Origin of the sequence: Fervidobacterium sp. (assembly GCA_026419195.1) — a bacterium.
Classification (GTDB): domain Bacteria; phylum Thermotogota; class Thermotogae; order Thermotogales; family Fervidobacteriaceae; genus Fervidobacterium.
The window spans coordinates 57,672-115,342 of record JANZZV010000001.1 but is presented as its reverse complement, the minus strand read 5'-3'; the positions used below and the strand labels follow the sequence as shown (position 1 = coordinate 115,342).

General features: G+C 35.9%; 52 protein-coding genes (2 of these 52 cut by a window edge). 27 read left to right on the top strand and 25 right to left on the bottom strand.

Annotated elements, in window-relative coordinates; all coding sequences use genetic code 11:
* Positions 1-868, top strand: partial view of an SLC45 family MFS transporter gene (locus tag N2Z58_00505; GenBank protein ID MCX7653150.1) — the 3' portion only. It extends 407 nt beyond the left edge of the window; the window shows 868 of its 1,275 coding nt (coding positions 408-1,275); the start codon falls outside the window, past its left edge; the stop codon is at positions 866-868.
* Between the two features lies 1 nt (position 869).
* Here the strand turns inward: N2Z58_00505 and N2Z58_00500 are convergent, their stop codons facing one another.
* Complete coding sequence (locus N2Z58_00500) at positions 870-1,547, bottom strand: class II glutamine amidotransferase (protein MCX7653149.1); 678 nt, start codon at positions 1,545-1,547, stop codon at positions 870-872.
* Between the two features lie 105 nt (positions 1,548-1,652).
* Here N2Z58_00500 and N2Z58_00495 point away from each other — a divergent pair, with 105 nt between their 5' ends.
* From N2Z58_00495 to N2Z58_00485, 3 genes are all read left to right on the top strand, one after another.
* The gene (locus tag N2Z58_00495; GenBank protein MCX7653148.1) at positions 1,653-3,467 is read left to right on the top strand and encodes a heme NO-binding domain-containing protein; all 1,815 of its coding nucleotides are present in this window, start codon (positions 1,653-1,655) and stop codon (positions 3,465-3,467) included.
* Positions 3,468-3,548: 81 nt separating this feature from the next.
* Positions 3,549-3,761 (top strand): 50S ribosomal protein L31, encoded by a 213-nt coding sequence (rpmE, locus tag N2Z58_00490; protein ID MCX7653147.1) that lies wholly within the window; start codon positions 3,549-3,551, stop codon positions 3,759-3,761.
* A 45-nt stretch (positions 3,762-3,806) separates the two neighbouring features.
* On the top strand, positions 3,807-4,169 hold the full coding sequence (locus N2Z58_00485) for a S1 RNA-binding domain-containing protein (protein ID MCX7653146.1): 363 nt from the start codon (positions 3,807-3,809) through the stop codon (positions 4,167-4,169).
* 62 nt (positions 4,170-4,231) lie between these two features.
* Here the strand turns inward: N2Z58_00485 and N2Z58_00480 are convergent, their stop codons facing one another.
* Genes N2Z58_00480 through N2Z58_00470 form a run of 3 tightly spaced genes read right to left on the bottom strand, consistent with a single transcriptional unit; the run spans position 4,232 to position 7,501 of the window.
* Positions 4,232-5,413 (bottom strand): MFS transporter, encoded by a 1,182-nt coding sequence (locus tag N2Z58_00480; protein MCX7653145.1) that lies wholly within the window; start codon positions 5,411-5,413, stop codon positions 4,232-4,234.
* Between the two features lie 24 nt (positions 5,414-5,437).
* Complete coding sequence (locus N2Z58_00475) at positions 5,438-6,010, bottom strand: TetR/AcrR family transcriptional regulator (protein ID MCX7653144.1); 573 nt, start codon at positions 6,008-6,010, stop codon at positions 5,438-5,440.
* A 42-nt stretch (positions 6,011-6,052) separates the two neighbouring features.
* On the bottom strand, positions 6,053-7,501 hold the full coding sequence (locus N2Z58_00470) for a radical SAM protein (GenBank protein MCX7653143.1): 1,449 nt from the start codon (positions 7,499-7,501) through the stop codon (positions 6,053-6,055).
* A gap of 193 nt (positions 7,502-7,694) precedes the next feature.
* Between N2Z58_00470 and N2Z58_00465 the strand changes: the two genes are divergently transcribed.
* The 3 genes from N2Z58_00465 to N2Z58_00455 all read left to right on the top strand — a co-directional run bounded on the left by N2Z58_00465 (position 7,695) and on the right by N2Z58_00455 (position 9,843).
* Complete coding sequence (locus tag N2Z58_00465) at positions 7,695-7,973, top strand: type II toxin-antitoxin system Phd/YefM family antitoxin (protein ID MCX7653142.1); 279 nt, start codon at positions 7,695-7,697, stop codon at positions 7,971-7,973.
* Positions 7,974-7,977: 4 nt separating this feature from the next.
* Entirely contained in the window at positions 7,978-9,087 is a 1,110-nt protein-coding gene (gene ugpC / locus N2Z58_00460; GenBank protein ID MCX7653141.1) for a sn-glycerol-3-phosphate ABC transporter ATP-binding protein UgpC, read from the top strand.
* A gap of 78 nt (positions 9,088-9,165) precedes the next feature.
* Complete coding sequence (locus tag N2Z58_00455) at positions 9,166-9,843, top strand: 16S rRNA (uracil(1498)-N(3))-methyltransferase (GenBank protein ID MCX7653140.1); 678 nt, start codon at positions 9,166-9,168, stop codon at positions 9,841-9,843.
* Here N2Z58_00455 and N2Z58_00450 read toward each other — a convergent pair.
* The 11 genes from N2Z58_00450 to N2Z58_00400 are packed head-to-tail and all read right to left on the bottom strand — an operon-like array spanning position 9,829 to position 22,253.
* Complete coding sequence (locus N2Z58_00450) at positions 9,829-11,244, bottom strand: B12-binding domain-containing radical SAM protein (protein ID MCX7653139.1); 1,416 nt, start codon at positions 11,242-11,244, stop codon at positions 9,829-9,831. The genes N2Z58_00455 and N2Z58_00450 overlap by 15 nt on opposite strands.
* Positions 11,245-11,276: 32 nt before the next feature.
* Positions 11,277-11,678, bottom strand: coding sequence for a thioesterase (locus tag N2Z58_00445; GenBank protein MCX7653138.1), 402 nt, complete (start codon positions 11,676-11,678; stop codon positions 11,277-11,279).
* Between the two features lie 39 nt (positions 11,679-11,717).
* Positions 11,718-13,562, bottom strand: coding sequence for an ATP-dependent zinc metalloprotease FtsH (gene ftsH / locus N2Z58_00440; protein ID MCX7653137.1), 1,845 nt, complete (start codon positions 13,560-13,562; stop codon positions 11,718-11,720).
* Positions 13,552-14,889, bottom strand: a complete 1,338-nt coding sequence (tilS, locus tag N2Z58_00435; protein ID MCX7653136.1) for a tRNA lysidine(34) synthetase TilS — start codon at positions 14,887-14,889, stop codon at positions 13,552-13,554. Before tilS ends, ftsH begins: the two co-directional genes overlap by 11 nt.
* A gap of 33 nt (positions 14,890-14,922) precedes the next feature.
* Positions 14,923-18,261, bottom strand: coding sequence for an LptF/LptG family permease (locus N2Z58_00430; protein ID MCX7653135.1), 3,339 nt, complete (start codon positions 18,259-18,261; stop codon positions 14,923-14,925).
* A 15-nt stretch (positions 18,262-18,276) separates the two neighbouring features.
* Positions 18,277-18,972: a phosphate uptake regulator PhoU gene (locus N2Z58_00425; protein MCX7653134.1), complete on the bottom strand. Its 696-nt coding sequence runs from the start codon at positions 18,970-18,972 to the stop codon at positions 18,277-18,279.
* A 35-nt stretch (positions 18,973-19,007) separates the two neighbouring features.
* The gene (locus tag N2Z58_00420) at positions 19,008-19,808 is read right to left on the bottom strand and encodes an NAD(+) kinase (GenBank protein ID MCX7653133.1); all 801 of its coding nucleotides are present in this window, start codon (positions 19,806-19,808) and stop codon (positions 19,008-19,010) included.
* A gap of 3 nt (positions 19,809-19,811) precedes the next feature.
* Positions 19,812-20,108: a YggT family protein gene (locus tag N2Z58_00415; protein MCX7653132.1), complete on the bottom strand. Its 297-nt coding sequence runs from the start codon at positions 20,106-20,108 to the stop codon at positions 19,812-19,814.
* Positions 20,109-20,112: 4 nt separating this feature from the next.
* The gene (locus tag N2Z58_00410; protein ID MCX7653131.1) at positions 20,113-20,814 is read right to left on the bottom strand and encodes a YggS family pyridoxal phosphate-dependent enzyme; all 702 of its coding nucleotides are present in this window, start codon (positions 20,812-20,814) and stop codon (positions 20,113-20,115) included.
* On the bottom strand, positions 20,789-21,808 hold the full coding sequence (gene ruvB, locus N2Z58_00405) for a Holliday junction branch migration DNA helicase RuvB (protein MCX7653130.1): 1,020 nt from the start codon (positions 21,806-21,808) through the stop codon (positions 20,789-20,791). The genes N2Z58_00410 and ruvB overlap by 26 nt, the downstream gene beginning before the upstream one ends.
* Before the next feature lie 7 nt (positions 21,809-21,815).
* Positions 21,816-22,253 (bottom strand): hypothetical protein, encoded by a 438-nt coding sequence (locus N2Z58_00400; protein MCX7653129.1) that lies wholly within the window; start codon positions 22,251-22,253, stop codon positions 21,816-21,818.
* A 188-nt stretch (positions 22,254-22,441) separates the two neighbouring features.
* Here N2Z58_00400 and N2Z58_00395 point away from each other — a divergent pair, with 188 nt between their 5' ends.
* The 8 genes from N2Z58_00395 (at position 22,442) to N2Z58_00360 (ending at position 30,997) form a co-directional block, all read left to right on the top strand.
* The gene (locus N2Z58_00395) at positions 22,442-22,912 is read left to right on the top strand and encodes a MarR family transcriptional regulator (GenBank protein ID MCX7653128.1); all 471 of its coding nucleotides are present in this window, start codon (positions 22,442-22,444) and stop codon (positions 22,910-22,912) included.
* The gene (locus tag N2Z58_00390; protein ID MCX7653127.1) at positions 22,906-24,645 is read left to right on the top strand and encodes an ABC transporter ATP-binding protein/permease; all 1,740 of its coding nucleotides are present in this window, start codon (positions 22,906-22,908) and stop codon (positions 24,643-24,645) included. Before N2Z58_00395 ends, N2Z58_00390 begins: the two co-directional genes overlap by 7 nt.
* Before the next feature lie 70 nt (positions 24,646-24,715).
* A complete protein-coding gene (locus N2Z58_00385) occupies positions 24,716-26,551 on the top strand; it encodes an ABC transporter ATP-binding protein/permease (GenBank protein ID MCX7653126.1) in 1,836 nt (611 codons plus the stop codon).
* Between the two features lie 229 nt (positions 26,552-26,780).
* Positions 26,781-27,434, top strand: a complete 654-nt coding sequence (locus N2Z58_00380; protein MCX7653125.1) for a uracil-DNA glycosylase — start codon at positions 26,781-26,783, stop codon at positions 27,432-27,434.
* Between the two features lies 1 nt (position 27,435).
* Positions 27,436-27,954 (top strand): metal-dependent transcriptional regulator, encoded by a 519-nt coding sequence (locus N2Z58_00375; protein MCX7653124.1) that lies wholly within the window; start codon positions 27,436-27,438, stop codon positions 27,952-27,954.
* Positions 27,947-28,882, top strand: a complete 936-nt coding sequence (locus N2Z58_00370; protein MCX7653123.1) for an SDR family oxidoreductase — start codon at positions 27,947-27,949, stop codon at positions 28,880-28,882. Before N2Z58_00375 ends, N2Z58_00370 begins: the two co-directional genes overlap by 8 nt.
* On the top strand, positions 28,851-30,068 hold the full coding sequence (locus tag N2Z58_00365; GenBank protein MCX7653122.1) for a replication-associated recombination protein A: 1,218 nt from the start codon (positions 28,851-28,853) through the stop codon (positions 30,066-30,068). Before N2Z58_00370 ends, N2Z58_00365 begins: the two co-directional genes overlap by 32 nt.
* A 65-nt stretch (positions 30,069-30,133) precedes the next feature.
* Complete coding sequence (locus N2Z58_00360; GenBank protein ID MCX7653121.1) at positions 30,134-30,997, top strand: DMT family transporter; 864 nt, start codon at positions 30,134-30,136, stop codon at positions 30,995-30,997.
* A 55-nt stretch (positions 30,998-31,052) separates the two neighbouring features.
* Here N2Z58_00360 and rpsB read toward each other — a convergent pair whose 3' ends face one another.
* Entirely contained in the window at positions 31,053-31,823 is a 771-nt protein-coding gene (gene rpsB, locus N2Z58_00355) for a 30S ribosomal protein S2 (protein MCX7653120.1), read from the bottom strand.
* A 244-nt stretch (positions 31,824-32,067) separates the two neighbouring features.
* Here rpsB and N2Z58_00350 point away from each other — a divergent pair, with 244 nt between their 5' ends.
* Positions 32,068-33,387 carry a transporter substrate-binding domain-containing protein gene (locus tag N2Z58_00350; protein ID MCX7653119.1) on the top strand — a complete coding sequence of 440 codons (1,320 nt, stop codon included), beginning with the start codon at positions 32,068-32,070 and terminating at the stop codon, positions 33,385-33,387.
* Between the two features lie 70 nt (positions 33,388-33,457).
* Here N2Z58_00350 and N2Z58_00345 read toward each other — a convergent pair whose 3' ends face one another.
* The 9 genes from N2Z58_00345 to N2Z58_00305 form a co-directional block, all read right to left on the bottom strand.
* On the bottom strand, positions 33,458-35,170 hold the full coding sequence (locus N2Z58_00345) for an HD domain-containing protein (protein ID MCX7653118.1): 1,713 nt from the start codon (positions 35,168-35,170) through the stop codon (positions 33,458-33,460).
* Positions 35,171-35,200: 30 nt separating this feature from the next.
* The gene (locus N2Z58_00340) at positions 35,201-35,521 is read right to left on the bottom strand and encodes a hypothetical protein (protein MCX7653117.1); all 321 of its coding nucleotides are present in this window, start codon (positions 35,519-35,521) and stop codon (positions 35,201-35,203) included.
* A 2-nt stretch (positions 35,522-35,523) separates the two neighbouring features.
* Complete coding sequence (der, locus tag N2Z58_00335; GenBank protein ID MCX7653116.1) at positions 35,524-36,849, bottom strand: ribosome biogenesis GTPase Der; 1,326 nt, start codon at positions 36,847-36,849, stop codon at positions 35,524-35,526.
* Positions 36,794-39,343: a bifunctional 4-hydroxy-3-methylbut-2-enyl diphosphate reductase/30S ribosomal protein S1 gene (locus N2Z58_00330; protein MCX7653115.1), complete on the bottom strand. Its 2,550-nt coding sequence runs from the start codon at positions 39,341-39,343 to the stop codon at positions 36,794-36,796. The genes der and N2Z58_00330 overlap by 56 nt, the downstream gene beginning before the upstream one ends.
* Complete coding sequence (cmk, locus tag N2Z58_00325; GenBank protein MCX7653114.1) at positions 39,340-39,999, bottom strand: (d)CMP kinase; 660 nt, start codon at positions 39,997-39,999, stop codon at positions 39,340-39,342. Before cmk ends, N2Z58_00330 begins: the two co-directional genes overlap by 4 nt.
* A gap of 4 nt (positions 40,000-40,003) precedes the next feature.
* Positions 40,004-40,333 (bottom strand): STAS domain-containing protein, encoded by a 330-nt coding sequence (locus N2Z58_00320; GenBank protein ID MCX7653113.1) that lies wholly within the window; start codon positions 40,331-40,333, stop codon positions 40,004-40,006.
* A 21-nt stretch (positions 40,334-40,354) separates the two neighbouring features.
* Positions 40,355-42,082 (bottom strand): aspartate--tRNA ligase, encoded by a 1,728-nt coding sequence (gene aspS / locus N2Z58_00315; GenBank protein MCX7653112.1) that lies wholly within the window; start codon positions 42,080-42,082, stop codon positions 40,355-40,357.
* A 50-nt stretch (positions 42,083-42,132) separates the two neighbouring features.
* Positions 42,133-42,786 carry a fructose-6-phosphate aldolase gene (gene fsa, locus N2Z58_00310; protein ID MCX7653111.1) on the bottom strand — a complete coding sequence of 218 codons (654 nt, stop codon included), beginning with the start codon at positions 42,784-42,786 and terminating at the stop codon, positions 42,133-42,135.
* A gap of 66 nt (positions 42,787-42,852) precedes the next feature.
* Positions 42,853-43,431 carry a flavin reductase family protein gene (locus N2Z58_00305; protein ID MCX7653110.1) on the bottom strand — a complete coding sequence of 193 codons (579 nt, stop codon included), beginning with the start codon at positions 43,429-43,431 and terminating at the stop codon, positions 42,853-42,855.
* 178 nt (positions 43,432-43,609) lie between these two features.
* On the opposite strand from N2Z58_00305, the gene gatA reads away from it, so the two are divergent.
* From gatA to N2Z58_00250, 11 genes are all read left to right on the top strand, one after another.
* Positions 43,610-44,941: an Asp-tRNA(Asn)/Glu-tRNA(Gln) amidotransferase subunit GatA gene (gatA, locus tag N2Z58_00300; GenBank protein ID MCX7653109.1), complete on the top strand. Its 1,332-nt coding sequence runs from the start codon at positions 43,610-43,612 to the stop codon at positions 44,939-44,941.
* A gap of 71 nt (positions 44,942-45,012) precedes the next feature.
* Positions 45,013-46,452 (top strand): Asp-tRNA(Asn)/Glu-tRNA(Gln) amidotransferase subunit GatB, encoded by a 1,440-nt coding sequence (gatB, locus tag N2Z58_00295; protein MCX7653108.1) that lies wholly within the window; start codon positions 45,013-45,015, stop codon positions 46,450-46,452.
* A gap of 27 nt (positions 46,453-46,479) precedes the next feature.
* A complete protein-coding gene (locus tag N2Z58_00290) occupies positions 46,480-47,343 on the top strand; it encodes a hypothetical protein (protein MCX7653107.1) in 864 nt (287 codons plus the stop codon).
* Between the two features lie 21 nt (positions 47,344-47,364).
* Complete coding sequence (gene hemW / locus N2Z58_00285) at positions 47,365-48,477, top strand: radical SAM family heme chaperone HemW (protein ID MCX7653106.1); 1,113 nt, start codon at positions 47,365-47,367, stop codon at positions 48,475-48,477.
* Positions 48,474-49,577, top strand: coding sequence for an FtsW/RodA/SpoVE family cell cycle protein (locus N2Z58_00280; GenBank protein MCX7653105.1), 1,104 nt, complete (start codon positions 48,474-48,476; stop codon positions 49,575-49,577). Before hemW ends, N2Z58_00280 begins: the two co-directional genes overlap by 4 nt.
* A gap of 6 nt (positions 49,578-49,583) precedes the next feature.
* Positions 49,584-50,630 (top strand): UDP-N-acetylglucosamine--N-acetylmuramyl-(pentapeptide) pyrophosphoryl-undecaprenol N-acetylglucosamine transferase, encoded by a 1,047-nt coding sequence (locus N2Z58_00275; GenBank protein ID MCX7653104.1) that lies wholly within the window; start codon positions 49,584-49,586, stop codon positions 50,628-50,630.
* 48 nt (positions 50,631-50,678) lie between these two features.
* A complete protein-coding gene (gene murC / locus N2Z58_00270) occupies positions 50,679-52,034 on the top strand; it encodes a UDP-N-acetylmuramate--L-alanine ligase (protein MCX7653103.1) in 1,356 nt (451 codons plus the stop codon).
* Positions 52,035-52,064: 30 nt separating this feature from the next.
* Positions 52,065-55,559 carry a chromosome segregation protein SMC gene (gene smc / locus N2Z58_00265; GenBank protein ID MCX7653102.1) on the top strand — a complete coding sequence of 1,165 codons (3,495 nt, stop codon included), beginning with the start codon at positions 52,065-52,067 and terminating at the stop codon, positions 55,557-55,559.
* Positions 55,556-56,782 (top strand): PAS domain-containing protein, encoded by a 1,227-nt coding sequence (locus N2Z58_00260; GenBank protein ID MCX7653101.1) that lies wholly within the window; start codon positions 55,556-55,558, stop codon positions 56,780-56,782. Before smc ends, N2Z58_00260 begins: the two co-directional genes overlap by 4 nt.
* A 20-nt stretch (positions 56,783-56,802) precedes the next feature.
* Positions 56,803-57,231: a flagellar export protein FliJ gene (gene fliJ / locus N2Z58_00255; GenBank protein MCX7653100.1), complete on the top strand. Its 429-nt coding sequence runs from the start codon at positions 56,803-56,805 to the stop codon at positions 57,229-57,231.
* A 1-nt stretch (position 57,232) separates the two neighbouring features.
* On the top strand, positions 57,233-57,671 hold the 5' portion of the coding sequence (locus tag N2Z58_00250; protein MCX7653099.1) for a YdcF family protein. It continues 314 nt past the right edge of the window; only the first 439 of its 753 coding nucleotides appear in the window; it begins with the start codon at positions 57,233-57,235; its stop codon lies off the right edge, out of view.

Genomic DNA, 57,671 nt, shown 5'->3' with positions numbered 1-57,671 from the left:
AACTCCATCAGAATACAGAAGCCAAGCAAACGGTGTTATTAATTTCATGGGCGGTGTGGGGGCACTTCTTGCATTTTTTGCAGGCAAACCTTTGTATGATATAAACTATGCGCTCCCTTTTCTAATAGGAGGAGTTATTCTGCTCGTATCTCAGTTACTTGTGGTGATTTTTATAAAAGAAGATAAGAAATATAAAACAAAAGAGAATGTAAGACTTAAATTCAACGACGTTTACGAGAAGAGTTTCAACGAACTTAAAGAAAATCTGAAAGACGTATTCTATTCTAAAGAAAAAAGCTTGCTTTTCATGCTTGTTTCGATATTACTTTGGTTTATAGGTTACAACGCACTCGAAACTTTCTTTACAAGCTATGTAAAATTCAATCTCGGGATAAAAGAAAGTACAGGGGCACTTGTGCTTGGGTTTTTCTCATTGACATTTATGATTTTTGCAATACCAGCTGGATTTATAGGTGCAAAACTTGGAAGAAAGAAGGCAATGAGCATCGGGCTGGTGGTAGTCCTTAGCGTATTAATAGCTGCACTTCTCATAAGTGTTACCTTAAGTGATACTCGGTTAATAGTTAATTTGTACTTTCTTATCTTTGCACTCGGTGGCATTGGATGGGCTTTGGTAAATGTTAACTCTCTACCAACGATAGTTGACATGACGGTAGAAGAAAAGGTGGGAGGTTACACAGGCTTGTATTATTTCTTTTCAATGGCAGCAAACATAATCGCCCCACCACTTGCTGGATTGTTTATCGATAAGATGGGATACAAAACGCTGTTTGCCTTTGCTATAACGTTTTTACTTCTTTCACTTATCACTATCCAATTTGTGAAACGTGGAGATGTGAAGGGTTGAGTTAATTCAAAAAGATTTGTTCAATTATCTTTCCATCAATTACTTTTAGAAGTTCACCATTTTTCATTGGAACGTAACTGTTGTCAAGTGGTTCGGAAAACACCACAAAGTTTTCTTCATCATTGTGATAGTGCAAAGTGTAGTAGCTACTTAAATTTTGATCAGAATAAAGACAGCAAATGTACAGTGCCATTTCAACCTCGTCGATCATTAAAAAGTTAAGACCACTGTATTTATTATTTTGGGCATATTTTCCTATGTTCTCAGCAAGTTCGTAAACATTTCTGAAACGTGATATAAATTCAAAGTATTCGTACGTGTCACTGTCATAGATATTTAGTCTTCTAGCAGTCTTTACAGTCCCATTGTGAGCAAAGTATCTCCCATCAATATGAAAAGGATGGAGTTGAAGACCTGTTTTTGGTATACCAGATGATGCTAACCTTGCGTGAACTATACCTAAACTGTAAAGACCCATGCCAAACAAATCGATTCTTGGATCTTCGTATATGGGCACGATGGATTTATAAATTATCTTCTCTTTCCTGTTTAAAGCAACTATTCCCCAACCATCTTCGTGTGGTGATTCTAAACCATAGCGAGCCATACGCTTTGTAAAATCCAGTATTTGAGATATGCCAAAATCATTTTTTGAACTGAAACCAGCCATTCTACACATATAAGTTCACCCCTTTGTTGCAGTTTTCCAGGTATTTGTGTTATAATATATTGTAACATCATAATATAAAATACTCAACAAATTTACAGAATTGGAGGGGTGGTTATGAAGAGTTTTATAATGAACATATGGCTCTCAACATGGCGCAGACTTTACGGTGAATCGGTGGTAAACTCCTTAGTCGATGAATTTAAGCTTGATACTTCCAAATTGTTAATCCCAACAAATGATATACCTGATGATTTGGTAGTGAATTTTTCGAAAAAGCTAGCCCAAAGAACAGGTAGAACATACGAACAACTCTGGGAGGAGACAGGTTATAACAACATAAAAGCCTTCCACTCTGCATACCCAAGTTATTTCAAAAAAGAAGGTTGCATGTCATTTTTGAGTGCAATGGACAGTGTTCACAGGGCCTTAACTCGTAGAATCACAGGTTCCAAACCACCGCGCATCAAATTCACATATGTGGACGAGAAGACAGCAATCGTAAGATACGAATCTTCAAGAGATTTTAGACATTACTTTTTGGGATTACTAAAAGGAGCTGCAGACTTCTTCAATGATCCCCTTACAGTCGAGATAATTGATCAAGGTTTTAGTGCTTCGGGTTCATTCTTGGAGATCAAAATTAAGTCCACCAAACCTTATGGTAAATTAGTAACACTGAAACTCTTTAAAGCATTTTCATTGGGGCTTCTAAAGTCGATGTTCAGTACTTATATAGTTGTCTTCCCAGTCATTACTTTTACACTCTCTTGGCTTTTTACAACTCTCGTTGGACCACTTTTTGGTTCTTTACTTACAGGTGGTTTTATCTTAGCAGGTGTATATTTTGGTCTGTTTGATTTTAAAAAAGGTATGGACAGTGCAAAAGAAATTGCGGAAATTTACAAGAACAAGGACTTTAACAACTTAGTTCTCATAAAAGGTGAGAAGACTTTTGAGGAACTTTCGAAAGAGAATGCGGAAGCTGTCTTTGTCTTGAGAGAGTTTTTAATAGGCTTGCAAGGTGATACAGAAGAAATCATGGCTTTTGCAAAAAAAACACTTGACTCAGCTAATGTTGTTCAAGAACAGATAGATACTATGAAAGAACTATCTTCTCAAGTTGCACAGACGGCCGTTCAAATAAGTAACGATGCAGAAAAAATCTCTGAAGCAGTAGCCTCGAATGTTGATACGATTTCAAAAACCATAGGACAGCAAAATCAGATAATACATGATTTAAACGTTGCAGTTGAGAAAATTATATCAGCTGCAAAGAGCGTTGAAAATTCTGCTTCAGGAATGAGTGTCATGAGCAGTGAGTTTGAAAACATTGCATCCGAAAGTGAAAAACTGAGAGGTCAAGCAAGTGCTATAATGGATATAGCTAACACTGTAATGAGCATTGCGGAACAAACCAATCTATTGGCCTTGAACGCGGCTATAGAAGCAGCAAGAAGTGGAGAAGCTGGTAGGGGTTTTGCAGTGGTGGCGGATGAAATAAGAAAATTGGCAGAAGAAAGCAAAGCATCGGCAGTTAAAATAGCACAGTTTTTGGGAAGTATCTCAGCAGGAATAGACAAATTGAGCAACAGTGTTATAAAAGGTTATGAAGAATTGAAAAGTCAATCAAAGAGCCTTTCAGAGAGTGCAACAAAAAGCAAGGAGTCAAGCGAGATTATATCGCAGATAACCAACCAGCTCAACAACCTTGTGAATACATTAAACTCGGAAACGCACAAACTTGAAAGCATAACAACGAGTATACAGAATTTACTTGCAATTTCAGAAGAAAGTTCGGCTACAGCAGAAGAAATAAGCGCATCTATTCAAAAGTTCTTAGATGAGCTAAACATGGTATTCTCGAACGTTAAGCAAACTATTAGCCTGCTCAATACAATTCAAGAGAATTTTAAAGAAGTAAAAATATAACACTTGAAAAAATCTAAAAAAAATGATATTATATAACGTGATTTTAAATGACGAAAAATCTTTAAGGAGAGGTGACGTACATTGAAAAAGGGTATACACCCAGAGATGAGGCTTTTAAATGTGAAGTGTGCGTGTGGCGCGGAACACAAGATATGGACAACAAAAGAACAGCTTAAAGTTGATGTTTGTTCAAATTGCCATCCACTTTACAAAGGAAGTGGAGGTGTTGGACTAATAGTAGATTCTGAAGGACGTGTCCAAAAATTCAAGAAGAAATTTGAAGGTAAGTACTGATGCTTGAGTATTTTCCAATCTAACTTTTCAGGAGGGTTATATTTTATGGAAGTTGGTCAGGTAGTAAAGGGAAAAGTAGTAGAAGTACTCAAATTCGGAGCAAACGTCGAATTAGAAAACGGTGAAAAAGGATTTATCCATATTTCTAAGATTTCAAATCAGTATGTTCAAAAAGTTGAGGATTATCTCAAGGTAGGTCAAGAAGTTGAAGCAAAGGTAATTGGCAAGGGTAGAGATGGTAAATGGGAACTCTCGCTTAAGGAAGAAACAAAAGAAAGTGAATCAGTAGAGAGCAAAAAAGAAGATTTCGAGAAAAAGCTTGCAAAGTTTTTAAAAGATAGTCAAAAAACGTATTCTGAGTACAAGAAAAGGCTAGATAAAAAACAGGGCGTAACAAAGAGAAGATAAATCTAACGCGCTAAAATAAAAAGGGGTGTTTAAACACCCCTTGTTTGTTTAAGTTACAAATATTAATTTGCACTTGCATTTCTCAAATTTAAAAAAACAATGGACGCAGCTACTTCGATAATTACGGAGACCAAAATTAAAATTGTGAGATTAATAGTATAAAGTACACCAAGTACTGCGCTGCCAACAAACCAAGCAACTCCAAATACAGCGTTGAAAAAGCCGTAAGCAGTAGCTCTTTTTTCTCGGGCAACAAGTTTAGCAACGGCAGCTTTCATTATAGATTCTTGCGCACCCATCCCAATTCCCCACAATACGGCACCGATCATAATTCCGTATGTCGTATTACCAAACGCAAATAATGAGTAAAAAGAAGAAATAAACGTTGAAACTGCAAGTGTTACCAATCCAATTTTATCGAACATTCTACCAAATAAAAGAGCTGAAAAAGCATCCACCAACATAGCAATCATATAAGCAACCGGAATCATCGCAGGAGTAAGTAACCTGGCTTTTTGAGCATGAAAGCCAATCAACGCAAAGTCGGAGAAACCAAAGGCTATCAAAGAAATACCAAGCAAGTACAGATAAAAACTCTTGTTCAGCTTTATATCTGTGACTTGCTCAGTCTTTTTCTCCATCTTTTCTGGATTAGGTACAAGTATTCGTGCGACAATTATTATACCTATAGTTATAAGTGCTGGAAAAGCTAAGAAAGAAAATGCTCTTCTGTATGCCTCGATAGTCTCGAGTTTTACATTTGCTGCAATTGTCAAACTCATTACAAGAGGTCCTATAGTAGCACCTATCTGGTCCATGAATTCTTCTATTGCAAAACCGGTTCCATAACCAACCTGACTACTTGCAAAAGACGTTATTGTATCTTTTGCTGGTTTTCTCATAGCCTTTCCAATTCTTTCAAAGATAACCAACAACGCAGCCATTGCCCAGTTTTTGGTTAATGCAAGGGTAGGTATAACAAACAAGTTCAAAGAATAGCCAACTATCGCAAAAAGCCAATATTTTTTTGTTTTGTCAACAAGCTTCCCGGTTACGAATCTTAAAACATATCCAAGAAATTCTCCAAAACCCGCCACCGCACTTACAATTACTGCTGAAGCACCAAGCAAACCAAGATATGGTCCAACTAAACTCCTTGCCCCTTCATAGGTAATATCACTAAAGAGGCTTACTAATCCCATAAGAACAATAAAATAGAATGCTTTTTTCTTAACACCATCCAATTTGCGTTCTCTCCTTCCTGGTAATTACTCAGCTAAACTTTTTTCTTTCAAAATAACTTTGAGCAAAAAATCCTCAACGCTTTTAAGTAGATTTCTTCTCGGAATAGCATCAACAGACGAGACTATCTCTGTTGCCGTGGAAGGTTCAACGTCGTTTAAGACATTCTCTGCTCTACCCTTTTCAAAGATCTTCTCAAACTTTTGTAAAAATATTTCATACCGTTTTTTTGCGTTTGAAAGATTATTCTGACTTTCTAAAACATTCATTCTCTCTCTTGCTATCAATTTACTCAGCTCTTCTTTGTTCATGGCAAATTCAACATATTTTTTTATTAATTTCTTAATAATCTTTACTACGCTTCCTTCGTTTTCAACCTCGCTGAACACATCATTTTCCAATTCATCAATAACCTTCATCCATATCTCTTCAAAAAGCACTTCTTTGCTTGGAAAATAATAGTAAATAAGCGACTTGCGCACGCCTGAGGCCTGCGCAATATCCTCCATGCTAACTCCTTCAAATCCCTTTTCCGAAAAAAGCTTCCTTGCTGCTTCAATAATCTTTTCCTTGGTTTTATTTTCTCTTTTTTCCGTCAAGTTAAGCGCCCCCTACATTCTAAACTCAAGAGCATGGGAGCATCAAACATTCAGCTTTTTATCAACCTTTAGAGCCTCTTCCTTGTTGGCATACCTCTTCATTCTTGTTTCATAATTGTATATCCCTCTGTTAACAGGATATCTTTCGACATAGCCATATTCATACCAAAGCTTATCAGCATATTTGCTCCATTCTGCTGCAAGTTTGTCCAGTTCAGGAGCAAGTTCTGTCACAGTTTTTTCAGAACCTTCATGTTGTGGTATAGCGTTGAAGTTCTTTACCATCGCTCTAAAAACTTTTGGATTATCTATTATTGGACATGGTCTGAAAAGGTTATTAGAAAATGGTATTGCCTTTTTGTAAGCTTCAAAGAACGGTGACTTGAATATTTCAAGCAAAGTCTTTTCTCTTATACTATCGACCGCAAATTGCTGGAAGACACAAGGTTCAACGTAACCTTTTGCGTTAACATGGAAATACTTTGCACCTGCAGATAAACAACCATGTGTCAAGAAACCATGGTTCCAAAAATCTGCAACGAACGCAAATCTTCCACTGAGTCGCATCTCATCTGTTTTGAAAAACCTTTCATATCTCTGTTGCGGAGTTGGAACAAGATCCATTACTGGGTCTTGCCCAACTGGCATGAACTGGTAAATCCATACATAGGCTACCCCGTTTTGCTCCAGGAAATCCCAGAACTCATCTTTCATAATAACATCATGGTTCACACGCGTTGCAGTTACACTTGCGCCAAATGGTACACCGTATTTTCTTAATCTTTCCCACGTATTTTGTATAGCTTTAAAAACTCCCTTACCTCTTCTCCAATCAGTCTCCGACTCAAACCCCTCAACAGATATGGATATAGTAACGTTTCCAAGTTCGGACAACTTTTTGGCTTTTTCCTCGTTTATAAGAATACCGTTAGAATATACCATAAAATAATGCTCATTAAACTCTTCAAATATTTCCATTAGATGTGGCCAGTAGAATGGCTCTCCACCAGTGATAACCCAGAAATAAATACCAAGCTGTTCACCTTGCTTAAGAACACTTCTCACTTCATCTTTTGTAAGCTCATATTTTCTACCATACAAACCTGCGTAACATCCAACACAGTTCAAGTTACACGCGTATGTAGGACTGATAACACCAAGTTTGGGCAAAACAACCTTGTGTTCATGCATCAACTTTTGTCTGAGAGGCTCACCTATAGCAAATTCGTTAATAATCAAATTGTTTATGATCTTCTCAACCGACTGTGGAGAAGCCTTTTGAAATATATCTATCCACTTCTTAATCATGGGATGCTCTTCTTGCGCCATCAAACCAAGCTTTTTCAAACCACTTTTTGCAGGTTCCTTACTCAACGCAGCAACCGTAAACAGAAGTTTTGAAAATGTTTGTACATCTGCTTTCCTGATAACAGAAGCGATTAACTTTCCTGCTTGATGATACACCATACCCTTCAATCCACCCACAACCATGATATCCCTCCTTTTAAACTACAATTTATTAAATACATCTTTCAAGTAGAAGAATTTTATTGACCGTTCAGTCAAATTTTACACTCGTTTTTAAGAAATGGTTTTACATGTAAGTAAATTTTCGGTAACGTTTTAGGCATAACTTTATTTTTCTAAGATTTGTGACTATAATTATAGTCAAGGAGGATTAAGCATGAGACAAAAGGTTGAGTTCTATTCCTTAGCTGATGCAAAGGCTAAATTCTCAAAAGTAATCGAGGATTCTGAAGGAATAGACATAGTAATAACAAAGAATGGAAGACCTGTATCTGTTATTATCAATTACGATAAATACAACAAAATATTGGATTTCATTGACAAGGTTTGGGAACTTTATTTGCTAGATGTTGGTGATCCTTCACTTTTTAAGGAACTGAATGTAGATAATCTTTTTAAGAACATCTCAGACAACAGTTCAGAGGAGGAGGTTTAAAAATATGGCACAGGTTATACTCGAACATGTATGGAAGATATATGAAGGAAAGGTTGAAGCAGTCAAAGATGCTAATTTTACCGTTGAAGACAAGGAATTTGTTGTTTTACTCGGGCCATCAGGCTGTGGAAAGACAACAACGTTGAGAATGATAGCGGGACTTGAAGAGATAACAAAAGGTGAGATAAAGATTGATGGAAGGGTTGTCAACGATGTTGAACCAAAAGATAGGGATATAGCCTTTGTGTTTCAGAATTACGCACTTTATCCACACATGAGCGTTTATGAAAATATGGCATTCGGATTGAAACTTAGAAAAGTTCCAAAGGACGAGATTGAAAAAAGGGTTAGGGAAGCAGCAAAAATACTTGAGATTGAACATCTTCTTGACAGAAAACCCAGACAACTTTCGGGTGGACAAAGGCAAAGGGTTGCTGTTGGTAGAGCGATAGTTAGACATCCAAAAGTGTTCCTTTTCGACGAACCACTTTCAAACCTTGATGCAAAATTACGTGTTCAAATGAGGTCAGAGCTAAAAAAGCTTCATTCAAGGCTTGAGGCAACAATTGTGTACGTTACACACGACCAAGTTGAGGCAATGACTATGGCTGATAAAATTGTTATTATGAAAGATGGAGTTATTCAACAAATAGGTAGTCCTTACGAAGTTTACAATAGACCTGCAAATATATTTGTTGCTGGATTTATAGGTAGTCCTTCGATGAACTTCATCAATGCAAAGATCATACGAGGTGAAGGAGGACTGTGGATTAAAACAAGTGGCTTGAAACTCAAGGTACCTGCTGAATACGAAGATAAACTTTCGAAACACATAGATAAGGATGTAATTTTTGGTATAAGACCCGAAAATATATACGACAAAATGTTTGCCATTGCACCAAAACCAGAAAATACAGCAGAAGTTACTGTCGACGTAGTTGAACCACTTGGTAGCGAAACTTTACTCCATGTCATTGCCGGAGACGATAGACTTGTAGCAAGAGTTAACGCGAAAAGCCAGGCAAAGGAAGGTCAAAAAATCGACTTGGTGTTTGATATGACAACCATGCACGTATTCGATAAAGAAACTGAAAAAGAGCTTCTGCACTGGTAAGTTTAGCCAAAACTAAATTTTTCAAAATTTCAGCCCCGTAGTGCAAGCGGGGCGTTGTTGTTAGTAGGGGGGATAAAATTGCCGAATCTTTATTTTTGTATACCAAAAGATGATGCTGTTTACCTAGATGAACACGAAGTTATGCACATGAAGGTAATGCGAATCAAGGAAGGGGAAATAATAGAGGCAACTGATGGAAATGGTGGAAGATACAAAATAGTTGTTAAGGCAATAGGTAAAACAGAAGCTTATGGGAGTGTCATAAATTACGAATTCATACCTCCCATCGATGGTAGGTTGGTTTTATTTGCTCCATCTGGACGTTGGGAAAGGTTAAGATGGACAATAGAAAAGGCTGTTGAATTAGGAGTTGATGAGATTTACGTCTTCAACAACGAACATGCATCACGCTATTATAACGATAAACAAGAAAAACTTGAACTTGTTGTTAGAGAGGCTGCTAAACAATGTGTTAGATACCACTTTCCATCTATAAGAGCCATAGAATTTTTGGATATTTTTTCTATAGCCCCAGAGAGTACTTACATACTTGACTTCAAAGGTAGAAAAATACCCAAGCGTATCTCCAAAAGCGTGGGTGTTATAGCCGGTCCGGAAGGTGGGTTTTCTAAAAAAGAACTTAAGTTGCTAAAGGAGAAATTCAAGAGTGTTTGCCTTGGTAAAAAGATATTACGCTTTGAAACAGCCGTTGTATTATCAACAGGTATATTTGCTATGAAACTAAGAAAGATTTGAATAATACAATTTGAAATGTCTTTTTAAGAAATCTACCGTTTGAGCTCCCTTTAAGTGCGCAATTTCGTACTGCAACTGTGCTTCTTTGTAACTTTCAAAATCTGCCTTGATGTTTCGGGGCAGATTTTTTCTTATTCTCTTAACAATTTCATCGTATGTCTTCTTATCCACTATTTTTTTATTTTCAAATGGAGTTTTTGGCTTAGGAACGAGCGGATTAATACTTAACGTGATTTGTTTATATCCAAGTCTTTGAACTTCTTGCAAAAATTCAAAAAACTCAATGTAATCACTTTCATCTTCTCCAAGCCCAACAATGTAATACAACTTCACGCTTTCAAAACCTACTTCAATTCCTATCCTAAGAGCGTTAAGAATACTTTCGGTGTTCATATCTTTAAGCATCGCGTCCCTAAGTTTCTGGGATATACCTTCCGGAGCTAAGGTAAAAGATTGTTGATTTGATTTCCTTAGTAAGTACGCCAAATTTTTGTCTAATTTATCAGCCCTCAGAGATGAAACTGAGAATTTTATATCTTTGTTTTTGATGTATTCAAGCAAATTCGAAAGATAAGGGTAATCGGTAATTGTTGCACTTATGAACCCAAACTCTTTCTCACGGTATTTTTCAATTATGTGTTTTACTTCGTCTATGTCAGCGAATTTAACTGGCTTTTTTGTATAACCTGTTACGCAAAAAGCACATCTCCATATGCAACCTCTGCCTATTTCGATCAACAATTTGTTCGGAAAAGTAGAGTAAGGTGTTATATAATGAGAATGGGGCACGGGTGATAATGTTCCATTGCATTTTCTGTAATGGGTCTTTTTGTATTTCAACGAATAAATACCATCTATTCTTCTAAAAGGTTCAGGATTTTTTGTTCTTATATACTCCAAAATGGCATCTGCAAATTGTTTAACTTCGGACTCCAGATCTCCAATGAATACAAAATCTGCGATTTCTTCTAAAAGATGATGGTTAAAAAACGTAACTGGTCCACCAATTATAATCAGTGGATGATGATGGGTACGTTCCGTTGATTTGAGTGGGATATTTTTTTTGACAAGCATATCAGCTATATTTATTAGGTTGTTTTCAAACTGGATTGTAAACATCCAAATTGGGTATTCATCGATTGGTGCTTGCTTTTCAAGAGAGTAAAATTTACGAAACCAATTTTCGTAAAAAAATCTGTGTATACTTACTTTATTTAGCGATAACAGCCGCTGTATCCAGCTCCAAGCTAAACTACTGCTGGCAATTTTATAGTTGTCTGGGAAAATAAAGGCAACCTCCGGGAGGTTGCCTGTTACGTTTTCAAGTTCTATCTCTGAATCTCTCAATTTTTTCACATACTGAAACTCATTAAACAATGTCTCATTTGCTGGTCTTCTCACTAAACGCATCCTCCAAATGTAGATAGTGTGAACTAGAAGCGCTCGATAGCCTTTCTTTTTAAATAATTTCTTGAAACAACCGCCCTCTTAATAGAAGCTTCTGCAACCTTTTCATTCTCCCTCATTACGATTGCTTTGAACGTAATAACGTTTTCACTGACCTCAGAAACTCTGATACCAACTATTAGTCTTTCACCAACAACTACCGGTTTGAGATGTGAAAGTTCACTGTAAACGACTACCGATATCTCATCCTCGCCGAGAAAAGAATTCAGGAACTCGCCAGTAACATAATTTATTTCTCTCAGTAGTCCCGAAGTAGAAACTAAATGTAAATTAGCCATCTCTTCATCTTCATCCCAGACTGTTGATTCATCAGGCAGTACCTCAATAGACTTGTTGAGTCCAACGAGCTTTTCAAGATTTTCACCCACAATGTCTCCCCCCAACAATTTTAAAAGGTTATTTAAACACTAAGCTTGTTGAGCTTTAATGTTTAACCCTTCATCATTTCCGTTCAGCATTGCTCTTAATTCTTCTCCACTCATTACTTCTCGTTCAAGCAAAACAGACACTATCTGTTCCATCTTGTCTTTGTTTTTAATCAATATTTCCTTCGCTCTGTCGTAACATGACTTTACAATGTACTGAATTTCATGGTCTATCATCTTTGCGACTTCTTCACTATAATTTCTTATTCTTGTAAGTTCTTTTCCAAGGAAAACTTCCTGTTCAGTCTTACCCCAAGCAAGTGGTCCAAAGTTCTCACTCATTCCATACTCACATACCATTTTTCTTGCAATTTCTGTTGCCCTTTCAATATCGTTTGCTGCTCCACTTGTAAAATCACCAAACACCAATTCCTCAGCTGCCCTTCCGCCAAGAAGCGTGGTTATAGTATCCAGCAGCTCGTTTTTGCTTACCAAATACTTGTCCTCCGCTGGTAAATGCAATGTATACCCAAGAGCAGCATAGCCTCGTGGTGTTATAGATATTCTGTGAACTGGATCTGAATTCGGTAATGAAGAACTGATTATAGCATGTCCAACTTCATGATATGCCACTATTTTCTTTTGTTTTTCAGAAATAACTCGCGATTTCCTTGCAGGCCCTGCTATAACTCTATCAATGGCTTCTTCAAAGTCGTTCATCTTTATAACGTTTCGACCATCTCTCGCTGCAAGTAACGCAGCTTCATTAACTAAATTCTCAAGATCAGCACCAACAAAACCTGTCGTTCTTTTAGCTAAAACAGACACGTCAACGTCTCTATCAATCGGTTTGTTTCGCAGATGTATTTTAAGTATCGCTTCTCTTCCTTTTACATCCGGTGGATCTACAACAACCTTTTTGTCGAATCTGCCAGGCCTTAAAAGGGCAGGGTCGAGTATGTCGGGTCTGTTTGTTGCTGCCATTACTACTATGCCTTGATTTATATCAAATCCGTCCATTTCCACAAGCAATTGGTTTAGTGTCTGTTCTCTTTCGTCATGCCCACCACCAAGTCCTGCACCCCTATGCCTTCCAACAGCGTCGATTTCATCTATAAACACTATACAAGGCGCACTTGATTTAGCTTGTTCAAATAGATCTCTCACCCTTGCTGCACCAACACCAACGAAAAGTTCAACAAAATCTGAACCACTGATGTGAAAAAACGGTACATTTGCCTCGCCTGCAACGGCACGTGCAAGCAAGGTCTTACCTGTACCCGGAGGTCCAACAAGTAATATACCTTTCGGCATTCGTGCACCAAGCTTAGCAAACTTACCCGGACTTTTAAGAAATTCAACGGTCTCTTTCAGCTCTTCTATTGCTTCATCTACACCTGCTACGTCTTTGAATGTAACTTTTATCTTATTTGGATTAACTCTTTCAGCTCTACTTTTTGTAAACGTGAACGCTTGGTTATTGCCTCTCCCAAGACCACGAATTATGAAGGCAAAAAGCAACAAAGTTACCACGAATATCGCTATGTTTCCAATAATATTCACCCAAAAACTACTATCCGTAACCTTTTCACCTTGTACGATCACGCCGTATTCAACAAGTTTATTAATATTCTCGATATCGTATCTGAACCAAGGTGCATAAACAGAATAAGCTTTACCTTGCTTTGTCTTAACACTTAAATTACCGTCATCTTTTATTATAACTTCTGCGATGTCTGTTTCACCTGTACTCAGTCTCTTGACAAACTCACTGTAGCTCATATTAACTTCAATTGCAGCTTTCGAATTTACGAATCCTTCGTAGATCCAAAAGAGTGATAAAGCTATCAATATTAGAAATATGATAGAACCTATGTTACGATTCAAAATAAAAGCCTCCTTTCGTTTCTATAGTAATACCTAATGGGTTTAGATATCCTTTAGCTTCATACAAATACGGTATGTATACAACTTTACCCTCTTTAACCGATACTACCAATGGAATTAAGTGCTTCACAAACGTTGGTATCTTCTTTTCTACAAAAAATTCCTTTACCTTCTTTCCGCTTAACAACTTATCACCTTCCAACCAATTTCTTACTTCAAAACTCAGACACTTATCATTCGCTCCTTTCATTATACCACAACTTGATATTTTTAAGAAGTAATCATTAAATATTACAGTTTCTGTTACAACTTTATTCATTGGTATGTTTATTATCTTTGAATTATGTTGATATTTACCAACCTTACCCATGATGCACCAACCGCGTGACACTTCAATCCCCAAGTCTTTCCAAAATAAAACTTTGTACGAAATTTTATCTGATTGCTGAAGTTTCTTAAATCTTTCAATTTTTTCACTATCGATAGGTTTTCCAAAAAACGAGAGCGCCAACCTTCTGATTTGCTCAACTTGTAAATACTTGTCTTTGTGGAGTTTAAATACAATGTATTCGCCTATTTTCATAGAATGCTTTTCATTAAACGATTGAATAGTAGAATTAATATACTTCTCAAGCTCCCATATACCTTTGGCAAGCTTGAGGGAAGCATCTTCGACAGAAGGGTTTATTTCTTTTAATAGAGGTATTACTTTATGTCTTATGAAGTTGCGGTTGTACTTGATATCGTAATTAGACGTGTCTGTAACAAATGGTAAATCTTTGTGTCTTGCGTATTTTTCTATTTCTTCTCTTTTAAAAAACAGTAGAGGTCGTATAAATCTTCCATTAACAAGATTCATTCCAACTAACCCGTATGGACCTGTTCCTTTAACTAATCTTAATATCATGGTCTCAAGCAAATCGTTTGAATTGTGTGCGGTGGCAATGTATTTGTAACAGTAATTATCCGAAACATCGATAAGAAACCCATACCTTAAGATCCTTGCTGCTTCCTCTATCGACAATTTATGTTCTTTTGAATATTGTAACACATCTGCCTCTTCAGTAAAAAAATCTAATCCTCTGTCTCTACACAATCTTTCCACGAATTTTACTTCCTCTTGAGCTTCTTTTCTTAACTTATGATTTAACGTAGCAACACCAATTTGAAGATTAAACTCATCCCTAACTGAATCGAATAAATCGAGCATGACAACAGAATCAACACCACCAGAAACAGCAAGTAAAACTCTTGTTTTACACACGCTGTTGGTTAAAATAGAACGCAAAATACTTTTAAATCTGAACAATAAGTCTACGTTGTCCAAAAATACTCACCTTCACGTCCGCTCTTTTTGTGTTTACATTCCACCGAATTCAAACTGACCACTTTTTGGATCTATCTGGAAGAAGCGGTCCGGCATATCTGTCAAATAGAATTTGAAATATACTTTGTCTATATTTTCTAGAATATTGGCGCTTCTGTTTGAAAAGTCTATTCCAAAATTTAGTCTCCAACAATGTAGTGACTTATCCAAATTCAAGCTTAAAAAGTCAATAGTATTCTTCTCCGGATTATACGTTAGTCCTATCTTCGTTTCTGGATCAAAAGTTTTCAGTGTTGCTTCAAGCTTGTAGGTCTTCTTTCCATCCAAATTATAAGAGAGTACATATCTTTCGCTAGGTTTTTCCATAATGTAAGACAAATTCCAGTTAGGTGCGGACTCCCGAGAAGCTTGGTTGTAATTTGCTCTTATTGTCGTTTTGTAACCAAATAAATCAAGGCTTCCAGTAGCAACTGCATTTTTTATAAAATCGTTTTGTTGATATGCGGTCATGGAAAAATTACCATATTTAATTATATGAACGTACGTATCTATAGGCTTACCAGGTTGAATGGTAAACTGCAAAGTATATTCTGCATTTAAAGGTTTGTAATTTGCACTTATTGTAATGTTCTCATTCCCAAGTTTTTTATTCACGTTATCATAATTTAAAGAAATGGAATTTGTCAGTTCAACATCCCCAACTGATTGCTTAGTTCTCAGAGTAAGAGTGTCTGGAAGCAATCTATTGTTATTTAAATCAAGTGTTCTTGCACCAGAGATTGTCAGATTAGCAGAGTTAATTTCTCCGGTAAATCTGAGATTATTTTTGTTATTGGCTGAGGATTCGTCAATGAAATTATACGTCTGTTCCCATCGAGATGTTAATTTGAATGGACCTAAATTGTACATTCCGGTCAATGTGTAGTTGTCAGATGCACCTAAGAATTCTCTTTTTGTGTTTGAAACATAATTCATGATATTCTTTACTGTAAAAGTGTAATTAAAATCAACTGCAAAAGGTCCCTCTTTCCAACTCCAAGGCAGTTGATACGTATAGGTAATATTTCTATTTTCACTGTTACTGTACACATTCCCGATGAATGAAAGACTGTAACTCAACTTTTTGCTTGATAGTCCTATATTATATGAAGTTTGATAGTAAGTATTCCATGTTTTTTGCAAAGAAGTTAAATAACCGTCTGTTTGTAACCTAAACGTATTATCAACTGAATTTACTTTCAATGTGTTATCATCAAACAGTTGGAAAGAAATGTTTCTAATACCACCATTGAAATACACTATACTATCAGTTAATTTCTCATCGTACAAAACATAAGGTCTAATGTATACATTCTCATTTTGTAAATTGATACCCAACTTTTGGGAAAAGTTATTTTCACCGTAATAATTTCCTTCTACATAAATTGGACCATCGAACTTGTAGTAAATTGTACCTCTTGAGTATTTATAAACAAAAGGTATAAAGGAAAACTCAACGTAATCTCTTTGTTCATCATAAACGAACTTATTTGTCTTCACTTTTTTATCCGTTGCTTCGATTAGATTTCCTTTTGTTCCAATCTCAATTTTAAGCGCCCAATCGTTTACAGTAAAATTGAACGTTTGTGCAATGTTTATTGTATTACCGAAAACGAGAGAGAAAGAGTAAGGAGGAGTTCCCTCTAACGTTGTTATATATATTGGATACGGCAAGAGAGGCACGCCCAAGATAACAAGAAATGAATTTTCTGCTATAATGTATTTATTTTCCAGTACAAAGACAGTGGACGAAAGTATCATATAATGAGGTTCTTCTAAATTACATGTTGTCAGCTGCGAGCTTTGGATAATGCCTAATGATGTTTCAGCATCGTACTCTATTTGAGAACCGTAAACGTACACTGGTACTTTTTTTCCTTTGTAATCATAATTGTACACTACCTTGGCATTTACAATCAATGCTTTATTACTTTCAAATTCGTATCTGATTTTTCGTGAAATGTAGACTCTGTCTTGGTCGTAAAATTTCACGTTCCCATATGCTTCCAAAGCTTTGACGGTACCATCAACTATTGTAGCGGATGCTTCATCGCAAAGTATTTTGTATTTGTCCCAAACCAAAGAAACTTCTCCACGAAATATTACAGACTGCGTAGAGAAACGTGCCTCATTTGATTTAGCTTGAATTATCGATGAAAAACCCGTTGATGTGTTAACATATATAAAACTTGCTGAAACTACAATAAAAACAAATAGTCTAGAAAATACTTCTATCATTTTGTATGCTATAGGTGTATCTATTAAGATGTAGAGTAAAAATCCAATTGTAGCAAAAATAATGTTTGGTAACCAGGTCGCAAGTATAGGATCCATCAACCCTTCTTTTCCCATACCAGAAAGCCAAGCTCCAGAACCCTGGTACAAGACAACTATTAAGAATGTCAAAATAACGCTCCAAGACCTGCTGGTAAGACCAAACAGTAAAGAAATTGGTAAACCCAACAGAACAATTACAAGTGCACCAAGCGCATTTGCATATCGCTGATGAAGCTCAACTAATAGGTTTGCTGTGTTTATTCCCAATTTTTTGTACGTCTCAAGTTGCTCCCTCAATTCTTTTGATGTTTTATCGCGAGTTGTTTTGTAAGCTCTCAACATTTCTTCTATCTCTCCAGCAACATCGAGTTTCATCTCTTTGAACTGCATATCCAATCTTAGAAAACCAGTCTCAATCTCAACAACGTACATGGAACCATCCATAAGGAACCAACCGTCTTTTTTCTTCACAACTTTCTTTGCGGTTAATATCTGTTCATTTCCCTCTTCGTTTCTAAATAGAACAACGTCGTATAATTCTCCCTTTTGTTTGTTGTGTTCTTTTACGTAAAAATACACATCCTTTTCTAACTCAACAAGCATGTTGGTCTTTACAACATTTTCGGGTGTTTGGAATATGTACTGATTCAGTATCTGAGTGGATTTATAGTTTGAAATAGGCACCACATAGTCTCCGAGTAGCCAAGAGAAAAACCCCAAGACAACTGCTAAAATTACAAACGGTGTTACAAGTCTTTTTGCCGATATACCGTGTACTAAGAGTGCACTTATCTCGCGACTCGTGTACATTTCGCTAATAACCCAAAAAATAGCGAATAGTACACCAACAGGTATACCAAGAAAGGTAAAGTACGGTACGTTGTACATGACAAATATAAGTAGTTTGTCAATACCTACCCTGTTTCTAATAATATAATCTGATATTTGATACAGCCATTCAACACTTACAAATACGATAAAACCACCTAGTCCCATGAAAAATGGCTTTAGGGATTGTTTGATAACATATTTTGTCAACGTTCTCAAAATCCTCACTCCATGCTTGCATTATTATTTTGCCTTAAAAATTTCAATGGAGAATGGTTGGAGAAGATCGTTGTAACAAGTATGGTATTTTCCAGTCAGTATATAATATGTAACTTCGATTATCTGGACAGAAAAATCAGAAAGTTCTTCAAGAGCTTTCGATATATCCATAAGAAGTAATGCTCTTCTAACTAAACGAGGATTGTCTTGGATAATTTTTATTATATCATCGTTAAATTTTGCAAACATTCCATCTATAATTGAATCTTGTGAACATACTCCAGATGCGCCCTCCAGATTTTGATCAACGTAAATTCTCAAAGCTCTCCTAAGTATCTTTTGAGAGAAAGAGAACATTTCTGGCAACATTACACTTTGGTTTAATTCAGGTTCTCTAACAAGCTGTTTAATGTCAAAAACAATATCTTTTAGTCTCTTACCTATATCAAGAAGTATCTTTGATATGAGAGCAGATCCAAATACAAATCTAAGGTCGTAACCATTTGGGTTGCATAAACCTACGATTACTTGTGAGTAATTGAGAATTTCGAGATATTCATTATAAACATCCCAATATTCGTCCTCAACTTGCTTGGCAAGTTCAATATTTCTTTCCTTAAACGCTTCTGCTGTGATTCTAAGTAGATCTTCAACATACCAACCTTCCTTAATGATTAATTTCTTGAGCTCTTCAACATTATCTTTTGTTAACCATTTCATTTTTTCACCTTCTAAATCATTTTTGACCAAGTTAATTACATTCCATTCCCTAAGATCTTCTTACCGTATCCAATCTTATCCTTTATCGAGGTGGAGAAATCATAAGATTTTGGTCTTAGTAATACCACACTCCTTGTACACTTTCTTACGTTTATGACATCAGTTTGCTCGACAACATCACCGTCTACAATCAAGCTAGCCCTTTCGTTAACAAAAACTGATATTTTTTCGGAACTTGGTATTACTAAACTTCTTGTTGCAAGAAACTGTGGTGCAATCGGCGTTATTTCGAACGCTTCGACGTTTGGTAACATAATTGGACCACCGAGAGCAAGAGAGTAAGCAGATGAACCTGTCGGAGTACTTATAACGATACCATCAGCATGATAGTAAAATGTACCATCAGTCATCCTTACATCAAAATCAAGGATCTTTTGTCTTATATCCTTTTGAAGTACCGCATCATTGATAGCAAAATAAACACCTTTAGATGTTTCTATCCTTAACATCCATCTTTTGTCCTCGACGAAACTCCAAGTTTTAATATCTTCAATAAGTTTATCTATTTCACTAAGTAAATATCCGGAGAAAAAACCAAGCCGTCCTGCTTTTATACCTATCACAGGTGTTTTGACCTTTTTAAGTGTACGTAGAACACTACCATCTCCACCAACAACAATGGTCAAATCGACAGGAAACTTCTCCTCTTCAAATTCTAAGGTCGAATCTGTGAAATGCTTAACCTCAAAATGAGTTATCAACTTATCAAGAACAAGCTTTGCAGATTCCACATAATCTATTCTGTAAAATATGCCTATTCTAAGGTTTTCGTGCATAAGTTATCTCAGTCTCCACCCAAGTTCAATAAGTGACTGAGCAAGGAACCGATCCAAAAATATAAGCACAAGAATGGCAATTAAAGGGGTTATATCTATGTAACCAAATGGAGGTATTAACCTTCTCATAGGTCTCTCAACGATATCCGCAATTTCTCGAAGTGCTTGGTAAAACCTGAAAGAATACGCTCCTGGAATCCAACTAAGTATCGAAGCCACAATTATTACAACGATTTCAAAATTTATAGCCACTCTTAAAACATATCCTGTAGCTGAGAAGAAGTTCCCAAGTACGAACATAAGTTCATTTCCTCCTCTCACCAAATATAGCTGTACCTATTCTCAATATAGTACTACCCTCTTCAACAGCAACCCAATAATCATTACTCATTCCCATCGAAAGTTCTTTAATGGTTGGATATCTAAGTGAAAGCCTATCTCTCAATTCACGCAAAGTTTTAAAATACCCCCTTGTTTTCTCAGGTTCAATAAACGGCGCTATAGTCATCAATCCTATTATCCTTACGTTTTCAAGCATTTTAGAAAACTCCAATAAACTTTCAACATCTTCAGGTCTTACACCAGCCTTACTCTCTTCTGCTGACACATTTACCTCTATGAGCACAGATTGGACTTTTCCAATCTTTTTAGAAATTTTGTTTATTTCAACAAGTTCCTCTTCGCGATAAATCGAATGAATAATTTCTGAAACGGGAACAATGTATTTTAATTTGTTAGTTTGTATACGTCCGATATAATGCCATTCTATATCATATTCTTTCAATTCTTTTACCTTATCCCTAAGTTCTTGCGCGTAGTTTTCTCCAAATATTCTAAGACCAGCACTCAATGCCTCTCGAATCACGGAAACAGGATGTGCCTTGGTTACTGCTACTATTTTGATCTCTTCAAAGTTTCTGTTTGCCTTCTTAGCACATTCCTTCACAACATTTAACACTTTTTCGTATCTTGACTTTATCTCATTTCGCAACATCATTGAATCCATCAAACAAACCTCCTAAACGACTGTAACCAAGATACCTGTAAGCCTTCTCAGTTGCAACCCTACCCCTTGCGCTCCTGGCAATGAAACCATTTTGCAACAAAAATGGTTCATAAACTTCGGAAATGGTATCTTCAGTAACTCCAAGTGAAGCAGCTAAGGCTTTTAAACCGACAGGACCGCCATTGTAAACTTCTATAACAGTCCTCAGAAGCTTTCTGTCCATCTCATCGAGCCCGTATTCATCTACACCTAGTAAACCCATGACTTCCTCTACTATTGTTGAATCGACTTCCCAAGTTCCTTTAACAGTACTTAAATCACGCACCCTTTTCAACAATCTAATTGCAATTCGAGGTGTTCCTCTCGAACGTTTTGCAATGGACAAAGCAGCATCCTGGCTGATTGTGGTTCCTAAAACTTCAGCTGCTCTTATTATTATAAGCATTAACTCTTCTTCTGTGTAAAAGCTCATTTCGAATATCATTCCAAATCGATTACGCAATGGCGAGGTCAAAAGTCCACTGCGCGTTGTTGCACCAATCAATGTAAACGGTTGAAGTTCTACCCTTATTGAGCGAGCAGCCGGTCCTTTGCCTATCATTATATCTATCTGGTAATCTTCCATCGCTGAATAGAGGATTTCTTCAACACTTCTGTTCATCCTATGAATTTCATCTATAAAAAGTACATCACCAGCTTCCAAATTCGTCAATATAGCAGCAAGATCACCTTGCTTTTCCAATATTGGACCACTTGTGACATGTATGTTTGTACTTAACTCATTCGCTATTATACCAGCAAGCGTTGTCTTTCCAAGACCAGGTGGTCCTGCCAAAAGAATGTGATCAAGCTGCTCTCCACGAATCTTAGATGCTTGTATAGCAAGTTTTAATCTTTCTTTTATATTTTCTTGCCCGATGTATTCTGATAAAAACCTTGGTCTCAACGAATAAACATCGTAGCCTGTTTTTTCCGGCGAAACAATTCTGTCTATTCTCAAATCATTCCTTTCTTCCAACAGCTGACACCTCAGCTTTCACAGGCAAATTGATTTTCAATCCGTTTTTACCTATCAAAAAATTAACTTTAACAAAACCATCTATTAAAAATTTCTCGGATTTATTCCTAAATAATTCATTTTTTGAAAAAGAAATTGTGAAATTATTTCTATCTCTAACTTCTCCACTCCAAGAATCGATATATTTACCTGACAAATCAGTTAATCTCAACTGAGCCAGCTCAACATCGTACATCAATGACGAACTTACAACCAATCGCGCCTGACATAGCATAGTTATACCGTTAATTTTGCAACTATCAATTACCAAGCTTACCGTAGTACTGTTCACTTGCTCAAACAAGTTACGTAAATTAAGAAGTGAGAAAATAAGTAAAAATATTCCAAACGTACCTATCAGAACCAAAATCCATCTCGCCATAAAAGGTCCCTCAATCTGAAATACTCACCACTGAAAATAATTATACCACATCCTTCTGCATTTTCCAGATAAATTCAGAATTCCATTTCATAATGCAGCTTGACAAAACCAAGTGTTGTAATATAATTATACGTATAACTATTATACGTATAACTATTATTAACTTTATGAAAAGAGAGGTGTTTAATTTGAAAGGCATTGTAGATCAAAACAGTATTCTTTACAAGATGAGTGTTTTACAAAGGAAGATATTCAAGATTATTAACGAGAGTATCTCAAGAACGTATTCGATACACCCTGGGCAGATTCCAATGCTGTTTTTGATTCAAAACCATCCAGGAATAAGCCAGCGAGACATTTCAAAGCTCATGGATGTGGAACCAGGAACTGTTGCAGTAATGTTGAAGAGAATGGAAAAGAATAAACTTGTTTATCGTGAAGAAGATGTAAAAGACAGACGGATTTCACGAGTTTATCTGTCGTCAAAAGCGCAAGAAGTTTTGGAATCTGTGCATAAAACTATTAGACAAATAGAAACTTTATTGATAAGCGGGCTAACAGAATCTGAGCAAAAACAGTTGGAAGAGTTAATAGACAAACTAAGAAGAAAGATTGATGAACAATTCGAACAGAAAAAGGCAGGTGATGACGCATGTTAAGCAAGTTTATTTTTAAGTATTGGCTACTCATAGTTGTGACTATTTCTCTAGTAGCAGTTCAATCAATAATATCACTTTATCTTCCAGATTTAATGTCGGATATTGTAGACAAGGGAATTGTTAGAGGTGATGACAATTACATCTGGCGCACAGGTGGAAGGATGTTAGTTGTTTCCTTTTTGAGTGTCTTGGCAGCTGTCGTGGCGAGTTATACCTCGTCTGTAGTCAGTATGGGATTAGGTAAAGATCTGAGAAATGCGGTATTTACAAAAGTTACTTCATTTTCCTTAGAAGAAGTAGACAAATTTACTACATCGTCGTTGATAACACGTACAACAAACGATGTTATGCAAATACAACAGGCAGTTGTCATGATACTTAGAATGGTTGTAATGGCACCAATCATGGCAATTGGCGGAATTTTTATGGCTGTCCAAAAAGATGCAAAATTAACGGCTACATTGTTAATATCTGTTCCCGTAATGCTTGCTGGGCTGGGGATAATTGCAATAATCATTGCTCCTTTGTTTAAAAGTATACAAAGAAAAATAGACAAGTTGAATCTTGTTGTAAGGGAACGTGTTACTGGTATTAGAGTAATCAGGGCATTTAATAAGGAAGACAAGGAAATGGAAAGATTCAGAACAGCGAATTTTGATCTTATCAAAACATCTCTTACCGTTAATAGAATAGGTTCCTTGCTTTTTCCTTATATGATGATAATAATGAATCTGACTATTATTGCCATAATATGGTTCGGTGCCAAACAAATCGATAAAGGAATACTGCAAGTTGGTCAAATGATGGCGGTAATGCAGTATGTTATGCAAATAATGTTTTCATTTATTATGATCTCTGTTGTTTTTATCTTTCTTCCTCGAGCGAGTGTTTCATCTCAAAGAATAAAAGAGATACTTGAAACTGAACCTAAGATAAAACAAAGTACAAGTTCATTAAAATATTCAAAAACCATTGATTTACAAGGTGTTGTTGAATTTGACAATGTTACTTTTTCATATCCAGGTGCAAGTGAACCAGTTTTAAAGAATATTTCGTTTAAGGCACTACCTGGAAAAGTTACTGCAGTAGTTGGTGCAACAGGCTGTGGAAAATCTACGCTCTTGAATTTGATAGTAAGATTCTATGACCCAGTTTCTGGAAATATTAAGCTCGATGGTGTAGATATTAGAGAAATTCCTTTCGACATCTTACGTCGCCAAATAGGTTATGCCACGCAGAAAGCTATTATATTTTCAGGTAGCATTAAAGAGAATATAAGATTCGGACGCGAATGGATTACAGATGATATGATAAATCACGCAGCTGAGATTGCACAAGTTACAGAATTTTCAAGTAAATATCCTGAGGGACTGGAATACAAAATTGAACAAGGAGGCTTAAACTTATCAGGTGGGCAAAAACAAAGAATATCCATCGCAAGGGCTATAGCTGGAAGACCCAAGATTTATCTATTCGACGATACTTTTAGTGCATTAGATTTCAAAACAGATGGTAAGATTAGAAGCAAATTGTTTAAAGAAACCAAAGATGCAACCGTTATAATAGTTGCTCAAAGAGTTGCTACTATCATGAACGCTGATCAAATAATTGTTTTGAAAGATGGGGAGATCGTAGGAATTGGTACCCACGAAGATTTACTTAATGAATGCGAAACCTACAGGGAGATAGTCTATTCACAACTCTCAAAAGAAGAAACAGAATTACAAAAGTGAGGTGATAAGAGTGGAAAACAAAAACTTAGCAGACAAAGAACGCCTTCAAAGACAACAAAGATTACGACCAATGGGACCTGGAGGACCTGGGTTCGCAAGGCTCGCAGAAAAACCAAAAGATTTCAAAAAATCATTCAAAAAACTAATGAGTTATTTGAAACCATACTATATTGGAATTACATTAGTTTTTATTCTTACTATCCTTGCGACTGTTCTCACGATAAAAGCTCCAAAAATAATGGGAGAAGCAACAACGGAAATATTTAGGGTCATAATGATAAGAAAAACCCCATTTTCTGGATTTTTGAATACGAAAATGAATTTCGAAAAAATATCTTCCGTGCTTTCAACGGTAGCAATACTTTATGGAATATCTGCGTTGCTAAATTTTCTCCAAGGCTATATAATGGCAGGAATAACCCAAAAGATAGTAAGAAAAATGAGGGAAGATATAAACGAGAAACTCAAAAAGTTGCCTCTGAGTTTTTACGATCAAAGATCACATGGTGACATAATAAGTCGCGTGACAAATGACATTGATCTTATAAGTAATACTCTACAACAGAGTCTAACACAGTTTATATCGGGTGTAGTTACAATATTTGGTATTACATATATGATGATAACTATAAATGGTTTGCTAACCTTATTGACACTTGTGACACTACCTATGAGTGCTATTGCGGTCATGTTTACTGCCAAACATTCTCAAAAGTACTTCAGCGGTCAGCAAAGATTACTTGGAAAACTCACCGGACAGATAGAAGAAGTTTACAGCGGTCACTTAGTTGTTAAAGCTTATGGTCGAGAAAAGGACGAGATAGAAAAATTCGAGATGACCAATGAAGAGTTATACAAAGAGAGCAAAAAGGCACAATTCATAAGTGGAATAATTATGCCGTTGATGAACTTTATAGCAAATTTAGGGTACATTATAGTCGCTGTTGGTGGAAGTGTGTTGGTTAACAAAAAGCAGATTACCATAGGTGATGTACAGGCTTTTATACAATATTCAAGGCAATTCAACCAACCAATAATACAAATAGCCAACATAGTTAATATGATACAATCAACACTCGCTGCTTCGGAAAGAGTATTCGAGATTTTAGAAGAAAAAGAAGAAATACCAGATAAAGAAAACGCAATAGAATTGGAGAAAGTGGATGGAAACATAAGATTCGAAAATGTTAGATTTAGCTACCTTCCAGATAAGCCACTTATAGAAAACTTTAATATAGACGTTAAAAGTGGACAAATGGTTGCTATTGTAGGTCCAACTGGTGCTGGAAAAACCACCTTAGTTAACTTATTGATGAGATTTTACGAAATACAGGGTGGAAAAATAACGATCGATGGTATTGATATCAGGGATATAAAAAGATCTAATCTTAGGAGGCACTTCGGAATGGTCTTGCAAGACACTTGGCTTTTCTCTGGAACTATAAAGGAAAACATTGCCTACAGCAAAGAAGATGCTACCAATGAACAGATTGTACAAGCAGCTAAAATGGCACATGTTCACCATTTCATAATGGCTATGCCAAAAGGTTATGAAACAATTATCAGTGAAGATTCATCGAACATATCACAAGGAGAAAAGCAATTAATTACCATTGCCCGTGCTTTTTTGGCTGATCCCGACGTGCTTATATTAGATGAAGCTACAAGCAACGTGGATACGTTAACGGAAATTTACATACAAAAGGCTATGAAAGATTTATTGAAGGGTAGAACATCGTTTGTAGTTGCACACAGATTATCTACCATTAAAAACGCCGATATGATAATTGTTATCAACGAAGGAAAGATAGTAGAAGTAGGTAAGCATTCTGAGCTTCTTAGTAGAGGCGGCTTTTATGCGAATATGTATAAAAGTCAATTTCTTGGCGTTCTTGTTGAAGAATAGGTTGAAAGTCTGACTTAACATTTTTTAACTTAGTAAAACAATTTGGCACTGTCTTTTATCGGACAGTGCCATTTTAATCTATAAACTATGTTTGATCAAAAAAACAAAAAACAAAAACTTGCTATTTTTCAAAGTTTTATGATATAATAAAATTGTTAGCTAAACATTGTTAAGCTACAATTCTATCGTTTTTTATTCGGCATTTGCAAATCTTTTTTCAGAGGTGTGTTTGATGAAAAAGGAAGAATTAATGAAGGTTATTGAAGATAGGATAAGAGAATGCCAAAGTTGTCCACTTGGATTATTAAGAAAAAATGCTGTACCTGGCGAAGGTAATATATATTCACCAATCATGTTTGTCGGGGAAGGTCCTGGTGAAGAAGAAGACAACCAAGGAAGACCGTTTGTAGGCAAAGCTGGACAATTACTAACGAAGATTTTAGAATCTGTAAATATAAAGCGTGAGGAGGTATATATTACTAACGTTGTCAAATGCAGACCCCCTAATAACAGAGTACCAAATTCTATGGAAATTCAAACCTGTTCTCATTATTTAATAGCTCAAATTCAGCTTATAAATCCTCGGATGATTGTACCTCTTGGTAGTACAGCTGCTTCGTTTTTTCTTGGGAAAGAAGAGTCTATAACAAAGATTAGAGGAAAGCAAATAATATGGAAAGGTGAGATAATAATCTTTCCGATGTTTCATCCAAGTTATTTGCTCAGAAATCCGTCGAAAGAAAAAGGCAGTCCAAAAGATTTAACATGGCAAGATATTAAGAAGGTTAAGAAATATTATGATATGTTTGTAAATGAGATAAATGGTGTAAAAATTGATATTGATAAAAACGTTGAAGACGGTAACGATCAGGGAGGAAAGTAATGTGAAAAACGAATCAAGGCATGAAACAAAGTTAACACCAACTGTCATGAGTTACGTATCCACTATATATACTTTAGTAGAAAAAGAAGGTGTGGCACGAATTTCAGACATAGCACGTAGTAAGAACGTGTCTTATGCAAGTGCAACCAATGCGGTTAAAAAACTTGTAGAACTTGGTCTTGTCGATCATAAAAGGTACGGTTTTGTCAAGCTAACAACACGTGGATTAAGAATTGCCCAAATGCTTAGATCAGGTGAATCGAGGATAAAATATTTCTTCATGTACGTCGTTGGTGTGCCAGAAAAAAAGGCTGAGCAAATAGCAAGTCTTATTGTGTATGATCTAGACCAAGAAACCAGGAGAAAGCTCAGAAAGTTTTACTCTATACTTATTGATTTCACCGTTGATAAAGCAAAAGAACTTGAACAATTCATTAAAGAACAAAGAATGAATCTTGAAATACCCGAAGAAGTACTTAAGTTAAAAGAGAAAATTAAGGAGGATGAAGTATATGAGTAAAGTACTTGTAACAGGTGGTGCTGGATTTATCGGTTCACATGTAGCAGATAAACTTGTGGAATTAGGACACGATGTTGTTGTCATTGACAACCTCTCAACTGGCAAGCGAGAAAATGTAAACCCTAGAGCTAAGTTTATAGAAATGGACATATACGACACGGAAAAGGTGAACGAACTTTTTTCTTCTGAAAAATTTGAATACGTTTTCCATCTTGCAGCTCAAGCAAGTGTCGCAATATCGGTCAAAGACCCAATAAAGGATGCAAATTGGAATATAATTGGTAGCATCAATCTTATAAAGGCTTCTATTGAGAATGGAGTCAGAAAATTTATATTTTCTTCAACCGGTGGAGCAATATACGGCGAAGATGTAAAAGTCTTTCCAACACCAGAGAGTGTCTTTCCACAGCCAATGTCCCCATACGGAATAGCAAAGCTTTCCGTCGAAAATTATTTGAGATTTTTTAGCAAGGAATTTGGTTTAAAATACACCGTGTTAAGATACGGAAATGTATATGGACCGAGACAAGATCCGTACGGAGAAGCAGGTGTTGTTGCAATATTTACCTCCAGAATGTTGAAAAATGAAGAGTGCACCATATTCGGAGATGGAGAGTACACAAGGGATTACATTTACGTCGAAGATGTTGTAGATGCGAATATAAAGGCTATGGAAAAAGGAGATGGACTTGTTATAAACATAGGTACAGCAACTGGAACAACAACAAATGAGTTATTCAAGATACTTAAAAAGCTGACTGGATACAAAAAAGATCCAATCTACGGTCCACATAGAAAAGGTGATATAAGAAAAAGTGTGCTTTGTTATAACAGGGCATGGATAGAACTTAAATGGGAACCTAAGCACTCTCTTGAAGAGGGGTTGAAGAGAACTGTTGAATGGTTTAAGCGAAATACTCAGGCCTAATTCGTTTGAAAATTTCATAGGTCAAGAGCACCTTCTTGGTGAAGGTGCTCTTTTGCGTATAGCAATTGAAGCAAGTAATTTATTTTCTGCTATACTTGTTGGACCACCTGGTAGTGGAAAAACATCGGTTTTGGGTTTGTTAAGAAAGTACACAGATTATGAAATTGTTCACCTTAATGCCGCATTCACTTCTGTTGAGGACGTTAAAAAGTGGGAAAGATACGCTTATAGTATGAGAGGCATAAAGAAGGTAGTGTTGTTCATAGATGAGCTTCACCGATTCAATAAAAAGCAACAAGATGTCTTCTTGCCAGGTGTTGAAACAGGAACATATATACTTTTTGGCACCACAACGGAGAACCCACAATACACAATAAATCCTGCACTTTTGTCAAGATGTAGAGTCTTGAGATTCAAAAAACTTTCACCAAGCGAGTTAGATACGATCTTGCAAAATGCTGTGAATAGATTAGGCGTAGATGTAAAACAAAGCGTTAAAGAGAGTATCATAGCATCGGCTAATGGAGATGCAAGATTTCTTTTAAACACTTATGAACTACTTTCAAATATGGCAAAGGTGAGTGGAAAAGACGTGATCGATGATACTGTTTATGAGATGTATGTTGGTGAATACGTAACAAAATACACTGATTCTGAACATTACAACCTTGCATCTGCTTTCATTAAGAGTATTAGAGGTAGTGATCCAGATGCCGCGTTATACTATATGGCTCGCATGTTAAACGGTGGAGAAGATCCAAGGTTTATCGCAAGAAGACTTGTGATATTAGCCAGTGAAGATGTCGGATTAGCAGATCCCTTTGCATTAGTTCTGGCAACAGCAACGATGCAAGCCGTTGAAAGTGTTGGGCTTCCAGAATGTGTCATTAATTTATCTGAGTGTGTGATATACCTTTCATTAGCTCCTAAGAGTAATTCAAGTTACGAGGCTGTCAGCAAAGCTTTAGAAGTCGCACGCTTAACAGCCAATATTCCAGTACCCAGGCATTTGCTTAACGTTGAAGATAGTGGATACAAATATCCACACGAATACGGAGGATTCATCAAACAAAGATATCTACCGCAACAAATAACAGACAGAATTTACAACCCACGAAATATATCGAAGGAAGGAAAATTAGCTGATATTTATAAAAAACTTTGGCAGGAAAGGTTTGAAAAATGAAAGGGAGGCATATTTTCATAATTTTGTATTGAAATATATTAATTTTTGCTTGGAGAGTGAAAAGTTTGAGTATAAAGGTATTTCTTTCAGGTCTTTGTGTTTCTTTTATATTCGGCTTGTCGTTCCTTTTCACCAAGAACAGCATTGAGCACGTAACAGTCTATACTTTTCTTTCGTACAGATTTTTCGTAGCAAGTGTAGTAATGGTCATACTACTTGTACTTAAAATTGTGAGGCTAAGTAAAAAACCTTACTGGAAATTATGGCGCGTTGCTATCTTCCAACCTGTTTTGTATTTTATATTCGAGACAAACGGATTGAAATATACAACCTCATCAGAAGCAGGTATGCTTATTGCGATGATACCAATAACTGTGATGATTCTAAGTCCCTTGACATTAAAAGAAAAGATAAAATGGTATCAGATTATTTTTGCGTTCATGAGCTTTTTCGGAGTAGTATTGATTATCGGTTTTGATGTAAATCTTACTGGTGAACTTTTAGGAAAAATATTGATCCTTGGAGCTGTTTTTTCAGCAGCGTTTTATAATATATCTTCAAGAAGACTATCAGAAGAATTCAGGCCTGAAGAAATAACCTTCTTTATGATGTTAACAGGATTTGTATTTTTTACTTTACTCAGTATAACCACAGGGCAGTTTTCCTTGAACCTTTCTTTTCCTGTTGTTATTGGTGCACTTTATCTTGGTGTGCTGTCTTCAACTGTTGCATTCTTTTTGGTGAACTACATGCTTAGTAAAGTTTCGCCGACTGTATCTTCATTGTTTTCAAATCTTACAACTATAGTTTCTGTTCTGGCAGGTAGCGTAATAAGACATGAAACCATAAAGTCTGTTCAAATAGTTGGAATGTGTCTTATTTTAATCGCCCTATTCGGCAATTCGTATTTAAGACAAAAGAAATTGTAATTATTTTTTGAAAGCAAAAAACAAAAAAAGTCCCCAATTTGGGGACTTTTTCTTTTTATATTTCTTCTTCATCAAGATTGTCTGGGATATTAATTTCTATTTCCTCGGTCGTTTCTTCAACGGCTTCTTGCGTTGAGTATGGTACACCTTCCCTGCCTTCAAGATAGGCATCTGCTATCTTTGCGGTTATAAGTGCTATTGCCCTTATTGCATCATCATTTGATGGAATAACGTAATCGATAGGTTCAGGATCACAATTTGTGTCAACCATTGCAACAATTGGTATACCAAGGTAATTTGCTTCTTCAACTGCTATTTTTTCTTTTCTTGGATCGACTATGAATACGACATCTGGAAGACTTCTCATACTTTTCACACCGCCGAGATTTTTTCTGAGTTTATCGAGAGTCTTTCTTAGTTTACTTTGCTCTTTTTTTGGAAGCTTTTCAAGCTCACCATTTGATTCCATCTCTTCAAGTTCAATAAGTTTCTGGATTCTTGATTGTATGGTTTGGAAGTTCGTTAAAAGACCTCCAAGCCATCTGTTGTTCACGTAAAATCCGCCGCATCTTTCAGCTTCATTTTTCACAACTTGCTGGGCTTGCTTTTTAGTACCCACAAAAAGAATAGTTCCTCCTTTACTTGCAACATCCCTAACAAAATCGTAAGCTTCGTCCAATAATTTGACAGTCTTTTGAAGGTCAATAATGTAAATACCTTTTCTTGCACCATAGATATACGGCTTCATCTTTGGGTTCCATCTTTGTGTTCTGTGTCCAAAGTGAACACCTGCTTCAAGAAGTTGTTTCATAGTAGCTACCGGCATAAATACACCTCCATCAATTTGGTTTTTTCCTCCGCCACCTTTACCCACCGACTCTAAACCTTTTTTACTGAAAAAGGCAAGAGCACCGAGGTGGGAAACGGTAAGCGTGTGAATTTTTGGACAGTACCCGACGTTTGGAATTTTACCATACAACTTTGATTAGTCAAGATAATTTTTGTATAATATATGGTATAATTTGATTAAATAACTTTGCCATCTTTCATTTTTTGAAAGGGGGAAATATATGAAAAGTCTCAGGATTTCTGTAATTGTGCAACTGTTCTTATTGTTTGGTTTATCTTTTTCTCTAAAAGTAGGCTATTACGATAATTATCCTCTTTGCTACAACGATGGAGGGGTGCCCAAAGGACTGTTTGTCGATATTTTCAAACAAGCATTCGGACAGGAGGCCTCCAAATTTGAATTCGTGTTTGGTGAGTTCAGCCAGCTTATGGAACAACTTAAAGAAGGGAAAATTGATCTGTTGATGGTTATAGCAGAAACTAAGGAAAGAAAAGAAAACTTCAGTTTCAACAAAGAAGTTGTTGTAATGAATTGGGGTGTGCTTGTATCAAGTGTTAATTTCAAGGAACTAAGAGAGCTTGACGGGGCGAGAATTGCTGCGAACAGGGGAGATATTTATTATCAAAGGTTTAAAGAGTTACTTGAAAGTTTTAACATTAAAGTTGAGTATACGGAATTTGATACTTATTATGACGTACTTAGAGAAGTCAACGAGGGTAATTTCAAGTATGGTGTTGTGAGCAGGTTATCTTTCCTTGTGAACAGCGAAAAGTTCCCAAACGTTTATCAAACAAGTTATGTGTTTTCACCTGTACCCTTGAAATTTGCGACTAAAAAAAATACTAACACAATCCTACTTGAGCAAATAGATAAGCAGTTGATTTTCCTCAATTCAACGGGGGAACTGAATAGAATGTTCAACTCATACTTTTTAAAGCAAACAACACATCCCCGTATGCTGTCGGTTTGGTTTCTGCTTTTTATAGCTGCATCTGTAACACTTGCCTTAGTAGTTTATCTTTTTGTCCGAAGAATTAGAAAGATCAATGCGTTGTACAATGCTGCTCTAGAAAAACTACGTGAAGAAAACACCGTCACATCTTACGAACTTCAGGAAGATAAAAAAATAAAGGGAATATATGAAAGAACCTTGGGAATGGAATTACTAAGAAAATACGAAGAACTATCTAGAAGAGAATCACATTCTATTTCCATTTTAGCAATTGAAATTGGTGCCTTAAATGAAACGCAAGCAGAAATTTTCGAAAAATCTCTATTTGAAATAACAAGACCTGGTGACTTTGTGTTCAAATACAGTGAGAACAGCTACATTCTTGTAATGTATTCATATGCCTCATTCATGATCGAGATGTTTAGAAAAGTATTATTAGAAAATCTTTCAAAGTCTGGGATCGAAACAAAATTGTTTTTGGGACTCAAAGTTTTCAATCCGCAAACAGATGAAAAGATCGAGAAAACACTACTTGATGCATTTGCTGAGTTAGAGAAAGACAAAGAGTTTCGAAAAAAGACATTCTGAAATTACCAGTTCGTAACAATATGAGCCAATATCGACTAAACTAACATAGTTTCATAGCTACTTTAATGATCTACTTTATACTTTCCCAAAGCATTCTGATATCTTCTGAATATGTTTTGAGTACCTCAAGCAACTCTGGTGCAAAGTGTTCCGGTGAAGTTCTTCCATCACCTTCGAGGATTATTTTGAGAGTTTCTTCGTGTGTAAATCCTTTTTTATAGGGCCTGGATGATCTAAGAGCATCGTAAACATCAACAAGTTTGACTATATGAGCATCTATAGGTATTTCTTTTTCTTTTAGACCGAAAGGATATCCAGTTCCATCGTAGTTTTCATGGTGGTACAATGCGATACTGAGCGCACTTTCAAAACCTGGTACGTCGAGTATCCTCTTTGCAAATATTGTGTGTTGCCTCATAATGTCCCACTCTTCTGATGTAAGCTTTCCTGGCTTTTGAAGAATTTCTTTCGGAACAAAGATCTTACCTATGTCATGCAAACTTGAAAACATTTTAATCTGTTGAACTTGCTCTTCGTCAAGTCCCAACTTTTCCGCGATAAAACCACTTAGCAACTTGACTCTGTAAATATGTTGTCCTGTGTCTTCATCATATCCTTCCGCTATTATTGCAAGTCGCTCGGATATGTTCAGAAGCAAACTCTTAAACTCCTCACTTTTTTTGGCAATATCATTGTAAGCCTTTTCAAGCTCCTCGTTTGTTGCCTCAAGTTCTTCCATCGTTGCACTGAGTTCTTGAAGCATTGCGGATAGAGTCTCATAAAATTGCTGAGACTCTGAGAGCTTAAAATCACCCGCGGGTGGTAGTATACCTCTGTTTCCTATCTCACTAACAGCTGTGTTTAACATAATTAAATCTGTTGCGAATGGTTCTATCGACGATTTCGAGGAAAGATATGTGAATATATACACTGTTAAGATGAATGTAAAAACCACCAACAAACTTATGTAAAGGTAACCAACATAGCTCATTGAAACCCTTAGATACAACGGTGTAATTGCAGATTGGTATTTATGAAGAGTGTATTTTTTGTAAAATAGAACATTTAAAAAAGTGCTTACAACCTTTTCATTCTGTATACCAGAAGCTATGAATTTATCTAAACTCTTTACACTACTATCCCACCGATCTTGTTCGTTAATATAGATTGCTATTTCTCTTACGTTCCCGATCTTCGCATTGACAAATGCCTCTACTATGTTTGCGTATATTTTTGGATCAACGTAAAATGCAAAAACGATATAGTCGCTTTTAAATGGGAACCAGGTGTACATGATTAATCTTCGTGTACCAGGTAGAAAAGAAAGGAACTTAGGAAAGCTATTGTTACCATTTTGAGTAGGTTTAAAGTGCAATTTTTCGTAGTTTGCATAAAAACCTGTGCTTGAAATTACATTTCCATCCTTGTTGCTCAAAATTATGTCGATATCCACATATCTTACAGGCAAGTTTACTTCGTATATTTTCTTTATCTGATCAAGTGATTCTTTATAATTGTTCGAACTTAAGATCTGCATTGCCAAGGATAGATTGGCATTTATATGGTCTTCTATTGCTTTTTCAGTCAAAAATAAATTCTCAGATACTGAGGAAATAAGCTTTTGGAAAGAGTTATCGATATTTTCAAAACTCTTCAGAGAATCTTGTTTCACAAACCAGTAGATCCATATGAAAAAAAACAATACGAATAATCCAGTTACAATAATTGATATAAGGGCATTTCTCTTCAAAATAATTGATTTTAACTGCTGAGTGCTGTACATATTTGAACCCCTTTCGAAAACACTAATTTATCACTTTTTCCCACTGGATTTGGAAATCAATTTCATCCTCTCAGGATTTGCGTAATTTAGACAACAGCCACTACCGAACAGTCTTATTTCTAATTTCATCTCTTCTTCCAATTTTTTTATCTCTTCGTACATACTGCAAAGATTATCAGACGTTAAAAATTTACATTGATTTTTTCCATAATCCCACTCACCATAATAACATATCGTATGTTTGCAACACCAGCCACACTTAAGACATTCTGGGCAGGCCTTCTCCTTCTCAGATTTTATCATATTTTCGAGCTCAGCTAAGAATTCATCCGTATTCTTCTCATTCCCCATACCTATTCCCTCTGTTTAAACTTTAAGAATATTGGTGCACCTGCGAAAGGATCAACTTGCTCTCTAATCGTTCTTCTTATAGCATTCTGAAAGCTTTCCGGCACTTGTGGATTGTTAACGAAAAACAAAAACGTTGGGGGTCTTATATCAACCTGGAGACCATAATAAAGCTTTAAACCATGGGGTGGCTTGACAATCATACGTTGAATTGCACTATTAACTGCACTTGTTGGGACTTTTTTGTGTAGTGAACTGTAAGATTTATTTATTGCAATGAGCAACTCTTTCTTACCAATTTTACGCAAAGCGCTTGTGAACACTACGGGGCTGTAGTCTACGAAGTAAAGTTTTTCTTTGACTTCGTCTATGTAATCACTCATTCTCTTATCGGCATGTTTTACAAGGTCCCATTTGTTAAAAACTATGACTGTTGCTTTTCCATTTTTTTCAGCCAAACCTGCGATTCTCTGATCTTGCCTTGTTATTCCTTCAGTTGCGTCTATGACAAGCACAACCACATCGGAGCGCTGTATAGAATTTATTGTTCGCATTGTACTTACACGTTCTAAAAAACTTTCTATCCTACTTTTCTTACGTAATCCGGCTGTGTCCACAAATAAATAATTTGTTTGATCTATTTTTATAAGTTCGTCAATTATATCCCTCGTTGTACCAGCGATGGGAGTTACAAGTGCTCTTTCCTCGTCGATCAACATGTTGAAAAGAGAAGACTTGCCAGCATTTGGTCTTCCAACAAGCGTAACTCTTACGATGTTTTGCTCTTCCTCCATGCTCAGATCGTAACCTTTTGACTCGAGAATCGAGATCACGTTTTCTAACAATTCATCAAGATTTCTACCTTGCTCAGCTGACACCTCAAATGGTTTACCAAATCCAAGTGAAAACAAGTCAGGCAAAATCGTTTGGTAAATCTTCTCATTTTCAACTTTGTTCGCAACTAGCAACACTTCAACGTTTGACTTCCTAAGCAAATCTGCTATCGTAAAATCTTCGGATGAGAGTCCGTTTCGTCCATCCACTACAAATAAAACAAGAGCTGCTTCTGATAGCACTTTAAACGTCATCTCTTTACTTTTTTCATATATCTCATCTTTCTGCTGTTCAAAAATCCCACATGTATCAACTAATTGAAAAACCTTATCATACCAAATGACGCGGTCTATGACCGCGTCACGTGTTGTTCCATCCTCGTTTGCAACTATTGATTTTCTTTTACCTATCAATTTATTAAAAAGCGTTGACTTGCCTACGTTACTCTTGCCTACTATTAGCACCGTCGGTACTTTCTCTCTGAATTTTTGAGTCATTCGGAATTTTTACCTCCACGTTTACCTTTCCAAAATCACTACTTCGCTCTTGGTTAACAAAAGAGTGTTCATACGCTTTTGGACTCACTATAATTTTGTAAATATCCTTTTGTTGCTCAAGCTTTATTATTTTACCATCTATTTCATCGCCTAAGTTTAAGTTTTCGTAAACTTGTGATTTCGGTATGTATACTTCTATGTTTTCACAAAGACCAATGTATCCTTTTTCCATAGACTTTATAATTTTAGCTCTTACGACATCTCCTTCTTTGTGAATTTTTGCAAAGTTTTCCCACGGATTTGGCATCGCTTTTCTAATACTTACGTGTATTCTTTTGTTGTTACGATCTATGTTAAGAATTTGAAAACGAACAATTGTGTTTTCTTTAATGACATCTTCAACTTTATCAACGAAATTCCATGAGATCTCGGAAATGTTACAAAAGGCAGTTACTTCAGGTTCTATTTCTATAATGACTCCTTTTGGAAGTACCTTTATTACCTTACCTTGCGCTATACTCCCTTCGGGCATTTTGGCTGATAAATTTTCCCAAGGATCACCAATTACACTCTTGTAGCTCAACTTTATCTGACGCTTTTCCGGGTTAACTTCCAAGACTTGTAGTCTTACAAAATCACCGTTACTAACGACTTCATTAATGTTTCCCTTTCTTTGCCAGAAAACTTCCTCTATAGGAATGAATCCTTCAACACCATCTTCCAATTTGGCAAAGAAACCGAAAGGCTTTACTGAAGTTACAACACCGGTTACTATCTGACCAACTTGATATTTTTTAGGTACATTTTCCCATGGATCTGGCAACAAAGCTTTCAAGCTGAGTATTAGCCTTTTCTTTTCAGAGTTTATCTCTTTTATTAAGAATTTCATTATTTTTCCTATGTTCAATACATCCTTTGCTTTTACAGAAGTGTTGTAAGAAATTTCGCTGTTCGGTATATACCCAGTCGTAACACCAGCTACTCTTATCACTGCCCCTTTTTCATCTACGTCTTCAACAATACCTTCTATTACATCTCCAGGCTTTCTATTGTTGTAAAATTCTTCAATTAATTTTTGGAACAGTTTCCTTCTTGAGACCACTATATTTGCTTTTCTACCTCTGATTTCGAAAGACAAAACCGCAAACTGAACCTTTCCTTTTGGTATTTCTTCATCTTCTTTTATGTTTGACTCACTACCTGGAAGAAACGCTTCCACGATGTTTTCAAGAATTACTTTGTATCCTCCTTTTATACGTTCAACTATCTTTCCATGAACCGCTTTACCACTTTCTTTGGCTTTCCTTATTTCTTCAAGAACAAACCTTTCCATTGGCTTTTTTTCAGAAAGTATTGCTGTACCTTCGTTTTCGTCTATTTTTTCCACACGTGCCTTTACCTTATCTCCAACTTTATACTCATTAATTTCTCTGAAAAGTTCTTCTAACGGCACAAATCCAGTAACTTTTCCACCAAGATCGACAGCCAAACCTGTTGATGAAATTTGTGTTACAACACCTTCAACGATCCTTCCCCTTCCCACCTGATTTGTACTTTCGTATTCACTCAGAAGTTGTTCGAACGAATCTTCAACGTTTTTCTCAAGAAGCTCTTCCTTCGAGATGTTGTTCAAATCCGCCATGTAAAGTTCCCTCCCACCGTAGTTTTCAATAAGGTATGAAGCTATTTTGTCAACATCGCTTGAATCTGTTGATGTGCCACTTATTAATCCAACTTTTATTTTTTCATCTTTGAGTAGTTCTCCAAGGTTTGTTTCGTTTAAACTGTTTATAAACTCTTTGATATTTTCAACGTGCAAGCTCAAAGTGATTTTTGAGGATATTTCGTACAGTTTTTTTGTATTTGAACTATTTTTTCCACCAACAACGATTACTAAATTGCATAATTTAGCTAACTGATTTACAGCCTTTTCTCTATCGATTGTAACTTTGCATATCGTGTTTAATACTTTTATTTCCTTTCCTCTATTTTTAGAATGCATTTCTTCAACAAATTTGACGAAATCTTCTTGCGAACTTGTGGTTTGACTAATTACTGCAATCTTATCATCAGGTAAAGTTAAGGATTCAGTTGTAACTATAGCGTTATTTACATAACCTGATAATGCAATCATTTCAGGATGATCCTTCTTTCCGAAAACAACTACACGATAACCGTCATTACACAACTTTGTTGCCAATCTAAAGTTTTCACTAACTATTGGACATGTTAAATCAACTATTTCGTATTTTTTACTGATTTCAGCAATTTTATCTGGCGGTAAGCCGTGTGCTCTTACAACAAATCGACAGTTGCCCTGTGGTTCATATCTTAATCCAAGTATCTTAAGTTTCTCGAGTACATTGTTATTGTGTACTATATCTCCATCTGTGAATAATATCTCACCATTTTCAAGACGTTTAACTATCTCATCAATTGCATTTTTCACCCCAAAGCAAAATCCTATTGGTCCCTTTACAACTTCCAAACTCATGATATACAGCACCTTTCTTTTACAATCTGTAATATTTTCTCTACAACTTGCTCTATTGTCAAATTTGATGTGTCTATTTCTATTGCATCGTGTGGCTTTATTAATGGTGCTACTTCACGAGTTGAGTCATTTTCGTCTCTTTTTTTGATTTGGGTAAGTAACTCATCGTAACTAACGTCTATCCCTTTTTCTTTTAGTTCTTTGTAACGTCTTTGTGCCCTTATTTCCGGTGAGGCAACAAGGAATATCTTTACCCTTGCATCAGGCATTACTACGGTTCCTATATCCCTACCTTCGGCTACTATACTCTTATTTTTACATATTTCTTGTTGCATCTTAGTAAGATGTTTTCTTACTTGTGGATTTGCCGCATACATTGATGCATACATTCCAGCTTCTGGAGTTCTTATCTCCTCTTCAATCTTTTTACCGTTTAAATAAAATGTACCATTCGAATAGTCGATGATTAAATCTTTTAAAAACTCATCCAAGTTACTCTCCTTCGGATCAACCCCCAGATTATGCAAGTAAAGCCCTATTATTCGGTACATTGCACCAGTGTCAAGATAGTCAATATTTAATTTTTGGGCTATTAGTTTTGCAACAGTAGTTTTACCGGAACCGGCAGGTCCGTCTATTGCTATTTTGCAATACAATTTATTAAGCCTCCTCTACAGTGGAAACTATTTTAAACACCCTATCAAGTCTTGTCATTTCAAATATTCTCATTACAGTCTGTTTAAGAGCTGCAAGTATAAGTTCCTTTTCCGCCATTCTGGCATCTTTGTACAATGCGACAAGACTCCCAAGTCCAGCACTGTCTATGTAGTTAACTTCGGACATATCAAGCACTACCTTGCTCAGTTTAGTCTCTGTAATGACATCTTTTAAGAATTTCTTAACCTCCCCAGAGTGATAAGCATCAATCTCTCCATGTATAGAAACTACAAGTTTCCCAGAAACTTCCCTTTTATCAAATTTGATAGCCATGACTTTCACCTCCGAAAAATTTTAAAATAGCTTGAGTGTTATCCCCAATTCATCGAGCTGCACTTGTGTAACACTTGATGGAGCGTTAGTCAAAAGACAAGTTCCGCTTGACGTTTTTGGAAACGCTATAACTTCCCTTATGTTATCCACACCTGCGGCTATCGCGGCTAATCTATCTAAACCAAATGCTATTCCACCATGTGGTGGAACACCGTATTGGAGTGCCTCAAGGAAAAATCCAAATTTTTCTTTCGCCTCTTCCTTAGTTAAACCGATGATATCAAAAACTTTCTCTTGTATTTCCCTGCTGTGTATTCTTATGCTTCCTCCACCTACTTCAAATCCATTGATGACCATATCATAAGCATGCGCCCTTACTTTCGAAAGTTCGACCCCGCTTTCCAGATCTTCCAAATATGGCATCGTAAATGGATGATGTCTTGCAACGTATCTTTTTTCTTCTTCATTCCATTCAAGGAATGGGAAATCTGTAATCCAAAGCGCATCGTAACCACTTACTTTCATATATTGTCTGCCTATCTTCAATCTTAAAGCACCAAGTGCTTCATTTAATCTTTGTCTATCATCGTGAGCTGCAATTATAAAGACTTCTCCATTTAACATATTATACCTACTCGCAATATTTTTATACTCGTTTTCTAAGTATTTTAACGTTGTTGAAGTGATCTCGTTATTTTCATACTTGAACCATAATACTCCACCAAGTCCAAATGTTTTGACAAATTCTGAGTATTCGTCAGCGATTTTCCGACTTATAGGTATAGCTGTCTTAAAACCTTTTATGCTACCACCTCGTTCAATAACATCTTTAACAATTTTAAATTCTGAGTTTTTAAAGACATCAGTAACATCCACCAACTCCATTCCATACCTTCTATCAGGTTTATCCGAACCGTATTTCTCGATTGCCTCTTCAAATGTTAACCTGTCAAATTTATCAGGAAGTTGAACGCCTACCGAAGTATATATGTATCTTATCAGATTTTCAGAAAGACTCATAACATCTTCCATGTGAACAAACGACATTTCAATATCTATCTGGGTGAATTCTGGTTGCCTGTCAGCTCTCAAATCTTCATCTCTGAAACATCTCACAATTTGGAAATACTTATCTATTCCAGAAATCATGAGTATCTGCTTAAAAAGTTGGGGACTTTGTGGTAGTGCGTAAAAATTACCCTTCTTGAGCCTTGATGGAACAAGAAAGTCTCTTGCCCCTTCCGGTGTACTTTTTGTTAGGTAAGGAGTTTCGATTTCAAGAAATCCTTGAGACGAAAGGTACTCTCTTGTCTTCAAAGCCAATTGATGCCTGATTACAAGATTGTTCAACATTTTTTGGTTTCTAATGTCAAGATACCTGTATCTTAATCTGATTTCTTCGGAAACATCATCACCTGGATAAAATGGGGGAAGTGAAGATTTTGACAAAATTTTCAAACTGTGTGCAAGAACTTCAATTTCCCCTGTCGTTTCTGAAGTTATAGCCTCCTTAGGTCTTTTCCTTACAACACCTTCTATCTGAACAACATCTTCTCTGGAAATTTCATCAACAACTGAATAGACAGGTGAATCTGGATTCACAACTACTTGTGTCTTTCCATACCTATCTCTCAAAACAATGAATTTAACACCGCCAAGATCTCTTATCCTATCCACCCAGCCTGAGAGAATAACGTTTTTCCCTTCTTCAGAAGCTCTAAGTTCACCGCACGTGTGGGTTCTATACATTTATTTACCTCCCTTTCTTACCGTTGCAACACTATTAGTCTTCAAAGAAATCACTTGAGGTTGTTTTTGTAAAATTCCCAGTCTTGTAAGAATCTTTTAATACCAACGTCAGTCAGTGGATGTAAAAACATTTTCTTTAAAACTTCAAAAGGTACCGTGGCAATGTCAACACCTATCATAGCTGCCTCAACTACATGCATTGGGTGTCTAATACTTGCTGCAATAATTTCTGTTTCAAATCCATAATTAGAGTATACCTGAATAATTTCTTCTAATAATCTTAGACCATCGTTACCGTTATCATCTATCCTACCAATAAACGGGCTAACGTAAGTTGCACCAGCTTTTGCTGCAAGAAGTGCTTGATTAGCACTGAAAACAAGCGTAACATTCGTTTTTATTCCTTCCGCAGATAGTACTTTCACAGCTCTTATACCATCTGGTGTCATAGGTATTTTGACAACTACATATTCATCAATAGACGACAATTTTCTTGCTTCTTCAACCATTTCTTCCCATTTCGAGGATATAACTTCAGCGGAAACTGGTCCCTGCACAAGCTCACAGATTTCTTTTATCCTTTTTTCAAAATCCACACCTTCTTTTGCTATCAATGTTGGATTTGTTGTAACTCCATCAACAACTCCCCACTCAACTCCCTGGCGAATTTCATCAATATTTGCAGTATCAAGGAATATCCTCATACTCTCCCCTCCTAAAAGACAAGACAGTTGATAATCATTAACAAATCATTTTTATTTTATATTATATCATTGCTCTTTCAATTTTGTTCTAAGTATTTCTTCTACTTCTTCTTTACCAAACTTTACAATAGAATCTTCTTTTGTTGTAATGTACATATCATTACCTGCGTAAAGCAAGAGCCCTTTGCTAATACCCTTGTCGAAAAACTCATCGTCATAGTGTATTCCAACAATTTCGCCAACGTAAAGTATATGATCACCGTAGGTTCTATGGTCTATTACTTTACATTCATAACAACAAACAGCATTCTTGATTACTGGAACATTTAATTTTCTTCCCTTGATATAATTTATATCAAAAAGCTTATCTTTTTCAAAATCTTTCCCCGATGTTCTTCCAACAAACCCAGAAATTTTGTAATCTTCATATTTAAGAAAAGACAATGAAAATGCTTCGGATCGCTCCATCAGTTTATTAGTGAATCTTTTGGGTGAGATAGCAACACCATAGAATGGCGGTGAAAAAGAGATTTGAGTATGCCATGCCGCAGCCATGAAATTAACTCTATCGTTGTAAATCACTCCAACGATTGCAACAGGAAAAGGATAATGATAGTAATACTTATCAGCCTTTTCGATAAACATCAAACTTTGACCCCCTGTTCATGAATGTGTTAATGGCCATAAGTACATATATTTTAACACAAAAGTATCAACTTCAACAATAATTATGGTATAATTTTCAATAAGTGACAAGGAGGTGTTTGTTTTGGAAAGAAGTATCGATAAACAATTGTTTAAAAAGCTCACTTTGAAAGATGCAATGAAGTATGTTCAAATGTACCACGATTCGGACGAGTTAGTTCAAAGATCTCTGGAAATTATCAATGAAGAAGACAAAGTCCTCAACGCATTTATAAGTGTAAACAGGCAACCTGGTAGTGGTATTCCGATAGGAATAAAGGACAACATAAACGTCAAAGGGATGGAGACTACTTGTGCTTCTAAAATTTTAAAAGGTTTTATTGCGCCATTTGATGCAACGGTTATCAAGAAATTGCGAGATCACAATTTTTCATTTGTAGGAAAAACAAACCTTGACGAATTTGCTATGGGCGTAAGTACAGAATATTCTGCATTTGGTCCAACAAAAAATCCACACGATGTTGAAAGGGTAGCAGGTGGTAGCAGTGGAGGGTCTGCTGCTGCTGTCGCTTCCGGAGAGGTGATAGCCGCACTTGGAAGTGACACAGGAGGTTCGATTAGGCAACCTGCTGCATTTTGTGGAGTTGTAGGCTTTAAACCAACTTACGGTTTGGTTTCAAGATATGGACTTGTAGCATTTGCTTCCTCACTCGATCAAATAGGACCTATAACAAAGACGGTGGAAGATAGTGCTATACTGATGAATATTATTGCTGGTAAAGATGAAAACGATTCGACTACTGTTGATAGAAAGATCGATTTCACTGAGTTTATCAACAAAGACTTGCCGAAAATGAATATAGCAGTTGCGAAACAATCTTTTTCGGAAGGTGTGGAAGAAGGTATCAAGAATAAAACAGAAGAGTTTATGGAATTTTTAAGAAAACTCGGTCACACAGTTGACATTGTAGATATGAACGAGATAAAATATTCGGTTGCAACGTACTACATAATCGCTCCAGCAGAAGTTAGTTCAAACCTTTCCAGGTTTGACGGTGTAAAGTATGGCTTAAGAATTTCTTCCGATTCTTTGAGTCAAATGTATGAAAAAACAAGGGGATATGGGTTCGGTGAAGAAGTAAGAAGACGAATACTCATAGGAACGTTTACTTTAAGTGCAGCCTATTATGATGCATACTTCGAAAAAGCACAAAAGGTTAGAAGAGTAATATCAAAGAAATTCTCAGAAGTTTTTGAGAATTACGACTTTATAGTAACACCCACTTCACCAACCGTTGCATTTAAAATAGGTTCTGTTTCCGAACCACTTGTTTGTTATATGATGGATATATTTACTATTCCAGCAAATCTTGCAGGGTTGCCGGCTATAAGCATTCCTTTTGGCCAGATCAACGGTCTTCCAGTTGGAATTCAAATTACTGGTCCAAGATTTTCTGATGCAAAGTTACTTGGGTTCGCGGACCATATTGAAAGAAAAGCTAAAATTTAAAAAGATGCTGTGCTTAAATTCTAAATTCTGTTCATAGGTTTTCACATTTTCTAAGATTTGGAGGTGACTATATGGACCTTTCCAGATACCGACCAATAATAGGTCTTGAGATACACGTTCAACTCAATACTAAAACGAAAGCTTTCTGCAGCTGTAGCGCAGATGTTTTCGAGATGGAGCCGAATACTTCGATTTGTCCAGTATGTACGGGACAACCTGGTGCTTTGCCAGTGCCTTCGCAAGAAATGTATGAGCTTGGGATTAAACTCGCGCTTGCTTTGAATTGCAAAGTAAACGAATACACAAGGTTCGATAGAAAAAATTATTTTTACCCAGATTTGCCTAAAGGTTATCAAATTACACAATTTTTTTACCCAGTTGCAGAGTATGGATATCTGGATGTTAATGGAAAAATTGTGAGAATTAGAAGGATTCATCTTGAAGAAGATGCGGGAAAATTACTACATTCCGGTGAGAACATCACTGAAGCTGATTATTCTCTTGTTGATATGAATCGATGTGGAATTCCTCTTACTGAAATTGTAACAGAACCGGATATAGAATCTCCAGAACAAGCGAGATTGTTTATGGAAAAACTTAGGACATTACTCAGATACCTTGGTGTTAGTAGTGGAGATATGGAAAAAGGTGCAATGAGATGCGATGCTAACATATCAGTTTTAGACACCAAAACAGGTAAACAAAGTAACAAAGTCGAAGTAAAGAACATGAACTCTTTCAAGTTTGTTGAAAAAGCTCTCGAATACGAATTTGAGAGGATTGTTTCTTTAATGGAGGAAGGAAAAGAAGTGGAAAGGGAAACAAGAGGTTGGAATTTAAATACAAAAACAACCGTCAGCATGAGAAGTAAAGAAGAAGCTCACGATTACAGATACTTCCCAGAACCAGATATACCACCAGTGTTGATAAAAAGTGAGTATATACAAAAGATCAAAAAAACTTTACCAGAACTACCTGACGAGAGATTGAAAAGATTTATGCAACAATACAACTTATCGGAAAAAGACGCGTGGACATTTGTTGAAGACAAAGAAATTGCTGATTTTTATGAAAAGGTTGTCGAAAAAACAAATGATCCAAAAGAAACTGCTAATTGGTTTTTGACAGAGTTATTTAGATTGTACACTGAGCACGGTAAAGAAAACATCAAGATCACCGAAAAAGACTTTGTTGAACTATTTGACCTAATGAAAAGTGGTGTTATCTCCCGAAACATTGCAAAAAGTATATTTGAGGAGAGTGCATTGACTGGTAAGAAACCTAAGCTTATTGTGGAAGAGAAAGGTTTGAAACAAGTTGACGATTACGAACTGATAGAACAAATAGCAAAAAAAGTTATCGAAAGCAATCCTCAACAGGTAGAGACATTTAGAAAAGGCAAAGAAGGATTATTCAGTTTCTTTGTCGGACAGGTTATGAAAGAAACAAAAGGCAAAGCTAATCCAAAAATCGTCAACGAAATATTAAACAAACTTCTTAAAGGGAATTAATTTCAAATTAACTAAGGGGGGATCACGATGAAAACAAAACTGAGAGACAAAATTAAATTTCTCGTTTTCATTTTTGCATTATCTTTATCATCAAATTTAAATGCTCAAACATTTGTTCCAGAGGCACAAGGAATTTACAATTCGTTTTCTTTGAACTTGTGGAATATGTCAGTTGTAATCGAAAACATGAAATACGCTTTTGGTCTGAGACTATTCGATGAAAATGTTCGCAGTGAATCTTACAAACTTGGATTTATTACAATGAAACGACAAATCGACAAAAGCTATTTCAATCTTTTAGCATTTGTTGGTCAAACGTATGGAGTTGTACTGACAATTGGATATGAAAGTTACTCTATTCCATCAACAGGTTTTGAAAGAACTTACTATATATCTTCGCTTCAAACAATGCAATCTGAATATTCAAAAACTTGGTTCGCGCTTCCTGCTATTCCTGTGGGTGATGGCACGATAGGTCCTTTTGCATTAAATTACGAAGGATTTTCGTTCCAAAAAATCGGTAATAACAAAGTTAACATAAGCATTAAACGGGGATTTGCAAATATAGATACTTTTCAGCTTAGCTTTCTGCAGATTGGCAACATATACTCTTTGGGATTTTTCGTATTCAGTGACAAATCCTTAGAGCAAGGTGCTACGGTAAACGTAGGTTGGGATTTTGATGAGAATAGAATAGTTGGAGTATTGGGAGGTAGAATATTCATCGAGGTTTTCGATTTCAGATTCTTCTTTTCTGCTTATGGAACGTACGTGCCTTCTTCTGAAAACCTTAAGTATGGTGTTTGGTTCCGTTTTCTTTCACCAATCGAAGGTGATTTAATAATACAAAACAACGTAGGCTATTTCAAAGTAAAATTTTCTGGAATCTAACTTTGGAGATGAAAAAAGTCAATGGCTAAACAAAATGGTAAAGGGATAGGAGTGTACGTTCATATCCCTTTTTGTAAAAAAAGATGCATCTACTGTGACTTCACAAGTTATGTGGAAAACAATTTTGATGAATACACTGATTACATGCTAAAAGAAATTGAAATGTACAGTGAATACTTATCTGCAGGTATTGATACAATTTATATTGGTGGTGGAACTCCAAGTATTTTTCCGGAAAAAGACATCAAAAAAATTTTGGAAAAGTTAACATCTTATGGAGGAGTTTTTGATGAGATCACAATTGAAGTAAATCCAGAGAGTTTCACAAAAGAACTTGCGCAGTTTTACAAATGGATCGGTATTAACAGACTGAGCATGGGGTTGCAAAGCTCTGATGATTTAGTTTTAAAAAGATCCGGTAGATTATACGATTTTGAAACATTTATAAGAAAATACGATATAGCTCGTAGATTTTTTGAAAATATCAATGTGGATTTCATTGTCGGTTTACCTGGAGAATCATGGAGAACCATACAAAACAACGTCCAATTTGTAAATGATTTCCTTCCAGATCACGTCTCTGTTTACATGTTGGAAGTCCATAACGAAAATGGGAACGGCTTTCTTAAAAAACCAGATGAACAAACTTATCAAAGATATGACGAATTCTTAAAGGCTTTAAAAAATATTGGATATGAGAGATATGAGATATCCAATTTTTCGCTCGGTGGTAAGTACTGTAAACACAATATAAAGTACTGGAATAATGATGATTACATCGGCTTGGGTATAGCATCCGGAGGTCACTTAGGATTTCTGAGATACAACAATTACGAAAAGTTCTCTGATTATTTCATCAGCATATTAGAAGGAAAGTTTCCACGCTCGTACGAATCACTAAATACACCCGAACGAGAGGCTTTAGAAACACTTTTTATGAACCTTAGAACAAAATGGGGAACGAATGTAGATCTGATTAGAAACAAAACCGGCGTTGATGTATCAACAGTTCTGCAGCAGTTAAAGCAAAGGTTCGATTTTTTTGATGGCTTACGCTTGTCTGATAAAGGTATGGATTTTAGTAATTTGTTTTTTGTTACATTGATAAATATTTGGGAGGAGTATTTTGGATGAGACAAGAATTAATTATCATAATAACTTCTTATTTAGTGCTATTCGTTGTAGGTGCAATATCCATGTACAGTCTCGATATAGCAAAGGAAAGCGTTCTTGGTATTGATAGCAATTTTTTCACAAAACATATCATTAATATTGCGGCAGGTCTTGTTGTGTTTTTCTTAGCGATGAACGTCCCTTTCCACATATACGAAAAATACTCAAACTTTCTTTATGGCTTAGGTATAATTTTGCTGGCAGCTGTATTTGCTTTTCCTTCGATGAACGGTGCTCATCGATGGATTACAATGGGAAGATTTACATTTCAGCCATCTGAACTTGCAAAAATCCTGATTATACTTTTTCTTTCAGTTTATGTGAAGAAAAACGACAAAGTGATGAACACTTTCTTAAAAGGCTTTTTGTTACCCATCGTCTTTTCCCTTGTCTACGTAGTGTTAATATTTATAGAACCAAACCTCAGTACAGCTTTGTTGACGCTGATGGTATCTTTAGTTACTTTGTACTACGGCGGTGCAAAATTGAGATACTTTATAATATCCTTCTTTTTAGTCGTATTATCCATTGTAATTGCATCAATGTTTGGTTTTTTGCACAGTTATCAACTTGGACGATTACGTTACTTTTTCAGTGGTTCGATTGCCCCGCAGGTAGACATAGCGCTTAGAACTTTAAAAAATTCTGGAGCAACAGGGGCTGGAATAGCGAACGGATGGTTGAAGGTGTACGTACCGGAAGCCGAAAGTGACTTTATTTTAGCGGTTATCGGTGAGGATTGGGGATTTTTTGGGATATTGATGGTAAGCATTGTGTATCTTTTCCTCTCCTACGCTTTAATGAAAGTTGCAAGTTACATTGAAGATGTCGCTGTTAAAATATTCACATGGTCTTACGCAACAATTATACTACTTCATGTTGCAATAAACCTTGGTGTTTTTTCTGGATTTCTCCCAGTTACGGGTATACCACTACCATTTTTGAGTACTGGAGGTAGTTCTATCATGTCTCTTCTTGCAGGATTCGGGATTATACTGTCAGGATTAACTAATAAAGAAGAAAAGAAACCTTTTTACACCGAAGAAGGAGAAAAGGAATGATAATGAATGATTGAGAAAAAGGACAGTAAAAGAATCAAAATTGCGGCAGCTGGTGGGGTTACAGGTGGACATCTTTATCCAAATATAGCTGTCCTAGAAGAATTTCAGAAAAGATACAATATCGAAGTTCTGTACTTTTGCGTGTACGGAAAGATAGAAGAAAGATTCTTACCAAATGTGCACCCCGAGTTTCAAAGATATTCGATTCAAATTAAAGGTCTTGTACGACCTATTTTCCATCCTGAAAATATCTTAAGGTTTGCACGATTAATATCTAACACCATAAAAGTTGAGCAAAAGCTCAAAGAATTTTCACCAGATTTTGTTTACGTAACGGGCGGGTACGTGAGTTATCCTGTTTCTAAGGCAGCTAAAAAACTTCACATTCCTGTGTTTGTTCAAGAACAGAACACCATTCCAGGCAAAGCGAATGTTGCTATCTCGAAATTTGCGCAAAAGGTTTATCTTGCCTTTGAAGAGGCCGCAAAAAGATTTCCAAAGAATGTGAAGAATAAGATAGAAGTTACCGGCAATCCAATATGGGTACGGGAAGGGAGAGTACAGTTACCACATCCAACCGTAATAACCATAGGTGGGAGCGGTGGTAGTGAGTTTCTAAACAAAATAACCTTAGAAATTGCTCAGACAATGCCAAACGTTCATTTTATTCTCTCAACTGGTGGTAGGAAGTTGGAAGGAAAAATCCCTAAGAATGTTGAGGTAAAAGACTATATAGAAAACATGTACGCATATTGGAGATCTGTTGATGTTGCTATAACCCGTGCAGGCGCAACAACAATATCCGAATTAATACATTTTAATGTCCCAGCCATAGTTATCCCATGGGAAGGTTCAACAGAATCTCATCAAATTGTAAACGCGAAGATAATTGAAAAAGAAAAATTAGGAGTTATGATTAGGGAAATTGATTACAACAGGGAACAAGTTGTGAATATCATAGAAGATCTTATTCAAAAAGGACGAAATTTTGAGGAAAGAGAAAATCCAGCTTGTAGAATAGTTGACTCAATTTGCAAAAGTTTAAATATCTGATATACTCAACATGTTAATAAAGTAAAATGAAGAAACGGAGGCGTAAAGATGGAATTTTGCAGCCAAGAAGGCAAAAAGAATCAAGCAAACTCAGTAAAAAAGGTGTATTTTGTTGGCATCGGTGGAATTGGTATGAGTGCTCAAGCCATGCATGAACATTTCTTAGGTAATCTTGTCTTTGGAAGTGATCCGTACAGTTCAGAACGTACAAAATACCTTGAAAAAATAGGCATAAAGGTTTATTATAACCATGAATCGACTAATATCGTTGAGGATTTAGATGAATTGATAGTTACACCGGCGATTTCAAAGGACAATCCTGAATATGTAAGAGCGCAGGAATTGGGTATAAAAATAACAATGAGAATAGATCATTTTAGAAACATTTTGAGCCCATTTAAAGGGTTTGCGGTTACAGGTACAGATGGCAAATCAACAACAACATCAATGCTTGCAAACTGCCTTATCAATCTTGGAGTAGATCCATTTGTTTTTCTTGGTGCTTTGCATAACAAGTTAGAACATGGAAATTACAGAGCTGGAAAGAACAACATAGCGGTTTATGAACTTGATGAAAGTCAACCAGGCTATGAACTCTTCGCACCAGAGTATTTGATAATTACCAACATAAGGGAAGACCATATCGAAAACTACCAAAATCTCGAACACTATTATGAAAGTTTCAAAACACTTATGAAAAACTCAAAATTTGTTGTTACGTTCGCTGATGAGAAAAAATTCCATGGACATACCACATTTGGTGTTTATTCAGGAGATTTTAAACTTGTAGAAAGAAAACAAGAAGGATTCTACCAAACCGTTACTATTTTAACACCATGGGGAGAAAAGAAATTTTTCTTACCTGTTCCTGGCTACCACAACGCACTAAACGCTTTGGCTGTTATATCTTTACTTTCGAGCATAGGGTACGACTTACAAGCTGTTCTTGATTCTTTTGAAGATTTCCAACTGCCTGGTAGAAGGTTTAACGTCAGTTATGACGATCCTGTCAAAAAACTTACAATAGTTGATGATTATGCTCACACAGCTGACGAAATCGATGTACTTTTGAAAACAGCAAGAGAAGTTTATCCAGATAGGAAAATAGTACTTATATTCCAACCTCACAGATATACACGGTTTAAAAGAGAAGCCGAGAAGTTTAAATCTATTTTGGAAAGAGCCGATGAGATTTATATAACAGAAGTCTATGGAGCATTTGAAACAAAGAATGGTGTTAGTGCAAAGAAAATAATTCAGCAAATCTCAAAAGCAAATTTTGTCGAAAAACTTGAAGATCTAAGAGAACTTAGTTACGATAACAACAGCGTTTATATATTTGTAGGAGCAGGGGATATCTACAACATCTCGCAAAGCATAGTCAGAGAACTCTCTTTGCAATAAGGAACGCGATCTTAACTGGGAGGGTAAGTGGTGGTTTTAAGAGAAATTTTCATAAAAGGGTTCAAGTCATTTGCAGATCCAGTACGACTTGAGATATCCAACAGAGTAACCGTCATCGTTGGACCAAATGGTTCAGGCAAATCCAACGTGGTTGATGCTATAAGATGGGTACTTGGCGAACAGTCGATGAAAGAAATAAGAGCGCAAGAACGGGAGGATGTTGTTTTTTGGGGGAATGAAAAAAGACCTCCATCCCAAAGTGCTTATGTTGAGCTTGTCTTTGAAGATGGAAATGAAAAAATTACCGTGTCTCGTGAGCTCTCAAGAGATGGAACAAGCAAGTATTTGCTAAACGGAGATGTTGTTAGATTGAAGGACATAAGAGATTTTCTTATGCAGCATGGTTATGGCAAGAACCCATATTCAATAATAGGGCAAGGTCAGATAGATAAAATCGTTTCTGCAACACCAGAATCCTTAAGGGTAATGATAGAAGAAATTGCAGGTGTTGGTATATACAGAGAAAAGAAAAAAGAAGCTATTTCTAAGCTCGATTCAACTCAGATAAATCTCAACAGAATCAACGACGTATTATTTGAAGTTGATAAGAATAGAAAATCACTTTACTTAAAAGCAAAACGAGCAGAAAGATACGTAGAATACTCTCAGCAACTTGATAGCCTTAAAAAAACTTACTATGGTGGAGTATATAATCTTGAGAAACAAAGATTAGCAGACATGGAAAGTTACCATAAAGAACTAAATAGCATTTTGAAAGATAAGCTTAAACACTTAGCTCAGCTTGAGATTAATTGGTCAACTTTGAGAGATGAATTCAATCAAATAGACATAGAAATGGAAAGTTACACAAAGACACTCGAAGAATTTAAGATCCGTGAAAATCAATTACTTGAGATAAAGGAAAAATTTAGTAAAAAGCTGAGCGAATTGGAGAGTAAATACATAGAACTCACCACACGTACTGACATGCTCAACGAAGAGATAAATTCTTTAAGAAATAGAGATGAAGAGATAAAACTCATTGTGTCCAAAATATCGGAAGAACTTTCCGAAAAACAGGGTATACTTTCAAACCTTGAACAAGAGAAAAACAAGATCTATGCTCAGTACACGGAACAAGAGAAAGAAATATTGAAAAAAAAGCAAGAGTACGAAGAATTAGAGCGAGGTTTGTCGAAAATTCACAACGAAATTGTACGTTTAAACGAGAATAATCAAGACATAAAACACAGATTAGAAATGATTCACAACCAAAGGCTCAGTAAAGAAACACGAAAAACAGAGCTAGAAGAGGAAATTAATGATCTTGAAAAACATCTTCTTGAGATTGTCGAGAAAGAAAATGAATTGGTAAAAGAGTTGGAAACCATTAGAAGTTCGATTGATGAATACAACAAAATAAGAGAACAAAAAACCTCAGAACTTGAGAACATCGTTAGGAAATATAGAGAATTAAAAGCAGAGATAGAGGTGATAAAAAGACAAATCAGCGAATACCAAGGATTTGGTCACGCAATTAGAAAGATCTTTGAAAATAAAGATATATTCAACGGATTGATAGATGTTGTAATAAATTTAATTGACTTTGATAAATCACTTTCCACAGCCTACGAAACACTTCTCGGTGGAGCAGCCCAACATGTTGTTGTTAAAACAGCTGAAGATGGAAAGCAAATCATAGAATTTTTGAAAGTTGGCGAATATGGTAGGGCTACATTTATTCCTCTCGATCTCATAGACTCTTCATTTTCACCAATAGATAGTTTAGAAAAAGAAGATGGTTTTGTAGGATACGCTGCAAAACTTTTAAGAGTTCCTAAAGAGTATGAGGCTTTATCGTATTACCTTTTTGGAAATGACATCATAGTCAAAGACATAGATTCAGCCATATATCTGAAACGAAGGTACAACCTTCGTTCGAGAATTGTTACACTCGATGGTGAACTAATCTCAGGTAAAGGTGCAATGACAGGTGGACGCTCGAAGGAGGATTACTCGAACTCTATAGTTGCACGAAGAGTTAGATTGAAAACCCTTGAAGAAGAAATCAAAACCATTGATAACGAAAGACAATTAATAGAAGATGAAATAGCATTGATAACTCAAGAATTAAGACAGTTGCAAGACAGTGTGAACATCCTTAGAGAAGAGCTTGCCACAATTTCAAGTAGAACAATTTCCTCGAAAAGAGTACTCGAAGAGCTACAAAAGGCACTTAAAGAAGTCAGGAATGAATTGTCTGATCTTGTAAAACTTGAGGCTGAGTACAATGCAAAATACGAAGGAAATGTGGCAAGAATTGAAAATCTTGAGAGTCAGCTTAAGGAGCTCGAAGCAAAAAAGAAAATACTTCAAGACAGTGTGAATACATTTTCAAAGGAACTTGACGAACATAGGAAAAAACTTGAGCAACTTAACGAATCCATTGCAACGTACAGGGCAGAAGTCAAAAATCTACTTGAAAGAAAGATTCAGTATGATGCAGAAAGTGATAGAATAAAAGCAAGAATACAAGAAATAAAATTTGAACTCACTGACTTAAAATCAACTATCTCCAAACTGGAAGAACAAATAGACGAAACAAAGAAATTCTTAATAGAAAATGATAGAGAACTTGAAACGTTGAAAAATACCGCACAAGATATATTTGCCGACATTAGGGAGAAGAAAACAGGAAAAGAAGAAAAGTTACAACAACTACAATCACTCGAACAAGAAATACGAGAGGTAAAAACACAAATTGAAGCAATAAAAGAACGAATTCACGAAACAGAAATGAGATTGCAGGAAATATCGTTTAGAATCTCAAATATTCCGGAAGAATATCGTGAGTCTATTGAAATAGAACCGGAAAAACTCGACGAGCTTGGAAATGAGATTAAAGATATAGAAAACAAAATAAAAATGCTTGGAACAGTTGACACAACAGCGATAGAAGAATACAAAAATGTCGAGGCAGAATACAACGAGTTGATGAAACAAAAACTCGATCTTGAAGAAGCAAAAAGGAAGTTGGAACAGTTAATTGAGCAAACCGATGCTCAGGCACGCGAACAATTTTTGAGAACGTTCAATTTAATAAATGGTGCATTTAAATCTTACATAGAAACACTCTTTTACGGCGGAACTGGTGGAATGAGGATCTTAGATGATGGTGATATACTCGAATCAGGAATAGAAATAAGTATTTCAAAGGCAGGGAAAAGAGTGCAAAAACTCCAGTTATTATCTGGTGGAGAAAAAGCACTTGTTGGTATCGCATTGATAATGGCGATGCTGGAGGCAAACAAAGGTGTATTTTACGTTCTTGATGAAGTTGACGCGCCACTTGATGATTACAACTCTGAGAAATTCAGAAGACTGCTTGAGAATGAACAATCACAATTTGTTGTTATAACACACAACAAACTTATCATGGAGGCAGGAGATATAGTTCACGGTGTAACAATGGTTGATGGTATATCAAAAGTATTGGAAGTTAAAATGGAGGAGGTAACAGCATGAGATATTTATACTTCTTACAACAATTTTTTGAAAGACTTCCGGCACCGGCTTTCATAAAGGATAACAAAGGCAGGTACATATGGGTAAACAAAGAATTGGAAAATCTACTCCAGTTGACTGAAGAAAAACTTGTTGGAAAATTCGAATCGGAAATACTTAGAGACGAACAGATCGATGAAATTGATAAAAAAGTTATGAAAACAAGAAGAAATCTCACACATGAGAAAGTTATAAACGGAAGACACTTCAGTGTCCAAAGAATGCCTATAAGACTCGGCACGGGCTCGTATGGAGTTGCGGGTATAATGTTTGATATAACCGAAAAAATACTTGAACAAACACTCTATAAACTCCAATCTTTTGTTGAACAGATAATAATCGAGTCTTTCAGTGCCTCCGAAGGTGATGTTACAAAATTCGTAATCGAGCTTTCAAAAAAATTCCATGCGGAGTATCCAGACATAGCTGTCGTGTTGTTAAAAGATGATCAATACATCATAGGCAACGATAATCCAAAGATCATTGAAAAAGCCAAATCTATAAATGAAATTAAAATGTTCACATTGGAAAAGAGGACATATCAAGTTATACCAGTTGAAAATTATAAATTCATAGTACACATTCCTGAACAGTACACAAGTATAGCAAAAGCTCTATCGACTTTTTTAAGTTCACATGTATTAGCCTCCGTTAGATTTTTACAGGCTCAGAAGATTTATAAAGACATGTTTAACAGTTTCGAGAGTCTCATAAAACTGATAGGTTTATGGGAGCAAAATGTAACCCTGGAGAGTTTTTTACAAACAATGCTAAGTGAACTTGTGAAATTGGTACCCGAAGCCCAAAAAGCATCCATTTGGTTACTTGATGGAGATATTTACAAATGTGTGGCTGTTCATAACTATAGTGAGGAGGTTAAAAATACAACAATTAAGTCTTCTGAGGATAATTACGGTCCTTTAATTGGCGAAAATAGAGTTATGGAACTAAAAGAAGCATATAAAATTAACTTAAAAAGCCCACAAAAAGAATTGTGGGAAAAAGCTGGTGTCACAGACCCGAATTTCGTACCGTTGGTTGGAAGTGTGAAGATAGGTGAAAAAAGACTTGTGATAATTTCACTTGACAACTTTGAAGCCAAAAGCTTTTCAGAAGCGAGTAAGAAGATACTTCAGATCTTAGTTGACATGCTCTCTGTATTTCTTAAAAGTAAATACTCTTAAATTTGAGAAAGAGGTCTGACGTGTTCAGATTAGAGAAAATCTTGTCTCTTAGAAAAAGGGAAGAGGAAATTTTAAAAGATCAACTAAACAAAGTACGTCTTAGAATCAGACAAATAGAAGAAGAAATTGAGAAAACACAAATGACAAGAAAAGAAGTAGAAGATCAACTGCGCACTTCACAAAGTGGTGCGCAGGTTAGTTTTTTATTGTACCTTTTGAGAATGTACAATGATTACATCAAGTTATTAAGCGACAGGTTGTCTAATCTAAGATCAGAAGAAGAAACTATCCTGAGAAACTTTCTTGAAAAAAGAACAGAAAAAAGAAGTTTTGAGAAACTCAAAGAGCGTTATTTGGAACATGAAAAATTACAGTTGGATAGAAAGGAAAGGTTAATAATCGATGAGGTAGCGTTGCAAAAATATTTTCGAAACACCGGAGGTGAATAATATGCTGCATCTATTCAAAATAGTAAGTGCGTTTATAACTATTCCAGGCATTTTTGTAACCGCTTTTTCCATCATCTTTATTTTTTATTCAAAAACCGATAAAAGTGTCAGGTATACAATGCAGAAAAATATTAGAAAAGATAGATACTTGTTTTTAGTGTTTGCGATAATAATGTATCTTATCTCCTCAAGTTGGTTTACATATCTTATCTCAAAATCCTTAGTTCTAGTTGACACAGAAGACAATGGAAAATATATCGTTGTACTTGGTGGTGGCGTTGATAAGTTTGATCAAAGGTATGAAATAGGTAAACATACTCTAAGAAGATTGTACAAAGCTTTGGAATTGTATAAGAAAAACCCAAGAAAGATAATCGTCACTGGTGGAGTTGTAGATAAAGGTTTACCAGAGGCTTTGTTTATGAAAAAGGTGCTTATCA

Bases quoted from the DNA above. Each gene is read 5' to 3' on its own strand.
- N2Z58_00500 (MCX7653149.1), bottom strand. From the start codon at position 1,547: ATGTGTAGAATGGCTGGTTTCAGTTCAAAAAATGATTTTGGCATATCT.
- N2Z58_00495 (MCX7653148.1), top strand. From the start codon at position 1,653: ATGAAGAGTTTTATAATGAACATATGGCTCTCAACATGGCGCAGACTT.
- N2Z58_00485 (MCX7653146.1), top strand. From the start codon at position 3,807: ATGGAAGTTGGTCAGGTAGTAAAGGGAAAAGTAGTAGAAGTACTCAAA.
- N2Z58_00470 (MCX7653143.1), bottom strand. From the start codon at position 7,501: ATGGTTGTGGGTGGATTGAAGGGTATGGTGTATCATCAAGCAGGAAAG.
- N2Z58_00465 (MCX7653142.1), top strand. From the start codon at position 7,695: ATGAGACAAAAGGTTGAGTTCTATTCCTTAGCTGATGCAAAGGCTAAA.
- ugpC (MCX7653141.1), top strand. From the start codon at position 7,978: ATGGCACAGGTTATACTCGAACATGTATGGAAGATATATGAAGGAAAG.
- N2Z58_00425 (MCX7653134.1), bottom strand. From the start codon at position 18,972: ATGAAATGGTTAACAAAAGATAATGTTGAAGAGCTCAAGAAATTAATC.
- N2Z58_00420 (MCX7653133.1), bottom strand. From the start codon at position 19,808: ATGCACGAAAACCTTAGAATAGGCATATTTTACAGAATAGATTATGTG.
- N2Z58_00415 (MCX7653132.1), bottom strand. From the start codon at position 20,108: ATGTTCGTACTTGGGAACTTCTTCTCAGCTACAGGATATGTTTTAAGA.
- N2Z58_00410 (MCX7653131.1), bottom strand. From the start codon at position 20,814: ATGGATTCAATGATGTTGCGAAATGAGATAAAGTCAAGATACGAAAAA.
- N2Z58_00400 (MCX7653129.1), bottom strand. From the start codon at position 22,253: ATGGCGAGATGGATTTTGGTTCTGATAGGTACGTTTGGAATATTTTTA.
- N2Z58_00390 (MCX7653127.1), top strand. From the start codon at position 22,906: ATGTTAAGCAAGTTTATTTTTAAGTATTGGCTACTCATAGTTGTGACT.
- N2Z58_00385 (MCX7653126.1), top strand. From the start codon at position 24,716: ATGGGACCTGGAGGACCTGGGTTCGCAAGGCTCGCAGAAAAACCAAAA.
- N2Z58_00370 (MCX7653123.1), top strand. From the start codon at position 27,947: ATGAGTAAAGTACTTGTAACAGGTGGTGCTGGATTTATCGGTTCACAT.
- rpsB (MCX7653120.1), bottom strand. From the start codon at position 31,823: ATGCCGGTAGCTACTATGAAACAACTTCTTGAAGCAGGTGTTCACTTT.
- N2Z58_00350 (MCX7653119.1), top strand. From the start codon at position 32,068: ATGAAAAGTCTCAGGATTTCTGTAATTGTGCAACTGTTCTTATTGTTT.
- N2Z58_00345 (MCX7653118.1), bottom strand. From the start codon at position 35,170: ATGTACAGCACTCAGCAGTTAAAATCAATTATTTTGAAGAGAAATGCC.
- N2Z58_00340 (MCX7653117.1), bottom strand. From the start codon at position 35,521: ATGGGGAATGAGAAGAATACGGATGAATTCTTAGCTGAGCTCGAAAAT.
- der (MCX7653116.1), bottom strand. From the start codon at position 36,849: ATGACTCAAAAATTCAGAGAGAAAGTACCGACGGTGCTAATAGTAGGC.
- N2Z58_00330 (MCX7653115.1), bottom strand. From the start codon at position 39,343: ATGAGTTTGGAAGTTGTAAAGGGACCAATAGGATTTTGCTTTGGGGTG.
- N2Z58_00320 (MCX7653113.1), bottom strand. From the start codon at position 40,333: ATGGCTATCAAATTTGATAAAAGGGAAGTTTCTGGGAAACTTGTAGTT.
- aspS (MCX7653112.1), bottom strand. From the start codon at position 42,082: ATGTATAGAACCCACACGTGCGGTGAACTTAGAGCTTCTGAAGAAGGG.
- fsa (MCX7653111.1), bottom strand. From the start codon at position 42,786: ATGAGGATATTCCTTGATACTGCAAATATTGATGAAATTCGCCAGGGA.
- N2Z58_00305 (MCX7653110.1), bottom strand. From the start codon at position 43,431: ATGTTTATCGAAAAGGCTGATAAGTATTACTATCATTATCCTTTTCCT.
- gatA (MCX7653109.1), top strand. From the start codon at position 43,610: ATGAAGTATGTTCAAATGTACCACGATTCGGACGAGTTAGTTCAAAGA.
- gatB (MCX7653108.1), top strand. From the start codon at position 45,013: ATGGACCTTTCCAGATACCGACCAATAATAGGTCTTGAGATACACGTT.
- N2Z58_00290 (MCX7653107.1), top strand. From the start codon at position 46,480: ATGAAAACAAAACTGAGAGACAAAATTAAATTTCTCGTTTTCATTTTT.
- hemW (MCX7653106.1), top strand. From the start codon at position 47,365: ATGGCTAAACAAAATGGTAAAGGGATAGGAGTGTACGTTCATATCCCT.
- N2Z58_00280 (MCX7653105.1), top strand. From the start codon at position 48,474: ATGAGACAAGAATTAATTATCATAATAACTTCTTATTTAGTGCTATTC.
- N2Z58_00275 (MCX7653104.1), top strand. From the start codon at position 49,584: ATGATTGAGAAAAAGGACAGTAAAAGAATCAAAATTGCGGCAGCTGGT.
- murC (MCX7653103.1), top strand. From the start codon at position 50,679: ATGGAATTTTGCAGCCAAGAAGGCAAAAAGAATCAAGCAAACTCAGTA.
- N2Z58_00260 (MCX7653101.1), top strand. From the start codon at position 55,556: ATGAGATATTTATACTTCTTACAACAATTTTTTGAAAGACTTCCGGCA.